Origin of the sequence: Bifidobacterium reuteri DSM 23975 (assembly GCF_000741695.1) — a bacterium.
Lineage (GTDB): Bacteria > Actinomycetota > Actinomycetes > Actinomycetales > Bifidobacteriaceae > Bifidobacterium > Bifidobacterium reuteri.
The window spans coordinates 1-57,671 of the sequence record NZ_JGZK01000008.1 but is presented as its reverse complement, the minus strand read 5'-3'; the positions used below and the strand labels follow the sequence as shown (position 1 = coordinate 57,671).

General features: G+C 60.4%; 42 protein-coding genes, 2 tRNA genes and 1 pseudogene. 30 read left to right on the top strand and 15 right to left on the bottom strand.

Features of this window, described 5'->3' with window-relative positions; all coding sequences use genetic code 11:
- Positions 1-253 precede the first annotated feature (253 nt).
- Entirely contained in the window at positions 254-1,024 is a 771-nt protein-coding gene (locus BREU_RS08120; RefSeq protein WP_044089578.1) for a non-canonical purine NTP pyrophosphatase, read from the top strand.
- Positions 1,025-1,188: 164 nt separating this feature from the next.
- On the opposite strand, the gene BREU_RS08115 is transcribed toward BREU_RS08120, so the two are convergent.
- From BREU_RS08115 to BREU_RS08105, 3 genes are all read right to left on the bottom strand, one after another.
- Positions 1,189-2,190: an AEC family transporter gene (locus tag BREU_RS08115; protein ID WP_044089577.1), complete on the bottom strand. Its 1,002-nt coding sequence runs from the start codon at positions 2,188-2,190 to the stop codon at positions 1,189-1,191.
- Between the two features lie 363 nt (positions 2,191-2,553).
- Positions 2,554-2,634: transfer RNA gene (locus tag BREU_RS08110), tRNA-Leu, on the bottom strand.
- A gap of 96 nt (positions 2,635-2,730) precedes the next feature.
- A tRNA-Thr gene (locus BREU_RS08105) sits at positions 2,731-2,803 on the bottom strand.
- Between the two features lie 388 nt (positions 2,804-3,191).
- On the opposite strand from BREU_RS08105, the gene pgi reads away from it, so the two are divergent.
- The 11 genes from pgi (at position 3,192) to BREU_RS08050 (ending at position 14,114) form a co-directional block, all read left to right on the top strand.
- Positions 3,192-4,892: a glucose-6-phosphate isomerase gene (pgi, locus tag BREU_RS08100; protein ID WP_044089576.1), complete on the top strand. Its 1,701-nt coding sequence runs from the start codon at positions 3,192-3,194 to the stop codon at positions 4,890-4,892.
- An 825-nt stretch (positions 4,893-5,717) separates the two neighbouring features.
- On the top strand, positions 5,718-6,476 hold the full coding sequence (locus BREU_RS08095) for a LytR/AlgR family response regulator transcription factor (protein WP_052382085.1): 759 nt from the start codon (positions 5,718-5,720) through the stop codon (positions 6,474-6,476).
- 246 nt (positions 6,477-6,722) lie between these two features.
- A complete protein-coding gene (locus tag BREU_RS08090) occupies positions 6,723-8,258 on the top strand; it encodes an Hsp70 family protein (protein ID WP_044089575.1) in 1,536 nt (511 codons plus the stop codon).
- Between the two features lie 102 nt (positions 8,259-8,360).
- Positions 8,361-8,825 (top strand): nucleotide exchange factor GrpE, encoded by a 465-nt coding sequence (locus BREU_RS11310; protein ID WP_161788311.1) that lies wholly within the window; start codon positions 8,361-8,363, stop codon positions 8,823-8,825.
- 132 nt (positions 8,826-8,957) lie between these two features.
- Positions 8,958-10,145: a J domain-containing protein gene (locus BREU_RS11305; protein WP_052382083.1), complete on the top strand. Its 1,188-nt coding sequence runs from the start codon at positions 8,958-8,960 to the stop codon at positions 10,143-10,145.
- Positions 10,146-10,165: 20 nt separating this feature from the next.
- Complete coding sequence (locus tag BREU_RS08075; protein WP_044089574.1) at positions 10,166-12,607, top strand: FtsK/SpoIIIE domain-containing protein; 2,442 nt, start codon at positions 10,166-10,168, stop codon at positions 12,605-12,607.
- Positions 12,608-12,629: 22 nt separating this feature from the next.
- Positions 12,630-12,881, top strand: a complete 252-nt coding sequence (locus tag BREU_RS08070; protein ID WP_044089573.1) for a hypothetical protein — start codon at positions 12,630-12,632, stop codon at positions 12,879-12,881.
- 59 nt (positions 12,882-12,940) lie between these two features.
- Positions 12,941-13,204, top strand: coding sequence for a hypothetical protein (locus tag BREU_RS08065; RefSeq protein ID WP_044089572.1), 264 nt, complete (start codon positions 12,941-12,943; stop codon positions 13,202-13,204).
- A 13-nt stretch (positions 13,205-13,217) separates the two neighbouring features.
- A complete protein-coding gene (locus tag BREU_RS08060) occupies positions 13,218-13,424 on the top strand; it encodes a hypothetical protein (protein WP_044089571.1) in 207 nt (68 codons plus the stop codon).
- A gap of 64 nt (positions 13,425-13,488) precedes the next feature.
- A complete protein-coding gene (locus tag BREU_RS08055; protein WP_044089570.1) occupies positions 13,489-13,755 on the top strand; it encodes a hypothetical protein in 267 nt (88 codons plus the stop codon).
- A gap of 41 nt (positions 13,756-13,796) precedes the next feature.
- Positions 13,797-14,114 (top strand): hypothetical protein, encoded by a 318-nt coding sequence (locus BREU_RS08050; RefSeq protein WP_140462558.1) that lies wholly within the window; start codon positions 13,797-13,799, stop codon positions 14,112-14,114.
- 86 nt (positions 14,115-14,200) lie between these two features.
- On the opposite strand, the gene BREU_RS08045 is transcribed toward BREU_RS08050, so the two are convergent.
- The 6 genes from BREU_RS08045 to BREU_RS08020 form a co-directional block, all read right to left on the bottom strand.
- The gene (locus tag BREU_RS08045; protein ID WP_081886623.1) at positions 14,201-15,715 is read right to left on the bottom strand and encodes a class I SAM-dependent rRNA methyltransferase; all 1,515 of its coding nucleotides are present in this window, start codon (positions 15,713-15,715) and stop codon (positions 14,201-14,203) included.
- Between the two features lie 53 nt (positions 15,716-15,768).
- A complete protein-coding gene (locus tag BREU_RS08040; RefSeq protein ID WP_044089568.1) occupies positions 15,769-16,338 on the bottom strand; it encodes a hypothetical protein in 570 nt (189 codons plus the stop codon).
- Between the two features lie 283 nt (positions 16,339-16,621).
- Complete coding sequence (locus BREU_RS08035) at positions 16,622-17,233, bottom strand: HAD family hydrolase (protein WP_044089631.1); 612 nt, start codon at positions 17,231-17,233, stop codon at positions 16,622-16,624.
- 349 nt (positions 17,234-17,582) lie between these two features.
- Entirely contained in the window at positions 17,583-18,443 is an 861-nt protein-coding gene (locus BREU_RS08030) for an aldo/keto reductase (protein WP_044089567.1), read from the bottom strand.
- A gap of 131 nt (positions 18,444-18,574) precedes the next feature.
- On the bottom strand, positions 18,575-20,152 hold the full coding sequence (locus BREU_RS08025; RefSeq protein WP_044089566.1) for an alpha-N-arabinofuranosidase: 1,578 nt from the start codon (positions 20,150-20,152) through the stop codon (positions 18,575-18,577).
- Between the two features lie 152 nt (positions 20,153-20,304).
- Complete coding sequence (locus tag BREU_RS08020) at positions 20,305-21,564, bottom strand: MFS transporter (RefSeq protein WP_044089565.1); 1,260 nt, start codon at positions 21,562-21,564, stop codon at positions 20,305-20,307.
- A gap of 305 nt (positions 21,565-21,869) precedes the next feature.
- Between BREU_RS08020 and BREU_RS08015 the strand changes: the two genes are divergently transcribed.
- From BREU_RS08015 to araA, 9 genes are all read left to right on the top strand, one after another.
- Positions 21,870-22,931, top strand: coding sequence for a LacI family DNA-binding transcriptional regulator (locus BREU_RS08015; protein ID WP_044089564.1), 1,062 nt, complete (start codon positions 21,870-21,872; stop codon positions 22,929-22,931).
- A 278-nt stretch (positions 22,932-23,209) separates the two neighbouring features.
- Entirely contained in the window at positions 23,210-23,575 is a 366-nt protein-coding gene (gene rplS / locus BREU_RS08010) for a 50S ribosomal protein L19 (RefSeq protein ID WP_044089563.1), read from the top strand.
- A 193-nt stretch (positions 23,576-23,768) separates the two neighbouring features.
- Positions 23,769-24,029: a hypothetical protein gene (locus BREU_RS08005; protein WP_044095901.1), complete on the top strand. Its 261-nt coding sequence runs from the start codon at positions 23,769-23,771 to the stop codon at positions 24,027-24,029.
- Positions 23,978-24,772: a signal peptidase I gene (gene lepB, locus BREU_RS08000; protein ID WP_081886620.1), complete on the top strand. Its 795-nt coding sequence runs from the start codon at positions 23,978-23,980 to the stop codon at positions 24,770-24,772. The genes BREU_RS08005 and lepB overlap by 52 nt, the downstream gene beginning before the upstream one ends.
- A gap of 191 nt (positions 24,773-24,963) precedes the next feature.
- Positions 24,964-25,719 (top strand): ribonuclease HII, encoded by a 756-nt coding sequence (locus BREU_RS07995; protein ID WP_044095899.1) that lies wholly within the window; start codon positions 24,964-24,966, stop codon positions 25,717-25,719.
- A 168-nt stretch (positions 25,720-25,887) separates the two neighbouring features.
- Positions 25,888-26,967 (top strand): LacI family DNA-binding transcriptional regulator, encoded by a 1,080-nt coding sequence (locus BREU_RS07990; protein ID WP_375137580.1) that lies wholly within the window; start codon positions 25,888-25,890, stop codon positions 26,965-26,967.
- Between the two features lie 152 nt (positions 26,968-27,119).
- Positions 27,120-28,766, top strand: coding sequence for a xylulokinase (locus BREU_RS07985; RefSeq protein ID WP_044089560.1), 1,647 nt, complete (start codon positions 27,120-27,122; stop codon positions 28,764-28,766).
- 150 nt (positions 28,767-28,916) lie between these two features.
- Positions 28,917-29,609 (top strand): L-ribulose-5-phosphate 4-epimerase, encoded by a 693-nt coding sequence (locus tag BREU_RS07980; protein ID WP_044089558.1) that lies wholly within the window; start codon positions 28,917-28,919, stop codon positions 29,607-29,609.
- A 49-nt stretch (positions 29,610-29,658) separates the two neighbouring features.
- Complete coding sequence (gene araA / locus BREU_RS07975; protein WP_044089557.1) at positions 29,659-31,176, top strand: L-arabinose isomerase; 1,518 nt, start codon at positions 29,659-29,661, stop codon at positions 31,174-31,176.
- Positions 31,177-31,300: 124 nt separating this feature from the next.
- Here the strand turns inward: araA and BREU_RS12105 are convergent, their stop codons facing one another.
- Together BREU_RS12105 and BREU_RS07965 are read right to left on the bottom strand one after the other, a co-directional pair.
- Positions 31,301-33,754: a DUF4143 domain-containing protein gene (locus tag BREU_RS12105; RefSeq protein ID WP_161788310.1), complete on the bottom strand. Its 2,454-nt coding sequence runs from the start codon at positions 33,752-33,754 to the stop codon at positions 31,301-31,303.
- Between the two features lie 981 nt (positions 33,755-34,735).
- Complete coding sequence (locus BREU_RS07965) at positions 34,736-36,559, bottom strand: AMP-dependent synthetase/ligase (RefSeq protein ID WP_044089556.1); 1,824 nt, start codon at positions 36,557-36,559, stop codon at positions 34,736-34,738.
- Between the two features lie 912 nt (positions 36,560-37,471).
- Between BREU_RS07965 and BREU_RS07960 the strand changes: the two genes are divergently transcribed.
- The 8 genes and pseudogenes from BREU_RS07960 to BREU_RS07930 all read left to right on the top strand — a co-directional run bounded on the left by BREU_RS07960 (position 37,472) and on the right by BREU_RS07930 (position 49,758).
- Positions 37,472-38,953: a glycoside-pentoside-hexuronide (GPH):cation symporter gene (locus tag BREU_RS07960; RefSeq protein ID WP_238567031.1), complete on the top strand. Its 1,482-nt coding sequence runs from the start codon at positions 37,472-37,474 to the stop codon at positions 38,951-38,953.
- A 258-nt stretch (positions 38,954-39,211) separates the two neighbouring features.
- Positions 39,212-40,792 carry an ABC transporter substrate-binding protein gene (locus BREU_RS07955; protein WP_044089553.1) on the top strand — a complete coding sequence of 527 codons (1,581 nt, stop codon included), beginning with the start codon at positions 39,212-39,214 and terminating at the stop codon, positions 40,790-40,792.
- 59 nt (positions 40,793-40,851) lie between these two features.
- Positions 40,852-41,877 (top strand): ABC transporter permease, encoded by a 1,026-nt coding sequence (locus BREU_RS07950; RefSeq protein WP_202962228.1) that lies wholly within the window; start codon positions 40,852-40,854, stop codon positions 41,875-41,877.
- Between the two features lie 143 nt (positions 41,878-42,020).
- Entirely contained in the window at positions 42,021-42,923 is a 903-nt protein-coding gene (locus BREU_RS07945; RefSeq protein ID WP_161788309.1) for an ABC transporter permease, read from the top strand.
- Positions 42,920-44,038 carry an ABC transporter ATP-binding protein gene (locus tag BREU_RS07940; RefSeq protein WP_052382081.1) on the top strand — a complete coding sequence of 373 codons (1,119 nt, stop codon included), beginning with the start codon at positions 42,920-42,922 and terminating at the stop codon, positions 44,036-44,038. Before BREU_RS07945 ends, BREU_RS07940 begins: the two co-directional genes overlap by 4 nt.
- A 167-nt stretch (positions 44,039-44,205) precedes the next feature.
- Positions 44,206-44,304 (top strand): annotated as a pseudogene (locus BREU_RS12660) (ATP-binding cassette domain-containing protein); the annotation flags it as partial.
- A gap of 63 nt (positions 44,305-44,367) precedes the next feature.
- A complete protein-coding gene (locus BREU_RS07935; RefSeq protein WP_414133023.1) occupies positions 44,368-45,129 on the top strand; it encodes an ATP-binding cassette domain-containing protein in 762 nt (253 codons plus the stop codon).
- A 198-nt stretch (positions 45,130-45,327) separates the two neighbouring features.
- Positions 45,328-49,758: an ABC transporter ATP-binding protein/permease gene (locus tag BREU_RS07930; RefSeq protein WP_044089550.1), complete on the top strand. Its 4,431-nt coding sequence runs from the start codon at positions 45,328-45,330 to the stop codon at positions 49,756-49,758.
- Positions 49,759-49,992: 234 nt separating this feature from the next.
- On the opposite strand, the gene BREU_RS07925 is transcribed toward BREU_RS07930, so the two are convergent.
- The 4 genes from BREU_RS07925 to BREU_RS07910 form a co-directional block, all read right to left on the bottom strand.
- Positions 49,993-51,102 (bottom strand): AAA family ATPase, encoded by a 1,110-nt coding sequence (locus BREU_RS07925; protein ID WP_044089548.1) that lies wholly within the window; start codon positions 51,100-51,102, stop codon positions 49,993-49,995.
- A gap of 622 nt (positions 51,103-51,724) precedes the next feature.
- Complete coding sequence (locus tag BREU_RS07920) at positions 51,725-53,071, bottom strand: Nramp family divalent metal transporter (RefSeq protein ID WP_081886627.1); 1,347 nt, start codon at positions 53,069-53,071, stop codon at positions 51,725-51,727.
- 330 nt (positions 53,072-53,401) lie between these two features.
- The gene (locus BREU_RS07915) at positions 53,402-54,145 is read right to left on the bottom strand and encodes an HNH endonuclease family protein (protein WP_044089547.1); all 744 of its coding nucleotides are present in this window, start codon (positions 54,143-54,145) and stop codon (positions 53,402-53,404) included.
- Positions 54,145-55,014, bottom strand: coding sequence for an aldo/keto reductase (locus BREU_RS07910; protein WP_044089546.1), 870 nt, complete (start codon positions 55,012-55,014; stop codon positions 54,145-54,147). Before BREU_RS07910 ends, BREU_RS07915 begins: the two co-directional genes overlap by 1 nt.
- Positions 55,015-55,243: 229 nt before the next feature.
- Between BREU_RS07910 and BREU_RS07905 the strand changes: the two genes are divergently transcribed.
- A complete protein-coding gene (locus tag BREU_RS07905) occupies positions 55,244-57,418 on the top strand; it encodes a sugar porter family MFS transporter (RefSeq protein ID WP_044089545.1) in 2,175 nt (724 codons plus the stop codon).
- Positions 57,419-57,671: the final 253 nt, after the last annotated feature.

Sequence of the window (57,671 nt, the reverse complement as noted above, 5' to 3'; positions counted from 1 at the left end):
TAGCTGTATGTTCGCGCGTGGGTCGTCGGCCCGCGAACATACAGCCGGTTCAGGGTCCTCGTCGGTCGGTTTCAACCTGATTCTTCTGGCGCGCCCGGTCAGGAGACTCACAGAAGGACGACTGCATGCCCATGACGCACACGATTACGCACATATGCCATCCGCCCGCCCCGCTCATGCCGCACATATCGCACATATTGCACATATCGTTTTTGCATACTGGACACATACCGGACATACTGGAGGAACTGCAATGAAAATCGTCGTCGCCACGCATAACGAAGGCAAACTGGTGGAGATCCGCCGCATCCTCGAGGAGGATCTCGGGCCTGCCGCCGCGGACATCGAACTGGTGTCGGCCGGCAGCCTGCATCTGCCCGACCCGGTGGAAACCGGTGTGACCTTCCAGGAGAACGCGCTGCTCAAGGCGCGCGATGTCGCCGGCCGCACGGGTCTGCCCGCCATCGCCGACGACTCCGGCCTCATCGTGGATGTGATGGGCAACGCGCCCGGCATCCTGTCCGCGCGCTGGGCTGGCGCACATGGGCATGACAAGGCGAACAACGCGCTGCTGCTCGCGCAGATCGAGGATATACCGGACGACAAGCGCACCGCACGGTTCCGTTGTGCCGCGGCTCTGGTGGTGCCGGATACCGCAGCCGGCATCGATGTGACCGGTGCTGATGTAACCGGTACCAATGGTGGTGATACTGAAGCAGCCGCTGGCTCGACTGCCGGCGGTGCTCCGGTGGTCGGACGATACGCCATCGCATCCGAGGTGGTCAAGCTCGGCGAAATGCCGGGTCGCATCATCCGCAAGGCCCGCGGCGAGCACGGTTTCGGCTATGATCCGCTGTTCGTGCCCGATGACCAGCCGGCAGGCCGTACCAGCGACGAGCCGGGATATGAAGGCGAGCCGCTGACCAGTGCCGAAATGACTCCGGCAGAAAAGAACGCTATTTCCCACCGTGGCAAGGCATTGAAGGCTCTGGTGCCCGAGATCGAAGCATTGCTGGCTGAGTGATGCGCTGAGATGCGGTGGTGTGCACAAAGCAGCAAATGGTTTGCACACCACTCAATCAGAATTGGTATTACCTTGTTGGGCTCCCCATGCTAGGGATGCCGGTGAAGCCGGCTGCGGGACGGTTCACAAACATGTCAATCCTGACGAAACAGAGCCAAGCCCGCTCACACGCCCATCAGTGTGTGGGCGATGGCCATCAGCACCAGCGCGATGATGGCGGTCAACGAGAGCGAGAACCCGGCGAGCTTGGCGTTGCCCAGCACCTTGTCGGTGAACAGCGTGGAGAAGATGGCGATCGGCGCCAGGCAGGCGATGACCGCCACAGCGCGCACGGACGCATCGAACGGCAGCAGGAACCAGGCCGCCAGAGCGAAGACGATGCTGAACGGCACACGCCACGCCACCACGGCCAGCACCTCTTTGACGTCATGCCTGGATTGCGGCAAGTCCATCAGCATGCCCACCATCAGCATGGAGACCAAGGCGTTCGCATTGCTCAGGGGCTGGCAGAACGTGGCGATCCAGTCTGGAACATGCACGTTGAGCAGGGTCAGCACAATCATCAGCATATAGGTGTCGAACGGCACGGAGCCGAAGAAGCTCTTGAAGATGGTGCGTCCCAGTGCGCGGCGTGCGAGTCGTTTGGCGTCGCGGTCCTTGGGTTTCTCGTAGGGCAAGGTCGGCGCGGAGCCGGCATGCTGCTCGGCAAGTGTCTTGCCAGGTTGAATATGCAGAAGCTGCTGGGTGAGCACGTTCGTGCCGGCTGCGACCATGATGCAGTTGCCGATATCGAACATCGCGGCGGGCACCACTGCGCCCGCGCCCCAGAATGATTGCACCACAGGGAAGCAGAAGCATCCGAGATTGAATCCGGCTCCGTTGAGCATCAGGAATGCGCGGTCGGTCACATTGCGTTTGCGCGTGGTGACGAAGATGAACGCCACCGGCACGGCTGAGCAGATGAAGGCGAACGCCGATAGCCAGAGCAGGGAGATGTCGTGCGGGTTCGTGGCGAATGAGTAGATGATCGCGCCGGGCAGCACCAGATTGAATTCGGCGGTTTGCAGAACGCGGTAATCCTTCTGGCCGAACAGGCCGAAGCGCCGGAACAGGTAGCCGGCAAGAATGATCAGCAGCAGGCCGACTGGCGTAAGTATGGCAGACACGACTCTCTCCTCGTTTTGCTTACTGTTTCACTATCCTCGCGGAGGGGGACGTCTCCCTGTGACGGCGGCCGCTGATGCCCATACCGTGGACGGAGCTGCCTTGCCGCCGTTGTCGATACTGTTGTTATTTGTTGCTGTTTATACCGTCGCTCAGCGTACGTGCTGCTCAGCGTACGTTTAGTGAGACTCTGCCAACCTTTTTCTCGCCAAACGTACGATGAGCGGCAGTCAGTGTACGTTTGGCGAGAAGTAAGGGCGTAAGACCTCAGCAAACGTACGCTGAGCGGGACTGAACATACGATTGCTGAGAAATGAGGAAGAAAACAACGGCAAGGAGAGGGGAATCGGGGAATCCCTACTCTGTGCGCGAGATGGGACTTGAACCCACACGTCTAAGACACAGGAACCTAAATCCTGCGCGTCTACCAATTCCGCCACTCGCGCATTGTTGCATACCGCTTGGCTGCAGGCGGGCGGAAACCGTCAGCCCACAGTTCCATATGCAAAACCCTAGGCGGACGAACCAACCTAGGGCAGTCGAGCCACTTGTCAGAATCGAACTGACGACCTGCTCATTACGAGTGAGCCGCTCTACCGACTGAGCTAAAGTGGCTTGTCTCGCGGAAGGCGTTCGCCACCCGCGCACAAAACAATAAGTGTAAGGCATGCCGTGGAAAAAGCCAAACGAGCGTGGTGTCTGTGTCGTGGTTCGCGTCGTCGTTCGCGTCATGGTTCGTGCGGGTCCTATGCCGTCGCTGTACCGGATCTGTACCAGATTCGTACCGGATTCGTACCGGATTCGTACCGCGGACTGCACGGGTAGATGGCCCGCAGATGTGCTTGGTACTGCCGCGCAACGTAGTTTCCATGGATGACACTATCCAGACACTGAATGTTTTTGTTCTGTTCATGTCTGAATTTGTGAGTATTCTGTTTGGTGATACGGAGTGATTCTGAGCTGTGTGCAAGGATGCTCCAGTCACCGAGGAAAGGAATATTCCATGGCAATCAATCCTCCTGTTGACGCCACCAAGACCCCTGCGTGGGTTGCGTTGCAGAAGCACTATGACGAGCTTCAGGCCGAGGGCATCGACCTCAAGAAGTGGTTCGCCGAAGATTCCGACCGCGTCAAGGAGCTCAGCTTCGACGCCGGCGATCTGCACTTCGACCTGTCCAAGAACCTGATCAAGCCGGAGACCCTGCGCCTGTTCGCCTTCCTCGCCGACGAAGTCAAGCTCGGCGACCGCATCAAGGCCATGTACACCGGCGTGCACATCAACAACACCGAGGATCGCGCTGTGCTGCACACCGCGCTGCGCCGCCCGGTCGAGGACGAGGGCAAGTACATCGTTGACGGTCAGGACACCGTCAAGGACGTGCGCGAGACCCTCGACAAGATCTACGCCTTCGCCGATGACGTGCGCTCCGGCAAGTGGACCGGCGTGACCGGCCGCAAGATCGAGACCGTGGTCAACATCGGCATCGGCGGTTCCGACCTGGGCCCCGTCATGGCGTACGAAGCCCTGAAGCCGTACGCGGACGCCGGCATCTCCGCCCGCTACATCTCCAACATCGACCCGAACGACCTGGCCGAGAAGACCAAGGGCCTCGACCCGGAGACCACCCTGTTCATCATCGTTTCCAAGACCTTCACCACCCTGGAGACCCTGACCAACGCCCGCGAAGCCCGCACCTGGCTGCTTGAGGAGCTCGTTGCCAACGGCGCCATCGCCGAGGGCGACGCCGCTCAGCGCGCCGAGGCCATCAAGAAGCACTTCGTCGCCGTCTCCACCAACCTGGAGAAGGTCGAGGAGTTCGGCATCGACCCGAACAACGCGTTCGGCTTCTGGAACTGGGTCGGCGGCCGTTACTCCGTCGACTCCGCCGTCGGCACCTCCCTGGCCGTGGTCTTCGGACCGGCCCGCTTCGAGGAGTTCCTGCACGGCTTCCACGAGATCGACGAATACTTCGCCAACACCCCGTTCGAGAAGAACGTCGTCGTGCTGCTCGGCATGCTGAACGTCTGGTACCGCAACTTCTTCAAGGCCGCTTCCCACGCCGTGCTGCCGTACGACCAGTACCTGCACCGCTTCCCGGCCTACCTGCAGCAGCTGACCATGGAGTCCAACGGCAAGTCCGTGCGTTGGGACGGCACCCCGGTCACCACCGAGACCGGCGAGATCTTCTGGGGCGAGCCCGGCACCAACGGCCAGCACGCCTTCTACCAGCTGATCCACCAGGGCACCCAGCTCATCCCGGCCGACTTCATCGCGTTCGTCAACACCCCGAACCCGACCAAGGACGGCGACCAGGACGTGCACGAGCTGTTCCTCGGCAACTACTTCGCGCAGACCAAGGCCCTCGCCTTCGGCAAGACCGCCGACGAGGTCCGCGCCGAGGGCACTCCGGAGGAGATCGTCCCCGCCCGCGTGTTCACCGGCAACCGTCCGACCACCTCCATCTTCGGCGTGGCCCTGACCCCGTTCGCCCTCGGCGAGCTCATCGCCCTGTACGAGCACATCACCTTCGTCGAAGGTACTGTGTGGGGCCTCGACTCCTACGACCAGTGGGGCGTGGAGCTCGGCAAGCAGCTGGCCAAGCAGATCACCCCGGCCATCTCCCAGGATGACGACGCCCTGGCCGCCCAGGACGCCTCCACCCAGAGCCTGATCCAGTTCTACCGCAAGAACCGCGAGTTCTGACCCTTTCCCTAGGCCCCCTCTGGTGAGGGGGCTGTCCCGCAAACAGCGGGACTGAGGGAGAGCAGCGTGACCACAGTAGGCTGTCTGGTGAGCAGTCTGGCGACCGCAGCTGTGTTGTCTGGTGAATGGTCTGGCGACCATTCACGTCGCGAGTTCTGACCCTTTCCCTAGGCCCCCTCTGGTGAGGGGGCTGTCCCGCAACAGCGGGACTGGGGGAGAGCAGCGTGACCGCAGCAGTAGGTGCCCGGCATCTTCGGATGTCGGGCACCTACTTTGTTATCCGATGAAATTCAGCGTGGAACAGCTCGGTTCTGGGCATATGCGGTACATCAGTGGCTCGTCGAATCCCGTTCTGGCATATACGTATCACGAGGACGCCGAAAACAGCCTCTTCGTGATACGGTTATGCCCAGAATGCGTGTAATGGCACGGTTATGCCCAGAATAAATGCTGCGTAAATGCCCAGAATCTGTGATGGGGTGGGGCGTGCGGTCCGTTTATGCCCAGGACGGCTTGGATGGTTTGGAATGGACCGGTTGTGTCCTCCACGGTATTGTCCCGCCGATGGGTTGTCCTCCACAGCATTGTCCGCCGATGGATTATCCCCCACGGTATAGTCCATTACCCATGGCATCGTCCGCCATATTGCAGCGGCAGATGAACATTCCCATCATTGTTTATGACATTTGATTCGGCGATTATTACAAATACTCAAAACCTGTCTGGTATTGACGCGGGGCATATTTAAGATGCATTCCAGAAGCACCTGAGTGTTTGCCGAGAGGAGAAAGGCGTGGGGGGGGGTATACGGTTTCCGTCGCCGTTGTGGACGACGACCAACAAGCAGCCAACGCGCTTGCCGAACGATTGCGCGCAAGCGTCGTGAGCGTCTCCTCGTCTGCGCTTTTTCGTCCAGGCAAGGGGCGTGACGCAGGCAACGACATTGCTCCTCGGCAGGACCCGGTGTGCTTTGAAGTCTCGGTATTCACGGATACGCAGTCATCGGAATCCGCGCTCGCCGATTGCGCATATGACATCGTGCTTATGGATATCCACCTCGGTGATGAGGAGACGGGCATAGATGTGGTGCAACGGCTGTTTTCTTCAGGCTTCGATACTCAGATCATCTATGTCACGGGATACCCGCAATTTCATACGCAGGTGTATGCCACTGAACATCTGAGCTTCCTGACCAAGCCGGTCTCCGATGATGATCTTCATGCTGCGCTCGCCAAAGCCGTGCAGATTATCGACAGCCGCCGCAGCCGTCCGATCCGTGTGTATTCCGGTACCAACATGTATGCGATCGAACCTCGCGAAATCCGATACATCGAAAGCACCCGCCGAGTGCTGCACATCCATGCCATCGGTGTGGTGGACACCTATGCCACGTTGAGCCAATTTTGCCGGTTGCTGCCGCATCAGTTCCTGCAATGCCACAAAAGCTTTGTATTCAATATGGATTTCTTCAAGGTGTTCACCGGAGATCGCATCATTCTGCTCACCGGAGAGTCGATTCCGGTCAGCCAGCGCAGACGTGCATATACGCGTGAGCGCCTGAGTGCCTATTTTCGCGGCATCTGACGAATCTACGCGACCCTGATCGGGGCATGCGCTACATGCCGGCATACGAGCCAGAAATACAGTCAACGAATTTCCGGAGCAGACCACTGGCACGCCACTGGCAGGCCACTGGCACACCGCGTTCGGCACCCTGAGAACTGCGATTTTGACCCCAGCAATATCGTTAATGGCGTCGCTCTGGTGTCCCGGGAATTCGACATTAGCCTTGAAATCGTTCGGATATCGGGCGCGAGAGAGAAGGGCGCTATGGCGGTAATCGGAATTGACCTGGGAACCACGTATTCGGCTGCGGCGGTGTCCGTCGATGGGCACAGCGCGCAGGTGCTGCCCAATCAGGAAGGACTGAATACCACTCCTTCCGTGGTGTTCTTCCCTGATACCAATGGCGCAGAAGAGCCTCTGGTCGGTGAGATGGCCAAGAATTCCGCCGCCGGCTCGCCGTACAACGTGGTGCAGTTCATCAAACGGCAGATGGGCAACCCCGATTTCGTATACACTTCGCCGAACGGCACGGATTTCCGTCCGGAAGAGATCTCGGCCCTTATCCTCAAATACATCAAGCAATACGCCGAGCTTGATCTGGGCGAGCCAGTGACTGATGTGGTGATCACTGTGCCGGCGTACTTCGATGACGCCCGTCGCACGGCGACCAAACAGGCCGGCAAGCTTGCCGGGCTGAACGTGCTGCAGGTGTTCAATGAACCTACTGCGGCGGCGATCGCCTATGGCTTGACTTCCCAGAACAACGGCCGCGTGCTGGTCTATGACTTGGGCGGTGGCACATTCGACATCACGCTGATGGAGATCCGCGACGGGTCGTTCAACGTGATTGCCACCGATGGCGACCCGAATCTGGGCGGGTTCGACTTCGATAATGAGATCAGCGATCTCATCGTCGCCGATCTCGCCAAGCAAGGATATGAGGTCGATGAATACGACGACCAGTTGCATGCGGAGATTCGCGAAAAGGCGGAGATTCTCAAGCGTGGCCTGAGCAATGTGGCACAGAGCACCGCCATCTTTACCATCGACGGCAAGACCTACCGCGTGCGTATTACACGCGACGAGTTCGAACAGGCCACTGAGACGCTGCTCAATCGCACTCGTGAGCGGCTTGAGTTGCTGCTTGAGAACCAGCACGTGCAGTGGAGCGATATCGATTACTTGCTGATGATCGGTGGCTCGACGCGCATGCCGATGGTACGCAAGATGCTGGAGCAGATCTCCGGCCGCCAGCTCAAGCATGAGATCGATCCGGACACGGCTGTGGCAATTGGTGCCTCCATTTATGCGGCAAGCCTCAGTGCGTCAGGCAATGGTTCCGTTGCATCGTGTGCCGCCGGTGCCACTGGCTCGGACATCATCATTTCCGATGTCACGTCACAGTCGCTGGGCGTGATTGTTGTCGGCTCGGGCGGCAGGGATATCAACAGCATCATCATCCGGAACAACACACGGATTCCTGCCAAGGCTTCGGATGTGTTCTACACGACCGTCGACAATCAGCGAGAGCTCAATGTGCAGGTCACCGAAGGCAACGATGACGACCCGAAGTATGTGAAGATACTGGCCAATCAGATCTTGCCCGTGCCGCCGCATCCTGCAGGTTCTCCCATCCGCGTCACGTTCGCCTATGACATCGACCAGACCGTGTTCGTCGAGGTCGAGGATCTGACGGAGAACAAGTCGCTTGGCACCTTTGATATCGACCGCACAGCGAATATGTCCGCGGACCAGCTGATGCAGGCCCGCACCAAGATTGACGGCATGAACGTGGACTGAGGAAAGCGAGAGGACATGACTGCACCGACATCTCAACCGAATCAGGATGCTGCAACATCCGCGCAACGACATGACGGAGTCTCGCCCGATGATGTCGCGCGCATGCTTGACGGCATCGATCAGTTGACCGATCTGTTCCGCCGTCGGCTACTTGATGACAAGGTCAAAGCCCAGGCGATCAACGCTTTGTCCGCAGCGGCGGATGCGCAGCGCCTCGCACCGCTGTGTCGCGAGTTCGCCTTGCTGCTGGACCGGCTCGCAGCCTACCGCAGCGAAGACAAGGATGCGCAGGATTTCGTCGCTTCGATCGATGACGAGATCCTCGCGATTCTGGCGCATTACGGATTAGAGCCGATCGCATCGCAGCGAACCTTTGATCCGGCTGTGCAGCGCATCGTCGGCGTCAGCAGTACTGCTGAGGATGCGCGCCATGAAGCCGCCGCCACGCCCGACAACACGGTGGTGGCTGTTCAGAAAACCGGATACCGCCTCAATGGCACGGTCATCCGCCCGGAAGAAGTAATCGTCTACCGCAGCGCACGCACTACCGCAGAAGCTGACGCATAGAACGGGGACGCCGTCGGATCCGTAGCGTGATGCGGTGGCGTGCCCAATCAGTAGACCCCCAATGAATAGACCATCCCATCAGTAGACCACTCGATCAGTGGAACACAGGGATCATAAGAAGAAGGAGCCATCATGGCAGAGAAGGTCAATTACTACGAACTTCTCGGTGTCGCGCGTAACGCCGGCGCTGATGAGATTCGCGCCGCGATCAAGAAGCAGCGCACCATCTGGTCGAACCGAGCCTCGCGCGGCGGTACTGTCGGTGCCGAGGCGCAGAACAAGGTCAAGCTGATCGGCGAAGCCGAGAAGACGCTGCTCGACGATGCAGCCCGCGCCGCCTACGACCAGAGCCTGAATGACAAGCCTGAGAAGACGTGGGTCAATGATGGCGAACGCGACTGGTTGCAGATTGCTCAACATTATATTCAAGATGGCGATGTCAAGATGGCGGAGGCCGCCATTGAACAGGCTGAACGCCAGCAACCGGATAATCCCGAAGTGTGGGATACCGCAATAATGATTTATGAAAGCCTCGAAGAGGGGGCGGATTGGAATCGAGTGGAGAAAGCCGCCACGCAGGCCATTCTGCTCGATCCGGATAATGCCTTTGGATACGCTGCCCGTGGCGATGTGTATTGGAAAAAGGACGACGAAGACAAGGCTAGAAGTCAGTACCAAAAGGCATCCGAACTGGGACAGGCTCAGGGCAATCAAGCGATAGTGGATTATGTGCAAGAGATTTTGACGAGGATGGATATCTTCGATGTCCTAAGTAGCCGAGGAAGCCAACTCGATAAACGCTACCAAGCCGTGCTGAGTGAGTCGGGATTCATCAGCTATACGAAAGAGAATAAGGATGAACTTGCGTCGATTCAGGATGGGTATCGATCGTTGATACGCACGGTGGATAGTCTCAGTGCAAAGGTAAAGAACCCCACTTCCGATTTCACAAAGGATATAAGTTCAGAGAAATCTGAGATGGAATCCGAAATCAAGAGAATTGATGACATCCTTGACAAGGAAAAAGATGCGTTGAGAAAGCCAATTATCCTTAATGTTGTGGAGTTGGTTGTATTCTTCTTCATGTGCGTCCTTGCCGGGCCAGCTGGTGCGGTATTGGGTACGATAGGGCTCGTTATACCGCTGAACTGGCTATTGACCGGAGACAAGATTCCGTTCAACAATATCAATGATTTACCAGAGTGGAGTTTAGGCTACATCATTGGCAAGGGGCGTACGGCTCTCTGGATACTCGCCAATTTGGTGCTCGGTCTGCTGGCCATTTGGATTACCTCCCAAATGGGATACAAGGGACTCTGATTTCTACACAGTGATTCATCATGGCGACGCTGAACGTGGCCGGGCGCATTGCGCTCGGCCGAGAGGGATTACCGGTCGATGCGGTCGGTCGCGGCAACATCTGGCTTGAGGAGGATTATGGCCCCCGCACGGTGCAGATCGCGCAGGAGATCATGCTCAAGTCGTTGCTCGGCACCGATCCCGGCGAACTGGAACTCGTCGTGTTCGACTACAATCTGCGCGGCGTCGCCGCTCCTTTCGCCGGCCTGCAAGCCGACCATCTGCTCCGCGTGCTCATCACGGAGAAAGAACTGGGCGACTACTGCGTCAAGCTCGAGCAGCATATCCACGGTGTGCACACGGTGATTCAGGGACGTCAGCGCTCGCTGCTTGATTTCCGCCGGGCCACGGGTAAACGGGTGGAGAGCTACATACTGGTCGTCATCACCGCCGACATGTACATGCTCAATGACCATACCAAGGAATTGATGTCCATCCTGATGGCCGCAGGGCCAGCTGCGGGCGTCACCTTCCTCATCGTCTCGCCCACCCCGGATGACGCGAGCGTCATGTTCCTGTCGAACAAATGCCATGTCATCACCACGAACACGTCACTGACCCCTAACGTCTCAGCGAACACCATCATCGACTCCTGTGCTGATCTCGCCGAACGATTCTCGAAATCCACCATGGATCCGGTGCTGTTCGAAGACGTGTGTGATACGTCGCCACAGGCCATGTGGACGGGCAACAGCTCCGACGGCGTGACTTTCGACGTCGGCATGTACGGTCTCGAAACCACCCGCGTGACCATCGGCTCCAACCGTGAGCAGCTGCACAATGCGCTGATCACCGGCGCTGTCGGTCAGGGCAAGTCGAACCTCATAGCCGTCATCCTCCATAGCCTATGCCAACGGTATTCGCCGCGTGAGTTGGAGCTGTACCTCCTTGATTTCAAGGAAGGCGTCACGCTGCGGCAATATGCGAACATCGACCATCAGGACTATCTGCCGCATGTGCGTGCACTTGGCTTGGAAAGCGATGTGGAATTCGGTATGGCGGTGCTCCAGCACCTCTATGCCGTCTACCAAAGGCGCATGCGTCTGTTCAAACGCCATAGCTGCCAGAACATCAAGCAGTACCGTGAATCCACGGGTGCAGTCGTTTCCCGTATTGTTGTGGTGATCGACGAATTCCAGATGATGCTCGACGACAAATCTATGGCGCGCGACGTCGTGGCCATGCTGTCCAAGTCCACGCGCCTGTTCCGTGCTGCGGGCATTCACTTCATCCTCGCCTCGCAGACCATCGCCAGCGGCATCGAACTGAGCAAGGACTCCGACATCTTCGCGCAGACGCCGATTCGTATTGCGCATCGCAACTCCATTCGGGAATCCGAGGCGACGCTGGGTCTGGGCAATACGGCAGCCGCCGACCTGCATATGGGGCAGGCCATCGTCAACCTCGACTATGGCGCCATCGCCTCGAACCGTAAGGTCGCCGTTGCCTGGGCGGATGACGCCGTGCTTTCACGGCTGAGGCGAAACTGGTGGATTCACGCCCGCGATTTCACCAGGCCGCCATACGTGTATGACGGCACAAAGGTCATTCGTCTGGATGCCGCCTCGGCGGAAATGCTCGCCACGCGCGGCGGCCGGCCGGAACTGTTCGTGGGCGAGCGCATCTCGGTGGGTGGCTCTTCGCTCAAGCTTGACTTCGGCGAGGATTCCGGACGCAATATGGCGGTATTCGGTGCTGGTGAAGAGCAGTTCGACGATGCCGACATCGATGTCGATGAGGTGACCGGCATTGGTCCCGGTGCGACTGATGATGCGTCGGATGCGGATGCGGATGCGCAGGATGAGGAGCATGTGAACAATGCGATCGGATTGCTGCAGAATGCCGCGATAGCGCTCGCCCTTCGGAACACCAAAGGCAACGCGCAGTTCATCGTGTGCGATCTGACCGATGCCGATGCCGCGAAGCGCAATGACATGAACGGTTTCTATCAGTTCATGGAATCCATCGGATTCCCCGTGCAGCGCGTCGAAGGCAAGGCTCTTGGCGCGGTGGTGAACGATTTGGCTGATTCCCTGACCTCGCGGACCGCCGATGACGATCTGGTCTATCTGATCGGCTTCGGCCTCGACAAGGTGGCCGATATGCCGAAAAGTTTCGGCAAGCTCGTCAAGGACGGTCCGGCGAAAGGCGTGCATGTGCTCGGCTGGTGGATGAAGACCAGCGTATTCGAGTCGCACGTGGGTTTCGGCAACAACGGATACTTCGACATCAAGATCATGCTGCGGCTGGATGAGCGTGAAGTGCAGCGGCAACTCGGGCCATTCACGGCATGGAAGCCGCGCGCGAATCGTGCTCTCGTGGCCGACAGCACGTATCTGTCCGAGCCGGTGACGGTGATTCCGTATACGCCGGTGAATCTGGAAACACGACGTCGCATCACATCGGCGTTGTTCGGATATTGAACCGCAGCGGAAAGGATTGTATATGGATGAAATCATCCAGCTTATCGATAGCTATGTTTCCCAATTGGAGCAATATAACAAGATTCTCGTCGAAGATCAGGTGAACTTGCAGAATAATCTTCGCGCGTTGAGTGAGGCGTTTAGCGGCGCGCGAAGCGGCGATGTTCAAGGATTCATCGACAGCGCGGCTACCGCGCGTGACTTATATTCCCAAGCCGGCGAGACCGTGTATCAGGCCAAGGAGCAGTTGGCGCAAATGCGCGACGGCTTGTGATGCGACAGTGATGCGACAGATAGGTCTCTCCATACACGCTGTAAGGAAAGGAACAAGTTATGGGAATGTATCAAGATAAGAAAGATGTACTCAAGCAGATTGCGGATCAGACGCTCAGCGGTGCTGGCGATACGCAAAAAGTGCAGGAAGAGCTTGAGCGGCTCGCTGCCGAAGTCAACAGTCAGCTGAGCGGCAGCGCCACGGGAGAACGCGCCGCGGCCATCCTAGACAATGCGGCGAGCGGATTACAGACTGTGGTCAGCGCTCTGCTTGAGGCGAAATCGAAGATGGATTCGTATTACTCGCGCCTCGAACAACTCTGATTGAGGGAATGATATGGATGATGATTTGCGTGCATATCTGCAGGGCGTGAAGGATCAGGTTCATGCGCAGTATGAAGTTATCGACGATAGGTATAAATCCGTCGAGAGCAACATCAATACACTCTACGACGTATATGGCGGTGACAAAGACTACGTTGCGTTACTCGAGAATGTCCGAGCTCAGTATCGTGGAGTGTTTGGATGCCTTGAATCTTGCTGAAACAGAGTTTATTGCATTTTTCGGTTGTTTGTAATCGTGGGATTGAAATAGTCGGGAAGGTCTTATGAGCTTGATTCAGGATCGCCAGAAGATGCTCGAGCAGATGAGGGCCGATGCCGAAGCCGATATGCAGACCGTCATTCTGCTGGAGCGGGCCTTTACGTCGTTCGCCCATCGTGTGAATGCGGAGATTAAGGACGTGCCGGCGCCTTCGTTTGTATCGGCCTTGTCTGCGTTGAGCAATACGGCTGATGATCTGCATATGCTCGCCGTCAATCTTCGTGACGGTGCCCAGAAGGCCAAGGAGTATAGTCGTCGGCTCGGCATGTGATTGGGATATGCGCGAAGTCGGCGGAACGAAAGGTAGGCGATATGGAAGATGGCGAGCAGCTGTCTGATAGGTGGATGAGACTGCTTGCGCTCGGTGATCCGGAGGCCATCCTTGAGGAATTCAGGGGTCGTGCCGCCCAGCTCGATGCCATGCGCCAGCGTCTCATAGCCGAGGCGAAGGCGCTTGACGTCGGTTCCGATGCCGCAACGCAGATTGTTGATTCATTGCAACGTACCTCACGTCGTTGCGAACAGGTCATGGAGGATATCGCCACGTCCGGAGAGCTGCTGGCTGCGGGCAAAAGGGAGTGGAACGACTACGAGGAGCGGCGAATGCGCGCGATGCGGGATCAGCAGTAGCTTCAGCAGTAGCTCAGAGAGCTTTGAGTTGTGGTGCAGCAATTGCCGCATCGGCTCGGTTACTGCTGTTTCGTACGTGCGGCAGGTCACACCACCTGGAACAGGAAGCACTTGAGATAGTCGGTCTCCGGCACGCCCCAGACAATCGGATGATCCGGTGCCTGCTGGCGTTCCTCGATCTGCCGCAGGCGCACGCCGGCATCCTGCGCCGCTTCGGCGATCATGCGCTTGAACCGTTCGTGATCCATGAAATGCGAGCAGGAGCAGGTCGCCAGATAGCCGCCGCGCGGCAAGATGCGCATCGCCCGATAATTGATTTCGCGGTAGCCTCGTTCGGCTGAGCCGATGGTTCTGCGGCTCTTGGTGAATGCGGGCGGATCGAGGATGATGAAGTCGAAATGCTCGGGGTTGCGCGTGCGCTCTAGCTCGGGCAGCAGATCGAAGATATTGGCGACGGTGAAGTCCATGCGACCTGCGACATCCGGCCCGTTGAGCCGTGCGTTCTCCCGGGCCATGTCGATGGCGGTTTCGGATACATCCACCGCGCGCACGAATTCCGCGCCGCCGAGCGCCGCGTTGAGGGCGAAGGAGCCGGTATGCGTGCAGCAGTCGAGTACGCGCCGCCCTTGTGCCAATCGAGCCACGGCCCTGCGGTTGTACTTCTGGTCGAGGAAGAATCCCGTCTTCTGGCCGTTCGCGAAATCGACGTGATACCTGACGCCGTTCTCGGTGATGTCGGTGACGGTCAGGTCTGAATCGGCAGCGTCGGTATGAGCGGCAGCGTCTACAGTGTCGCCGGCACTGTCATCGTCTGATTGCGGCGACCACCAGCCGGTCGTCTGTTCCAGTCCTTCCAGAGAGCGCGTGGCGACATCATTGCGCTCGTAGATGCCGCGCAGCGACACCCCGTCTTCGGCAAATACTTTGATCAGTGCCGAGAAGACCACGGGCTTGAGGCGTTCCATGCCGGCGGACAACGTCTGAGTGACGAGCACATCGTTGAACCGGTCCACAATCAGACCGGGGAACTCGTCGGCTTCGGAGAAGATCACGCGGCAGGCATGCGCATCGTCGCCCATCACGGTTTTGCGATACTCCCATGCCCAGCGAACCTTGCGCTCCCAGAACGCGGGGGAGAAGTCATCGTTGGCGTTGCGCGTCACCAGTCGCACGCGGATGCGACTGTGCCGGGACAGCAGGCCGGTGCCGAGATACGAGCCCTTGAGGCTCACCACGTCCACAATCGAGCCGTCAGGCAGGGCCTCGAACGGAATGATCTCGTCCTCGGTCTGGGGTGCATTGAGGAGTTCCTTGCGCCGACGGCGCTCGCGGAAGTCGTTGGCGGGGCGCTGCCGCCGTGCGGATTGTGCGGATTGCTCGGATTGAGCGGGATCCGCGGATTGTGCGGAATCCGCTGCCTCTCCGGAGCCGGTCGAATCCCACGCTCCGGGCTTGAGCGAACCGTTATTGTCCCATGAATCGCCTGAAGGCAGCTCGAATCGCCTCACTTCGCCCTCGTACACCCAGGGATGTCCCTCTTCGATCGAGCGCGCGGCCTTTGCGGTAACCACGGCACGTGGGTGTGTTCTGTTCGTCTTCATAGCGTCATGTCCTGTTCGTCTATCGCATCCGGCTCACCCTTTATTGGCCTTTGTCAGTGTGTGAGCACGGGTATGAGTGTATCAGGGGAGAGGGGACCGGTCGGCAGGAATCCCGATACAGGAATCCGCATCAGACTGCGGTCTCGCGTGCCCATCGGGTAGTCGGCGTACGCGCAGATGCGATGCTGTCCGTAGCCGACGCGATACCGTGTCGGTTTGGATTCGGGCGCGTTCTGGTTTGCCGCGTCTTCCTGCCCGGTGCCTCCGGAGCGCTCGCCGCTGATGGCCGTGGCTTCGACACTCGGATCGCCGTAGCCGAACCACATCTCCAGAAATGTGCGCTCCCGCACCGAAGGAACATCGAATTCCAGCTCGGGTGATGCCTCAGGGTGCTTTTCCAGCTGTTCTGACGCCAAATCCATCTGACTGCGAACCGCGTTCCAGTCCATCGCGTCCCATTCGAGCCGGTTGTATTCCTTATGCCTGCTCGGCCAGAAATCGTCATCGAATGCGCCGTCATACGGTTCGCTTACCTGTGGGAATTCGAGACGGCCCAACGGGACCGCTTTCCACACGGCCTGCTGGCCGATTTCATTGTTGGCCGTCAGAGAAAACGCGACCATGATTACCCTCCGCCACCCTGATATCCTCTTGGCCGCGGGCGCTCAGTTACGTGCCGCGGTCGGCCGCCCCTTCAGCGGTCACCGGTTATATGTTCATTATGTGAATGATAAAGTCCGTAATGTGGACATTTATGAACCGAGGGTTCATGCTAGAACATGGTGGTCGGCCGCCGCAATCGGCGTCCGACTCGCGGACCGGGCGCGTCCGGCTCACGGAATTGATATGGCAGGCTCGCGGAATGTGCTTTCGGAGACTGGGCCGCTTGCGTAGTGTTTCGATACGCTACGCTTCCATGACCCGGGTGCGCACCCCGGCGGCATCAACGAATCGGATGGCCGGCAATCCTGCGACCTGCGCGCCGTCGATGTTGTATGGGGAATCGTCCACGAACAATGTGGACGCGCGGTCCACGCCGAACCGTTCGATTGCGAGGTCGAAGAACGCCTCATCCGGTTTGGCGGTGCCATTGCCGTCGCGGCCGGAGACGACGACGCCGTCCAATGCCCTGATGAGCTCCGGGAATCGGCTGGCCATGACGGGCCATGTGTCCCGCCCCCAGTTGGTCAGCCCCCAGATGTGGACGCCTTGATGCTGCAGGTCGGCCAGTAGCTCCGGCATGCCGGGCATCGGGCCGACCAGCGTGCGATCGATATGTGCCGCATAGACTCGCATCATCCGGCCCAATTGCGTGCCGTATTCCTCCTCGTATGCGGGCAGCAGTTCGGAATAGTCCGTACCGCGATCGTGCAGATCGTCGAAATACATGAATCCACAGCGATCGTCATCGGCAAAGAACGCTGCAACGTCCTTCTCAGGGAACAACCCCTCCAACGCGCGGCGCGGCTGCCAATCGACCAGCACACCGCAGAAATCAAAGATCACGTCGTTGACCATGTCCACCCGCCCTCCTGTTCTGGGCATATACGGTATATCAGTGGCTTGTCGAATCCTGTTCTGGGCATAGACGTATCACGAGGACGACGGAAACGGCCCCCTAGTGATACGTCTATGCCCAGAATGTGCGTAATGACACGGTTGTGCCCAGAATAAATGATGCGTGTATGCCCAGAATCCGTGATGGGGTGGGGTGTGCGGTCTGGTTATGCCCAGAACAGTCGGTTATGTCCAGGACATGTCGGGTGATTGGGTGGACGCGGCTCGGCGCAGCATCCGCTCACGCCGAACTGATAGGCGAAGGCGGATTATCCGTTCTTTAAGTGCGCGGTATCGCGGTGTCGGAGCCTTACTCCATGTCGAGCGGCTCTTTGCTGGTCGGCGCGGGGAATGCGTCGTCCAGCGCCGCGAGTTCATCCTCGCCGAGCGTGATGTCGAGTGCCTTGAGATTGTCAAGCACATGCCCGGCGCTGCCGCTGCAAGGAATCGCAATTGTATCGGGGCGTCGCAGCACGAACGCGAGCAGCACCTGCATCGGTTCCACACCATGTGCCGCGGCAATCGAACGTACCACGGGCGAGCCGAGCAGCCTGTCGTGCAATCGACCCGCCTGCGCCAGCGGGCAGTACGCCATCAGCGGCACCTGATGTGCGTCCATCCACGGCAGAAGATCGTATTCCACGCCGCGCGAGCCGAGATGATACAGGTCCTGGTTCACCGCACAGGCATCGCCGCCCGGAACGTCGAACAGTTCACGCATGTCGGCGGTGTCGAAGTTCGACACGCCCCAGTTGCGGATCAACCCGTCCGACTTGGCCTGTTCCATGCATTCCACGGTCTCGGCCAGTGGCACCGAACCACGCCAGTGCAGCAGGTACATGTCCAGATAATCGGTGCCAAGACGCCGCAGCGAGGCCTCCAGACTGTGGCGCAGGTGGCGACGTCCGGCATTGTGCGGGTAGACCTTGGAGACCAGAAACAGCCGCGACCGGTCACGCCCCGCAATCGCCCGCCCTACCAGCGACTCCGCGCGTCCGTCGGCGTACATCTCGGCCGTGTCAATCAGCGTCAGCCCGGCGTCAAGACCGGCCTGCAATGCCCCAACCTCCTGCCGCTCGGACCGCCGCCCCTCGGCCAGATGCCACGTGCCCATACCCAGCCTCGGCATCGCAGTGCCGTCGTGCAGCGTCACCGTCTCCTGGAAAGCCATATATCCTGCTCCTTAGGCCCTGGATTCATAAAAACAGGCTCATGCCGGGTTGCAAGCCGACATGAGCCTGAGGAACCGGTATTACTCCGCAATCCTATACGGGCAGGGGCCGAGACGGAACTTCCTTGAGATCAGGCCGTGAACCGCACTGCCGACCATGAAATCTCGGGTAGCACATAGGAGGCTACAGCACCATCCACGGACACGTTCAACACCTGCGGTACCACGGCGTCCGGCTTCTCGGCACTGTTGCGACGATACGGATCGTCGTCATGCAGCATCTCAGCGTGCGTCACCGCAAAACGCGTGGCATCCACGCCGGGCAGGCCGGAAACGTCAACGGAAAGCTCGTGCGCCGCGTCAGGATCACGGTTCACGGCCAGAATCAAGCCTTCGCGCGTTTCCTCATCCCAAGTCACCACGGCCTCCAGCGCCTGCACGTCGCCATACGTCTCGGTGTGGAACGTCGGGCCGTCAATCGCAGGTGCATACGCCACCCCGTGGGCGTGATTCGCGGCTTCGGCGAACGGGTAGAAGATGGTTTGCCGCCATGCCGGGCCGTTGTCCTCCGCCATGATCGGCGCAATGACGTTGACCAGCTGTGCGCGCGAAGCGGACCGTACGCGGTCGCAGTGCTTGAGCAGGGTGATCATCAGAGAGCCTTCGACCACCGCGTCGGACGCGGTGTACACGTCTTCGAGCAGATGCGGCGCCTTAGGCCACGGTTCGGTGTGCAGCCCCTCGGTTTCGGCCGCCTTCCACTCAGCCTCCTGCTTCTGCCAGATGTCCTGATACCACACGCCCCATTCGTCGAAGGAGATCGCGATGTCCTTGCTGCCATGGTTGGCCTCGCGCGCATAATCGGCGCAGGATGCCACAGTGGCGATGAACTGCTTCATATCCTCGGAGGAAGCGAGGAATTCGCGCATGCCTTCCGGCTTGTGCGACTCGTGGTCGTGGTCATGGTAATAGGCGTGCGCGGAGACGAAGCTCAGATACTCATACGCGCGGGTGAGCACGGTCTTCTCCCATGTACCGAACGTCGGCATCTGGGCGCTTGACGATCCGCAGGCCACCAGTTCGAGGCCGGACTCGGCGAGCTTCATGGCGTGCGCCACCTTCTCCACCCGGCTGGCGTATTCCTCGGGTGTCATGTGGCCCACCTGCCAAGGGCCGTCCATCTCGTTGCCGATGCACCACATGGCGATGTTCATCGGTTCGGGAATGCCGTTGGCTACACGGCGGTCCGCGATCGTGGTACCGGGTGCGCCGTTGACGTACTCCAGCTCATCGAGCGCTTCCTGCAGTCCGCGGGTGCCCATGTTGACCGCGAGCATGATTTCGGTGCCGGCCTTCTTGCTCCAGTGATAGAAGTCGTCGATACCGACTTCGTTGGTTTCGGTCTGGTGCCAGGCCAGCTCGCGGCGCACCGGGCGCTGCTCGCGCGGGCCGGTGCCGTCCTCCCAGCGGTAGTTGGAGACGATGTTACCGCCCGGGTAGCGCACGCAGGTGACGCCGAGCTCCTTGACGAGGTCGAGTACGTCGGTGCGGAAGCCGAATTCGTCGGCGGTTGGATGGGTCGGCTCATAGATGCCGCCGTACACGCCTCGGCCCAATTGCTCGACGAACGAGCCGAAGAGGCGACGGGGCACATCCGCCACGGGTGTGAAGGAGGAGATGGTGGTGTTGGGTTGGGGTATCGCGCTCATGATGCTGTCCTTAATGAAGCAGGTGCGTAATGACGAGGTTATGGGAATTGTGGATTGTGGTTATCGTTGACCGGAAGATCATCAGAGCCAGGTTGTGCTCATAGCAAGTATGGCGTCAAGCCTGGCTCATGGATGATGGGTGACAGTAGGTGTTACTTCACGCGCTTGATCATCATGATCAGCAGGCCGCCGATCACGCAGATGATGGTCTCGGCCGGGAAGATGGCGCGGTAGCCGAGGATGTTGATCACGCCGGCGGCGATCATCGGTCCGAAGACCTGTCCCAAGGTGTTGGCCATGTTGATGATGCCCAGATCCTTGGCTGCGGTCTTCGGGTCGGGTAGCACGGCCACGTTCAGTGCGCCGTCCACGGCGTTGTAGGCGCCCATGCCGATGCCGGCCACCAGCGCGTAGGCGAGCATGGTCCACGGCTTGGCTTCGATGAACGGGAAGAACGCGCCCACGCCGAGCATGATGGTGGTCACGGCCACCGGTGCCTTGAGACGGTGGAACTTGTCCGCCAGCGGGCCGGCGATGGCGCAGAACACGATGCCGGTGATCATGAGGATGACGGACATGATGGAGACGGAACCCGCGGTGGCCTTGTCGTCGAGCTTCATGTAATCGGTGAAGATGTACAGCTGGTAGCCCACGATCACGTACTGGCCGGTGACCATGAGGATCTTGCCGGCGAGCGCCAGATAGTAGTCGCGGCAGTTCTTGGTCGGGAACATGAAGTTCTGTTTCAGGGTGTCGAGGCTGAACTCTGCGCGCGGTTCGTCGAGGTTGCTGGGTTCCTTGGCGATGACGGCGGACAGGATGCCGCCGATTACGGCGAAGGCGGCGAGTACTTGAATTCCGGTGCCCACGTTGCCGAGGAACTGCGAGGCGATGATGCCGGAGCCGTAGTTGCCGAAGGCCATGCCGATGCCATAGAAGGAGGAGATGGTGCCACGCCAACGCGGGGCGACGCGGTCGGACAGTTGGGCGATCATCGGGGCGACGACGGCGTTGAGCACGGCCTGATAGACGGCCCATACGCCGAGCAGCACCGGGATGTTCGGTGCGGCGGACAGCAGCCACAGCAGAACGCCGGAGAGAATAGAGCAGATGACGATCCACGGGGTGCGCTTGCCGTGCTTGGTGCGGGTGATGTCGGATAGCGCGCCGGCGAGGATGTTGGCGATTGTGGCCACGACCATGGCCACTGCGGAGAAGGTGGCCACCAGGGTGACTTTGTCGTTTGGGGCGAGCTGCTGGATCTTGGCGGGCAGCAGGGTGACGGATGTGCCGACGTATGGGCCGAGCCAACAGGCCGGGCCGATGACCAGCGCCCATCCGATGCGCGTGGGCAGCTTCGGCTGCGATTCGTTGGTGACGCCCACCGTGGCGGTCGCTTCATTGGAAGACATGGGGGAAGTCCTTTCTTCGGTTGTTCCCTAGGCAACAACGCTGCATTGCATAGGCAAGAGTTATTCTCTCAAGAAACTTTCTTTCTATGAGAGAAACATCGATGTTCATTTGTGAACAATAACGCGAGGTGTTTGAAGTGTGAAATACGGCGTGTTTGTTGATATATCAAGGTTTATTGCGTATTGTGTATCTTTCATAAGAAAGAAGAAAGTTTCTAGAAAACTTTTCCTGTATGATGGGATGTGATGATATTTCGCATGGTGCCATCGCGTATTGCCTGTGCGGTGCCGTGGAGGAGGTTTGTATGGATTCACAGCGCACGTCATCTTCGCAGCGCGGTGCGGTGAGGGCGCCGGCCTCGCAGCCCGGTGGTGCCAAGCTGGCCCAGATTGCCCGCGAGGCAGGGGTTTCGCTCTCCACTGCCTCCAAAGTGCTCAACAATCGTCCGGGTGTTTCCGACGCCACGCGCAAGCGCATCGAACAGCTCTTGGAGAAGAACGGATACCGTCGCCGGCGCCGTACCGAACAGACCACCACCGATATCGTCGAGCTGCTGCTCGATGACCTCGACACACCATGGTCCGAGGAGATTCTCTCCGGTGTGCTGGCTGGTTTGCGGAAGCCATATGTCCCAGTGGTCTCCGCCCGGACCGGTGATAATTGGAGCATTGGCGTGTGGCTTGAGGAAGTGCTCGCCCGCCGCTCGGCCGGGGTGATCATCCCGCTGTTCGAATTCCCGAAGGAGGCCGAGGAGCGATTGGCAAGGTCGGGTATTCCGGCGGTCCTGGTCGATCCTACTGGTGATGTGCCCCAGAATGTGCCCACGGTGGGATCGAACGACTATGCCGGCGTGCGCGAAGCCACTGAATACCTGATTGCCCAAGGCCATACGCGCATCGCCTTCATCGGCGGTCCCACGTATCTGCAGACTGCGGCGGCCAGATTGGACGGATTCCGCGGGGCCATGCGGCAGGCGGGGCTTACGGTGGATCCCGCATTGGTCAGCTCCGGTGAATTCCGGTACGACGACGGCAAGAAGCATGCGTGCGAGTTACTGTCCATGCCGAATCCGCCCACTGCCATATTCGCGGCGGGCGACATGCAGGCCGCCGGCGTATATGCGGCGGCATGGGAGCGTGGCCTTCGCATACCGGACGATCTTTCGGTCGTCGGTTTCGATGATCTACCCACCAGCCGGCTGCTATTGCCGCCTCTGACCACCGTGCATCACGCCGTGCGTGAGATGGCGCAATTCGGTGCCGCCACCCTGATGCAGATCCTGGAAGGTTCCGCCGGCGGGATGCCCACGCACCTCGAACTCACCACCAGTCTGGTGATACGTGAGAGTGTCCGCAAGTTGCCGTAAAATCGTCGATTGCTGTGTCGAGAAGCAGGCCGCCGCATAAGCCGGCTTCTCCGTGGGTCCAGTCGAACGGTTTCGCCGTGTTCCGCCTTATGGTGCGGGATGTGCGCGATACCTGACTTTCGGCGGATCGGCAGGCCTCCCTGAGGCAAACCTGAGGGAAGCACGTCAGCGATCGCATCCGTTCGCGCTAATGGGGCGCGTCGTGCGCGGCAGGACCGCACGCGCGGCATGCGACGCCAAACCTGGGGCTGATATGCGGCAGCACTGAAGGAATAACAATGGTTAACGCTATTGAGGCTTTTGACGCCAAGCACATGAAGCCGGCCGAGGAGATCCCGGCCTTCCGTCCCGGCGACACCGTCGACGTGAACGTGAAGATCCAGGAAGGCAACAACTCCCGTATCCAGACCTTCACCGGTGTGGTGATCGCCCGTCAGGGTGCCGGCGTGCGCGAGACCTTCGTGGTCCGCAAGATCAGCTTCGGTACCGGTGTGGAGCGCCGCTTCCCGCTGCACTCCCCGTCCATCGACTCCATCAAGCTCGTGCGCAAGGGCCGTGTGCGCCGCGCCAAGCTGTACTACCTGCGCGCCCTGCGCGGTAAGGCCGCTCGTATCGTCGAGCGCCGCGACAACTCCGCCAAGTGAGTTCGTCCATCAGACGTTTGTTCGCATGCTGACATGGATGATGACGGTGTTCATCGCCCACATCGCAGCGAATGAGGCGTGAGATTCAGCCCGGAGGCCATCGGCTTTCGGGCTGAATTCGTAGAGGGCAAGTAAGATATCGCGCTGAGTGCCGATGAATGCGGTGCCGGACACGACCCACGGAGGATGCGTAATGCAGAACGATGAACATGGCCAGGGCGACGAGGCGCTGCCATATCCCGTGATTGGCGAAGCTGCCGGCGACCATTCGCAAGGTGTCGAAGGCCCCGTTCGCGCATTTGATTCGGGTGATTCCGTCGGCATGCCGGCTGCTGCTGACGTTACCGGCGCCGGAGCCAGTGCTGACGCTGCCTCAGCGGCCCTTACGATGACGAAGCATCGCTGGCTCGCGATTCGCGGACGGTTCAGGTGGCCGATCATGGCGTTGATGTGACGCCGGTGCCGCCTGCGGTGCCGATTGCCGCCGCTGCGGGTGCGGGCGCTGCCGCACTGGTTGCTGCCTCGGCGGCTCGCGGCGCGTCGCATGGCTCGGCTGGTTCCCGTAAGAAGGACGACAATAGTTTCACGCTGCGCGACTTCTTCCTGTGGTGCGGCATCCCGGTACTGGTCGTAGTACTGATCCGCGTCTTCCTTGTCGGTTTCTATGAGATTCCCTCCCGCTCTATGATGGACACCATCGTGCCCGGCGACCGAGTGATCGCCAGCAAGCTCACGCCGAAGTACTTCGATCTGCAGCGTGGTGACATCGTGGTGTTCAAGGATCCCAACAACTGGCTGTCCGAGGAGCAGAGCAGCGGGCTCGGCGGCGGATTCCTCATCAAACGACTGATCGGACTGCCCGGTGACGTGGTGGAATGCAAGGGCGCCGGCCAGCCGATCACCATCAACGGTGTGGCCGTCAACGAATCGTCGTACATCCGCCCGGGCGTCGACCCCAGTTCCTTCCCCTTCTCGGTGACCGTGACCGAGGGGCACGTGTTCGTCATGGGTGACAATCGCGCCAATTCAGCGGACTCCCGCTACCATCAGGACGATGGCGACCATGGTCTGGTGCCGATCTCCGATGTGGTCGGCACCGGTCTGGTAACCTACTGGCCGCTGAACCGCATCGGCATGCTTGACGCGCATCACGAGGTGTTCGCCGACGTGCCCTCCGCATCGTCCTCGGCTTCCTGAACCGGTTCCGCGTCTATGCCGATTCGCATCCCGTAAGACGCTCAGCCGGTGCTGTGCATGACATGGATAAGACACGGATGAGACAAGGCCATGACATGTCTATAACGCCGACACAGCCATAACGCCGACGCAACCATAACGACAGCACGGTGTCGACCCGAATATCAGGCAATCGAAAGGAACATCCCGCAGTGATCACCCCGACCCTTGAGCTCGAACAGAGCCTCGCCGCCCAAGGCTATGACCTGGTCGTCGGTTTCGATGAAGTCGGCCGAGGCGCGCTCGCCGGCCCGGTCATGGTGGGGTGTGCGGCCATCTGGTCGCGCGATCTGACCGCTGCCGATGATGGCGAAAGGCTTGATGTGCCCGGCGGGTGGGCCGATTCCAAGATGCTCACCGAACATCGTCGCGAAGCCATCTATGAGGAATTGTGCGATTGGTGCGCTGCCTGGCTGTCGGACAGGCCAGCAACGCCGAATAGACGAGTGGGTATCAGCCATGCCCTCGGCGTCGCGTCGTTGCGCGCGCTGACCCAAGTCGAGCACCGGCTCGGACTGCAATTGCCTGATACTTATTGGCTCCCCTCTGGAGGGGAGCTGGCGCCGCAGGCGACTGAGGGGAGGCCCATCACGGTCGGCGCAATCCTCGATGGCCCAAACGACTACATCACCAAAACACTAGGTACCTTCGACGCGCCGGAAGTGCCGATTCCGGCCACAGTCACCACCAAAGTCAAAGGCGACCAGCATTGCGCCACGGTGGCCACGGCCGCGGTGATCGCCAAAGTGACGCGAGACCGGCTGATGGTTGAGCTCGCACACAGCGATCCGCGATACGCGCCGTACGGGTGGGATCATAACAAGGGCTATGGTTCCGCCGCCCATCGCGCGGCCATCGCCAAGCACGGGCCGACGCCATTGCATCGCGTCAGCTGGCACCTCACCTGAGCATGCCGGTTGCGGCGCGACACGATGCTGTGAGCGTTCACGTCCAAATCAGCGCAACGCGCTAAAGTCTCTACCAACAGCATCGTAGGTTCGTGCACAGGATGCCGGCGACTGCGGAAAGGTTCAGGTGGTATGGTGGCCAACCGCGCAATCAATAAACGTCCTTCCATGTTCGAAGTGGCCAAACTGGCTGGAGTGAGCCATCAGACGGTGTCCCGTGTGATCAACAATTCGCCGGACGTCTCGGATGCCACGCGCGCCAAGGTGCAGGCAGCCGTGGATCAGCTCGGCTACCGCCCTTCCAACTCCGCCCGGGCGCTCGCCTCCCACCGATCGCGCACCATTGGCCTGATCGCCGGCGGTATGAAGTTCTTCGGGCCGATTTCCGCCATCACCTCCATCGAATCCATCGCGCGCGAGCATGGCCTGTTCATGAGCGTGATGATGGTGCATGAGGCATTGTGCACGCAGGCGGAATTCGACAATCTCTGCGATACGTTCATCGAACAGAACGTGGATGCCTTCATTTTCCTGACGCCCACTGATGTGATGTTCGCGGCGGCCTGCCGGGCCAAGGTCAACCAGCCGCGCGTCATCGTGACCTCCACGCACGGGCAGATGACCGTGCGCGAGGGGCTGAGCCTGATCTCCACGGACAACAAGCGCCGGACGGCACTGGTCGGCATCGACCAATGGGATGCTATGGCCAGAATCGTGGGAATGATGAGCGAATACGGGCACAAGTCGGCGCTGTACTTCGCCGGACCAAACGAGTGGCGCGATGCGCATACGCGTCTTGACGCATGGCGCAAGCTCTCCGCGATGCATTCCATCGATTCGCAGATCGTCCGCTGCCATACGTGGAATTCGGACGAATCCTATGCACAGATGAACCATCTGCTTGACGAATACGGCATGAAAGGCGCGCCGCTGCCCACTGCCGTGGTCTCCGCAAACGACAATCAGGCGGTGGGCATCATCCGCTCGCTGCATGAGCACAAGCTGCGCATCCCGCAGGACATCAGCGTGGTCGGTTTCGACGACATGCCGGGCATGGATAACCTCTATCCGCCGCTGACCACGGTGCAGCCTGACTTCGAGGCATTGGGCGGTGTGGCCATGCGCGAGACCCTGCGTCTGCTGGGGGAGGGACACGAGCCGGTGTTCCTGACCAATCAGCATGGAGTGGGGCTTATTCCGGCCAAGGTCAAGGCCCGCAGTTCGCTCGGCCCCGCCCCGCGCCGGTAGCGCACGTTATCGAACCGTTATCTACGACACAACGCTATAAGTTGTGTTGAACCCCAGTTATCGGTACATTGTTTTCTGGAAATTGTGAGCGCTAACAAAAACCCCAAGGAAGGGGAAGGAACCCCTTGGTGCTCCACGGCGTAAGGAAAGATATGGCAGCAATCGACAACGCGGCCGAACAGGTCGCTAACATCGCCGAGAAGATCCGCGCGGGCAAGACCACGCTGGGTATCGAATTCGGTTCCACCCGAATCAAGGCAGTCCTGATTGACGACACCTTCCACACCATCGCCTCCGGCGATTACAGCTGGGCATCCCATCTGGAAGACGGCCTGTGGAGCTACTCCACCAAGGAGATTTGGGGTGGTCTGCAGTCCGCCTACGCCTCCATGGCCAACGATGTCGAGACCGCGTACGGCGAGAAGCTTACCCGTATCGGCCACATCGGCTTCTCCGCCATGATGCATGGTTACCTCGCCTTCGACGAGAACGGCGAGCTGCTCGTGCCGTTCCGCACCTGGCAGAACACCAACACCTCCGAAGCCCACCAGAAGCTCTCCGAGCTGTTCCAGTACAACATCCCCGAGCGCTGGTCCATCGCACACCTGTATCAGGCGGTGCTCAACAAGGAAGAGCACGTCGGCAAGGTCGCCTACTTCACCACCCTGGCCGGTTATGTGCACTGGAAGCTCACCGGCAAGAAGGTGCTCGGCGTGGGCGATGCCTCCGGCATGTTCCCGATCGATCCGACCACCCACACCTACGAGACCGAATTCATCGAGAAGTTCGACGCCCTGCCCGAGGTCGCCGCCCAGCCGTGGAAGCTCGAGAACCTGCTGCCCACCCCGCTTGTGGCCGGCACCCCGGCCGGCGAGCTGACCGAGGAAGGCGCCAAGCTCCTCGACCCGACCGGCACGTTGGAGCCCGGCGTCGTGCTCGCCCCGCCGGAAGGCGACGCCGGCACCGGCATGGTGGCCACCAACTCCGTGCGCGTGCGCACCGGCAACGTCTCCGCCGGCACCTCCATCTTCGCGATGGTCGTGCTCGAGCGCAAGCTCAAGGCGCTGCATCCCGAAGTCGACCTTGTCACCACCCCGGCCGGCGATTTGGCCGGCATGAGCCACGCCAACAACTTCACCTCCGACCTCAACGCATGGGTCGGCCTGTTCGGCGAATTCGCCAAGGCCATCGGCAGTCCCGTGGACGCCGGCACGCTCTACGGCGCCCTGTTCCGCTCCGCCATCGCGGACGATGTGGATGCCAACTGCGGCGGCCTGCTCAACTACCCGTTCCGCTCCGGTGAATTCCTCGCCGGCCTGCCCGAAGGCCGCCCGCTGTTCGCCCGCAGCCCCGAGGCCCACATGACCCTCGGCAACTTCATGCGCGCCCAGCTGTTCTCCGCGTTCTCCCCGGTCAAGATCGGCATGGACGTCATGACCAAGCAGGAACACGTGCAGATCGACTCCCTCGTGGGTCACGGCGGCATCTTCACTACTCCGAAGGTCGCCCAGAAGATCCTAGCCGCCGCCTTCAACACCCCGATCAAGGTCATGTCCACCGCTGCCGAAGGTGGCGCATGGGGTATGGCCGTGCTCGCCAACTACCTGTGGAACACCAACGAGGAGCACACCAACCTCGCCGACTTCCTCGACGGCTGCGTCTTCAAGGACGCCAAGTCCGTCACCGAGACCCCTGAGGCTTCCGACGTGGTCGGCTTCGAGAACTTCTTCGAGCGTTTCACCAAGGGCCTGCCCATCGAGCACACCGCCATCGAGACCATCGATCTCGAAGACAAGTAATCCTGCAGCTCAGGCTCCCCTTGTCAGGGGAGCTGGCCGCTGTAAGCGGTCTGAGGGGTAGCGGAAGAAAATCCAGCCGGCCATCAGGCCGTCCATATCCACAATATTTCAACAAACGTCCATCCATCACAGTGGAAAGGAAAACCAACAATGGCAACTTTGGCTGATTACGGTCCTGAGGTCCGTGCCGAGGTCAAGCAGGTTCGTGAAGTCGTCTCGAACCTGCACCAGCAGCTCATCAAGTGGAACCTGGTCGTGTGGACCGCAGGCAACGTCTCCCAGCGTCTGCACACCGCCGACCTGTTCGTCATCAAGCCTTCCGGCGTGCGCTACGAGAACCTGACCCCGAACTCGATGGTCGTCGTCGATCTCGACGGCAACGTGGTCGACGGCACCGAGGCCCCGTCCTCCGACACCGCATCCCACGCGTACATCTACCGCAACATGCCTGACGTGTACGGTGTGGTGCACACCCACTCCACCTACGCCACCGCCTGGGCGGCCACCGGCCAGAACATTCCGTGCGGCCTGACCATGATGGGTGACGAGTTCGGCGGCCCGGTGCCGGTTGGCCCGTTCCGTCTGATCGGTTCCGAGGCCATTGGCGAGGGTGTCGTGGAGACCCTGAAGAAGTACCCGAAGTCCCCGGCCGTCCTCATGCAGAACCATGGCCCGTTCACGATCGGCAAGGATGCTGAAGGCGCCGTCAAGGCCGCCGCCATGACTGAGGAGGTCGCTCACACCATGTGGGCCGCCCGTCAGCTCGGCGACATCATCGAGATCGACCAGGCCGATATCGATAAGCTGAACGACCGCTACCAGAACGTCTACGGCCAGCACTGATTTAGCTTAAACAAAACCCCATAAACAACGAAGTAAAGGAAGTAACCCTATGGTTATGGAAAACCCCTTTGAGGGCAAGGAAATCTGGTTCGGCGTCGGTTCCCAGGACCTGTACGGCGAGGAAGCCCTGCGTCAGGTCGCCGAACACTCCGCCGAAATGGTCGACTACCTGAACAAGACCGGCAAGATCCCGGCCAAGATCGTCCTGAAGCCGACCCTGAAGTCCTCCGACGGCGTTAAGCAGTTCATGGTCGAAGCCTCCGCCAACCCGAACGTCATCGGTGTCATCACCTGGTGCCACACCTTCTCCCCGGCCAAGATGTGGATTCGTGGCCTCGAAGTGCTGACCAAGCCGCTGCTGCAGCTGGCCACCCAGCACCACAAGGAGATCCCGTGGGAGACCATCGACATGGACTTCATGAACCTGAACCAGGCCGCCCACGGCGACCGTGAGTTCGGTTACATCGTCTCCCGCCTCGGCATTCCGCGCAAGATCGTCGTCGGCCACTACACCGACCCGGAAGTCGCCGAGAAGGTCGGCACCTGGGCCCGCGCCTGCGCCGGCTGGGATGCCTCCAACAACATGAAGGTCATGCGCTGGGGCGACAACATGCGTAACGTCGCCGTTACCGAAGGCGACAAGACCGAAGCCGAGCGCGTGTTCGGCGCCTCCATCAACACTTGGGCCGTCAACGAGCTCGTCGCTGCCTACGACGCCGTCAAGGACGATCAGGTCAAGGAGATCATCGAGGACTACAAGGCCAAGTACGACGTCGACCCGGCTCTGCTGGACGCCAAGTACGACTCCCTGTTCATCGCCGCCAAGGAAGAGGCCGCGATGGTCAACATGATGCGTGCCAACGGCTGCACCGCCGGCGTCGACAACTTCGAGGACCTCGGCGCTCTGCCGCAGCTGCCGGGCGTCGGCCCGCAGCGCTTCCCGTCCGAGTACGGCTGGGGCTTCTCCGCTGAAGGCGACTGGAAGACCGCCGTCCTCGTGCGCATTGGCGCCGTCATGGGATACGGCCTTGAGGGTGGCGCTTCCCTCATGGAGGACTACTCCTACAACTTCACCGAGGGCAACGAGCTCGACATGGGCTCCCACATGCTCGAGGTCTCCCCGTCCATCGGCACCATCGCCAAGCCGAAGCTGGAGATCCACCCGCTGGGCATCGGCGGCAAGGCCGACCCGGTCCGCCTCGTCTTCTCCGGCGCTCCGAAGAAGGACGTGGTCGTCGTCTCCATGGCTGACGAGCGCGAGCGCTTCCGTCTGCTCATGGACGTCGTCGACGTCGTCGAGCCGCAGGGCTCCCTCAAGGAGCTTCCGTGCGCCCGCGCCGTCTGGAAGCCGAAGCCGGACCTGAAGACCGCCGTCCAGTGCTGGATCACCGCCGGCGGCTCCCACCACACCTGCATGACCACCTCCGTCGGTCGTGAGGCTTGGGAGGACTTCGCCCGCATCGCCGGTGTCGAGCTCGCCGTCATCGACGAGAACACCACCGCCCGCCAGTTCGAGAAGGAACTGCAGCTGTCCGAGATGTACCACCGTCTCGACAACCGTCACTGATTAGCTGTTGACTGCTGCAGCTAAGGAAGGGGCTGTTCCGGGAAACCGGAGCAGCCCCTTTGCTCTTAACTTAGGTAGCTTAGATGATTCGCGTTAATCCGATGTGCACTGCACTGAATGCCGATTATCGCGGTATACGATCAAGCTGATCCTGTAACGCAGCGGTCATGGTGCCCATATTCTCGATTAGATTGAATGATTGATTGATGGCATCGGCCAATGGGCGCAGGGGACGCGCAAAATTACCAATCATGCGAATAATGGGTAGCATTTGTGTCACTTCCGGAGGCATAGACAGCGAAGTGCGTAACCCATCGAATGTCGCTCCGATGCTGTCGATTTGGTTGTTGCGTGGAGCTCCTTGTGGAAGGCCCTGAATGAAACCCACGTATTGAGACATGGTGGCATAGGCGTTGTTCCATAGTTTCGACAGGTTTTCCGATGCTTTGTTGAGCAAATCAATGTCAGGTTGTAGTCGTTCTGATAGTTGTATCGCCCATGCAGAATAGACAGACGCATTACCGTTTGCGGGAGCGGGATGATTACTCAATGTCTTTGAGATGTTTTGAAATGATACGGCAAATTTTTGCGCGCACACATCAACTTGTGGTACGAGTTGTTTTATCTCATTCCAAGCACCTAATAAATCCGGTGTGTCGTTTTCCTCCGGCTTGCTCACAACTGACTCTGATATGTCATCAGATTGCGATTGAGTATTAATATCCTCGATTACATTACGAAGTTCTTTCACGATTTCAAGGATTCTTTTTTGACGATCTTCAGTAGACATTAAACGCAAATCGCCCACTAGTAGATACTGTCGATTATGCGCGATGTCCCAAACAGGATCACGATTGCTAATTCCGGTCATGCCTTCTATGCTTTGCAGTATCAATGGAAGAATGCGATTCGGTCCATGTTCCGTGACACGAGTATTGAAATCCAGCAGTTCTTTGCGGCAGGCCTCGCTACGTACATATCTGGGAGTAATTATCGGGAGAATGATATTCGCATTACCGATACCTCGATCAAGTGCTTGACGCCAATCTTCGTCCCAGTTTATAGAGGTCTTATCGACGAATAGCCCGAGCGTATTGCCGGTCTCATAATTGTATTCGCCGATAATATCATTTACAAATTGAAGGATTGCACCACTGAGGTGGTCATTGTCTGCATGACAGTAACTTAAAAACAGATTGGCATCAGTAGGAGCATTGACATGGGCTGACACATCAGTGTCGGACGGCTGCTGAATAAGCAAAGGTGACGGAATCGACACTGAGGAATGTTCAGCATCCAAGCCGGCTGCTTGGAATCCGTCGCTGTCCCACAATGCTGAAATTGGCACAGCCCATATGTTGTCGGTGAATTGCTGCACTTTATCTCCGGTATATAAGACGTAGCCTCGGTGGAAGCGCTTATCACTGTCACGCAATGCAGCAATACCCGCAAAATCTTTGCGGTCCACGGTATTGTTGGATTTCATTTCCAATGCAATAAGCTGATCATCGTGCAACAACACGAGGTCAACCTCTTTGGGTTTATTGCCGGTTTCCCGCCAGTAGAAAGCGTCCGGGTGTATATTGGACCATTGAATTTCCGGAATGATTTGATTGACGGCGAATGATTCAAAAAGTTCGCCGAACAGAACACGATCATTGTGAAAATCTCTGCCGGATTGCCGTATTGTCTCGACACTGAACGATGTATCTACTGGATGTATTTTCGCGCGAGTAAACAGTTGCTTACCAGGTGCTGAGCGCAGGTTCGGTAAGGCAGAGATTAGGAATCGGCGCATAAAAATACTGATGTATCGCTCAATGGTGGCAGGATTCGAATGAACGGTATCGGATATTCTTTTTACATTCAAGATTCCGCCGGGAACGGCAAGTAGCTCTTTGAGTATGGCATCAGCTATTGCTCTGTCCAGCCGTTCTCCGGGTAGTATGGTGTCGCCCAACACATTATCGATATCCGTTCGTATGGAAAGGCGCAAGTCGTTTTCTGCAATAGGCATAGAGGGCATTGCATACGAGGGGAACCCTCCTGTAGTCATATACCTGACTAGTGTAGCCCTATTGGTCTCTGAATGATAGTTCGTATTTGGAGTACCGTTCCACAATAAATCAATGATGCTAGTATCAGTATTTTTATTGATTTCTCTGCGTGTCAGAGGATATAAAGTGTAACGCAGGGAACGACGGGTAAGGGGGTCCTGTCCATCTAGCCCATCTCTGGTGATTGATGCAGAACCTGTAAGAATGAAAAATGGGGTGGAACCTGTTTGCTTGTCGATTACTCTCTTGACGGATAGAGGCAAGTCAGGAATACGTTGAGCTTCGTCGATAATGCAAGGCATAGGCAATGAGTCAACCCATTCATCTAAGCGTGATGAGGCGTAATCAAATGTCCGTTTGTCGGCGAGCGTCTCATAATGGTAGCCGTCTGGCAATTCCGTTTGGACAAGCATGGTTTTGCCGACTGCTCGCGCTCCCTCCAGTACTGCGACTTTGCTTGGGCATTGGCGGAGTACCTGTGCTAGCGGTCGGGCTACGTATCGAGCGTTTGATAGAATCATGATGGTAATTTTATCATATGATGCATAAAAAAATAATACCTTATGCTGTAAAAAAATAATATCTGATGGATTTAGGTTGCTTAAGTTGGTGTTTTTCTTGATAGATGTATCTCGCCGTTCGTAATCGTACGCATTCAAGCTACTAGGACGGGGATAATCTGTCTTTGAAGCCGATTCCACCTTTGTTGAACTACAGGGACATGAATATCTGTGTCCTGATTTCTTCAAGAACGTGCATGGTGAGCTTCGGGAGCAAGAAAGCTTGTCCCTGAAAGCCGGTTTCTGCGCTTGTCGGGTTTCCGGGACAACGCAACCTGTCTCTGAAGCCGATTTCCGCCCCTTTTGAGTTACAGGGACAGGTTTTCGGCGGCCAGCGGCACGTAATCCCTCATATACCGATTGAGAATCGTTGGATTTCCAACGATTCTTCAGATTGCGTTCGTCGCTCGCTCGAGGGGATATTGTCCCTGTAGTCCCAAAAGCGCTGTTTCATCCTACAGAGACAAGAAAACCCGTCCCTGTAGCTCAGATGGCGTGCGTACAGGCCTACAGGGACAAGAAAGTCCGTCCCGGAAGGTGATTTCTGCGCTTATTGGGCTTCAGGGACAACGCAACCTGTCTCTGAAAGCCGGTTTTTGTCCTTACAGAGTTTCAGGGACCGGAAAGCTTGTCTCTGAAGGCGATTTCCATCTTTGTCGAGTTACAGGGACAGGACAATCTGTCTCTGAAGGATAAATGACGTGCATATTGGGGTACGGAGACAAGTAAGCCTGTCCCCGTACCCCAATGCGCCTTCCCTGAGATATCGGGGCATGAAACCTGTCCCGGTGAGGTTTGCTTTGTCCCTCGAGCGGTGTTCCTCAGCCTTTCAGCCTGCCGGGCTCTCAGTCCTCATCCCTCGGGCTCTGCAGGCTCTTCAGTCCTTCAGCTTGTAGCCCCTCAGCCCTGCAGGCCCTGCAACACCCCAGCCCTGCAGCCCTTTCACCGCTTGCCGTTGTAGATTTCGCTGTCGATCACATCGGCGAAGACGCGGTTCACCGCCGGGCGCACCACCTTCAGCGATGGCGTCAGGCACTTGTTATCCTGCGTGAACTGCGTATCCAGCACCGCGAACTTGCGCACGGACTCGGCGCGCGACACCGTGGAATTCGCCTTGTCCACATACTGCTGGATTTCCTCGCGCACCGCCGCGTTCGCGGCCAGGCGATCCACCGGAGTTTCGACGGACAGCCCATGCGCAGGCAGCCACACGGCGAGCGACTCCGGGTCAAGCGTCACCAATGCGCCGATGAACGGCCTGCGATCGCCCACTACCACGCAGTGCTCCACGATCGGGCACTTGGCGATCTCCTCCTCCAGCGGAATGGGGGAGACGTTCTTGCCGCCGGCCGTGATGATGATGTCCTTGATGCGCCCGGTGATGGTGATGCGTCCCGCATCGTCGATCTCCGCCAGATCGCCGGTGCGCAGCCATCCGTCGGCGGTGAACGCCTCGGCTGTCTTCTCCGGCAGATTGTGGTATCCGCGGAACACGTTCGGGCCCTTGACCTGCAGCTCGCCCTCGTCGGAGATGCGAATCGACGAACCGGGTGCGGGCTGGCCGACCGTGCCGATCACGTTGTCGGTCACGCGCGTGGCGGCGAACGGCGCCGCCGTCTCGGTCATGCCGTAGCCCTGGATCATCGGCAGGCCGATGCCGTTGTAGAAGTGCGCCAGATCCAACGACAGCGGAGCGCCGCCGCAGGCCACGTACTTGATCTTCGGTCCCAGTGCGCTGCGAACCGTGCGGTACACGAGAGCCTCGTACTTGGCGCGGTCGGCGATCTCGGCCAGCGTATGCTTCTCGCCGGCCTGCTCCTTGCGGCTCCATGTGCGCGCGGCCTCCGCGGCCTTGGCGAACAGCCGTCCTTTCCAGCCGGTGCCGGCCTTGCGGGAAGCGGCGTTGTAGACCTTTTCGAACACGCGCGGCACGCCGAGCAGATACGTCGGCTCGAAGGATCGCAAGTCGGGCAGCAGGGACTTGGTGTCCGGCAGATAGCCGACCACGCCATCGTCGGAGGCAATCGACGCGTACTGGATGAACCGGGCGAAGCAGTGGGCGAGCGGCAGGAACAGCAGCAGGCGCGGATGGTCGTCGAGAATCATCTCATGCAGGGCCTGGGAGGCGGCAATCGTGATCGAGACGAAGTTCTTATGCGTCAGCTCCGCGCCCTTCGGGTTGCCGGTCGAGCCGGACGTGTACACGATCGTCGCCAGATCGTCGGTGTGCACGGAAGCCACGCGCTCTTGAAGCTCCTCGTCGGAAACGGTCACGCCCAAGCCTTCCAGCGCGCCCAGCGCATTGCCGTCGAACATCAGGATCTGCCGCAGCGTGGGGCAGTGGTCCTTGACGGAATCGAGACGGTCGAAGCGTTCGCGATTGTCCGCCACGGCGAGTTTGACCGAGGAATCGTTCATGATGCGCTGCGCCTGCGAGGCGGAATCCGTGTCGTAGATCGGCACGCTCACCGCGCCGATCGCAGCCAGCGCGAAGTCAAGAATGCCCCATTCGAGGCGGGTGGAGGAGAAGATGGTCACTGCGTCGCCCTTGCCGATGCCCAGTGCGATCAGGCCTTTGGCTGCGGAGGTCACGCTTTTGTGGAATTCGCCGGTGGTCACGTTCTGCCAGTGTCCGGGGCCGAGTTTTCTGGCGGCGATCACGGTGTCCTCGCCAGTGCGGGCGATGCGGTCGGTGAGCAGGGAATAGATGGTCTGATCGTCGCGAACCACGATCGATTCGCCGGGGGTGGTGTATTCGGTGAGCATGTGCGCTGTTGTTCCTTAATTGATGATTGCCGAGTGAAGTGGCCGTTCATCATGACTGTGGAAGTGGGCTGTAGGGCTATGTGAAGTTATGGTTGTGTGCTGTTATGTGCGATAGCTGGCGTGCTATGCCGCAGCACTGTTCGTTCGGTCGGTGTCGCATACGATGGTTCCCCGGCCATGCTATTCACAGAGGTTACGCTGGCGTAGGTGATGCCGCGTTGTGCGGAGTGGAGAAGTCCGGCGTGCGATTTTGTGCATCGCCTACAAGTTCGGCTTCACTCATCTCGCCAAACGTACGCTTGTGTGCCGCGTCGTAAGTCCGTTGATTTATATGGCTCCCCTTGTCAGGGGAGCTGGCCCGGCGGGACTGAGGGGTAGTCAATTCATCAAAGAGCTACTGATGCAGGATATACGATGGGGTTTCGCGCCCTGTTATCTCGGTAAACGTACACTGAGCGGCGGTAAGCGTACGTTTGGTGAGGTAAGGGGTACTGAAGCCGCAGTAAACGTACGCGGGCGGTCCGATGGGGCGCAGTGCGATGGGGTACACAGTGTGATGGGGCGCAGTGCGATGGGGTACACAGTGTGATGGAGCGCAGTGCGATGGGGTACACAGTGCGATTGAGGACAGTGTGATGGGGCGCAGTGCGATAAGGTATCTCGCCCCGTTTCGTCATGTTTCGATGTCTCAATAACGATTTCGCAACGGCGCGATAACGGAATGACAACAATCGGGGCCAGCTGATAACAGTTCCGCAACGATTCGCGCGCAGGGAGGATTTTGAGCGTTTTTGTGCGCAATCGTCTCCTAATATGCCATTCGGCAATCGGTGATAGCGCAACCATTACCGATAAAACACACATGAAGTCATCAATTCAGAACAAAAACAGACGTGTAAGAGAGGAAGCACTATGTCTGTTGCCCTGACTGGACACGTGGCCATGACCACGGACAACGCGAAAGCACAAGGAGAAGCCGCCGACGAGAACTTCAACGGCGTGCTGCCGCTGAAGGAGAAGCTCTCCTACCTGAGCACCGATATGGCAGGCAACCTGCTGTACTCCTCGCTCGGCACCTACATCATGTTCTTCTACACCGACGTGTTCGGCATCACCGCCGCCGCTGCCGGCTGGATTCTGCTGATCGCCCGTATCGGCGACTGCATCTCCGCCCCGGTCTGGGGCTCCATCGTCGACCACACCAAGACCAAGTGGGGCCAGTCCCGCCCGTTCTTCCTGTGGATGGCCGTGCCGTTCGCGCTGACCGTGTTCCTGGCGTTCACCGCCCCTGACCTGCCGCCGGCAGGCAAGGTCGTCTACGCCACCATCACCTACATCCTCGCCGCCGGCCTCGTCTACACCGGCATCCAGACGCCTATCACCGCAATCCTCTCCAACCTTACCCCTGACCCGGCCGAGCGCGTGAAGGCCAACACCTTCCGTCTGTCCGGCGGCCTGTTCGGCACCTTCATCACCGCCGTGTGCACCCTGCCGCTGGTCAACTGGGCCGGCAAGGCGATCACCGGCGAGACCAACCAGAAGGTCGGCTTCATGTTCACCTTCGCGGTCTACGGCGTCATCGCCGTGGCCCTGCTGTGGTTCGCCTTCCGCAACATCCGCGAGCACAACTACGATCCGAAGACCCAGAATCCGCTGCCGTTCAAGGAAAGCCTGCACGCCATCAAGGGCAACTGGCCGTGGATCACGCTGATCATCGCGTTCGTCATCTTCTGGATCGCCCAGGAAGACCGCATGTCCGTGGCCGTGTACTACGCCAAGTACAACCTGAACAACGAGAACCTCGCCACCGTACTCAACGGTATGCAGATCCTGGGCCTGATCACCACGTTCCTCATCCCGCCGCTGTCCAAGAAGCTCGGCAAGGCAGGCAAGACCGACACCATGATTCTCGGCATGGTGATGGCCATCGTCGGCCAGCTGCTTCTGCTCACCGCCTCCAACAGCTTCGCGCTGTTCGTGGTCTTCTGGGCCATCTCCATCCTCGGCGCCGCCATGGCTCTGGCCATGCCGTTCGCGATGCTCGCCGACACCGTCGATTACGGCGAATGGAAGAACGGCATCCGCGCCGCCGGCCTGCTCTCCGCTGTCGGTGCCTCCTTCTGCATCCAGTTCGGTTCCGGTCTGGGCAACCTGATCCCCTCCAAGATCATGGCCGCCGCCGGCTACGTGGCCAACCAGCAGCAGACCCCTGAGGCCCTGAACGCCATCCAGTTCTGCTTCATCTGGCTGCCGATCATCGTATACGCGATCTGCATCTTCATCATGCTCTTCTACCGTCGCTTCGAAAAGAACGAGCCGGCCATCCGCGCCGCGCTGGCCGACCGCCGCGCCAAGGCGGACGCCGCAGCCGACGCCGCCGCAGCAGTCGCCTGACATGCATGACTTTGCCGTGTCCTTCATCGATGTTGGCCATCGACGTCGGCCATCGCTGAGCTACCGCCGAGCTGATAGCCGGCGCTAACCAACGCCGATAGCGAAGCGGCAAGACCACGATTGCACCAGAGCGCAGTCCCTCCTAGGATGGACTGCGCTCTTGCATATTCAGGCATACGCGTGTTCAGCCCGTTCGCACGGCGGGCAGCAGTCGCACCTGAAACAGCAGATACAGAGAACCAAGTAGAGGAATCAGAGATGAAGAAGACCAGCACCATTCGTGCCATCCGCACGGCGCTGACGGCCGCGACCGCCGCCGTGCTCGCGATCTCGCTCGCCGCCTGCTCGCAGACCGGCGGCTCCACCACGTCCGCCACCGGCGCCAGCGCATCCGGCGACCAGACCACGTTCACCTATGCGCGCTCCGCTGCCGTGAGCTCGCTCAACCTGTGGACCGAGATCACCTCCAACAACGCGTTCGCCATCGACAAGATCTTCGAGCCGCTCGTCAGCTTCGACAAGAACGGCAAGATCATCGACTGGCTCGCCAAGTCCCACCAGATCTCCGACGACGGCCTGACCTACACGTTCACCCTGCGCGACGGCCTCAAGTTCTCCAACGGCAAGAACGTCACCGCCGAAGACGCCGTCTTCTCCCTCCAGCAGCATCAGGCCGAGAAGGACGCTGCCCTGCCGCTGACCGCCGACATCGCCTCCGTCACCGCGCCGGACGAGCACACGGTCGAAATCAAGCTCAACAGCCCGTACACCCCGCTGCTCGCCGAACTGGCCAACTTCTCCAACGGCATCGTACCCAAGGACTTCGGCGGCAAATCCGAAGCCGACTTCTTCGCCAACCCGGTGGGCACCGGCCCGTTCGTCGTCTCCAAGTGGGACAAGTCCGGCGACCTGACCTTCACCAAGAACGAGAACTACTGGCAGAAGGGCAAGCCGGGCATCAGCAAGCTCGTCTACAAGCTCGTGGAGGACGGCACGCAGGCCGTCAACCAGCTCAAGACCGGCCAGGTGGACGGCATCGAGGACCCGGCGCTCGAGAACCTCGACGAGCTCGAAAACGGCAACGACACCAAGGTCGAGACCGCCGGCAGCTGGGTCACCCATACCTTCTTCTTCAACACCGCCGACGAGCACTTCGCCGACGTGCATGTGCGCCGCGCGCTCGCCTACGCACTCAACCGCGCCGACGTGACCAAGGCCGTCTCGTTCGGCCACGCGGACACCGCCAAGACCGTGCTGCCCAAGGCCATCGAATACAGCACCCAGGACTCCATCAAGCCGGTGGACAACGACCTCGCCAAAGCCAAGGAGGAGATCGCCCAGTCCAAGTACCCGGATGGCTTCGAGGCCAAGATCCTGCTCGCTTCCGGTAACAACGCCTACTCTCAGGCCGCGCAGCTCCTGCAGTCCGCGGCCGCCAAGGTCGGCGTCAAGCTGGACATCGACTCGGTGGACATCGCCACCTTCCGCTCCCGCTTCAAGGCGTTCGACTACCAGATCATGATCAACTCCGCCCAGGCCGACTACCCGGACGCCGACTCGATCATCGACTTCCAGGCGGACCCGGACGGCTTCAGCAAGTCCTACTGGACCAGCTACTCCAACCCCGAGGTCACCGCCGAACTCAAGAAGGCGCAGGTGACCCCGGACGGCGACGAACGCGCCGACCTGTACGAGAAGATCCAGCAGACCCTGGCCGACGAGGTGCCGTACATTCCGCTATACTCCCCGCAGATCGTCAAGGCACTGCGCAAGAACGTGAACGGCCTCGAAGTCCTGCCGAACAACTCCGTCCGTTTCCAGGACGTCACCCTCGGCTGATTCCCGGTTCTTACCCGGGTTATAGCCGTACCGGTTCCCGTAGCCGTACAATAACCACCATGATTACTTCACGACATGCCGCCCTCGTCCGATGGCTGGGCGGCATTGTCGTACATATGCTGCTCGTGCTCGCTCTGGTCACCGTCGGCGTGTTTTTGATCGTGCGACTGGTGCCCGGCGACCCGGCGCAGATGGTGCTGGGGCTCAAGGCCCGGCCCGAGCAGATCGCCGACATGCATCGCCGCCTTGGCCTCGACCAGCCTCTCTGGCGGCAGTTCACCTCGTTCATCGCCACCCTGCTCACCACCGGCGACACCGGCCTATCCATTGCCTACAACGCATCCTCGCGCGCGCTGGTCTTGAGCCGCATGCCGGTCTCCCTGTGGCTGATAGGCTGTTCGGCGGTGCTCGTCGTGGCGATCTCCTTGCCGCTGGCCATGACCGCGGCGCTGCACAAAGACGGCTGGGTGGACCAGCTCGTGCGCATCGTGCCGACAATCACGCTCGGCATGCCTGAATTCTGGGTCGGACTCGTGTTCGTCCTGCTGTTCGCCGTGACGCTCAAGATCTTCCCGGTGGGCGGTGTCCAGCCGGGCATCGACGGCATGCTGTATTCGATGGCGTTGCCCTCGCTGACCATCGCCCTCGCCCAGACCCCGTTTATCGTGCGGTCATTGCGCACACGGATCCTTGAAGTACTCGGGTCTGATTTCGTCGTGACCTTACGTGCCGCCCACCTGCCCGAGCGTGTGATCCGTCGGCATGTGCTGCGCAACGCGCTCCTGCCGGCCCTGCAACTGTACGGCATGAAGATCTCGTTTTTGGTCGGCGGCACGTTGGTGGTGGAGCAGGTGTTCGGCCTGCCGGGTGTCGGTTCGCTGTTGTTCAACGCCATCACCGCGCGTGACTTTCCGTTGATTCAGGCCATCGCCATCTACTGCGCGCTGGGCGTGGTGCTGGTTTCGGTCGTCGTCGAGATCGCCGGCGGACTCATCGACTACCGTGTACGGGGCGCAGCAGTCGGCGGGCGGAATCGTGCGGCGGCCGGCGAGTGGAATAGCGCGGCAGCCAGGGGAGCGCTGTGACCATGCGGATGCCGACTTCAGAACCGAGCCATGTGCAGTCTATACAGACGCCATCCGAACGATCAGCGATGCTTTTCGGACAGAATGCAACGTCGTCTTCCCCGTCGCCAGAACGGGCCCGACAGCATCGGCAATCTCGACCGGTGGCAGTTGAGCATAACAGTGATTCTCAGGTTCCGCAACGCGGCTCGAAGCAGCCGCAGAACGTGCTTTCGCATTACTCGTTGCGGCTGCGCGTGTTGGAGCATCGCCTACCACATACGTTGATCGCGGGGCTGGCACTGCTCGCCGCAATAGTGCTTGCGGCCATCATCATCCCGGCAGTCTCCCCATACGACCCCATCGCCGAAGACATCCCTTCCATGCTGCAGCCGCCCTCCTTCGCGCATCCTTTCGGCACCGACCAACTCGGGCGCGATCTGCTTGTGCGCGTGGCTGCGGCCGGGCGCGTCGATCTGGCTTTGATGGTGGGCGTCGAACTGCTGCCGTTCCTCATCGGCACATGCGCCGGGCTCGTCGCCGGATACTACGGCGGTTGGCCGGACCGCATCATCACGCTGCTCTCCGACGCGCTCATAGCGTTCCCGTTCTATCTGCTGGTGGCCGTGGTGGCGTTCGTCACCGGCACCGGCATCACCGGCATATTCCTCACGTTCCTGATCATGGGGTGGATCATCTTCGCGCGCACGGTCAAAGGCGCCACCGCCTCGCTCGCGGGAGCCGAATGGGTGGACAGCGCGCGCGTGATGGGCTTCTCCGACGCTTCGATCCTGTTCCGCCAGCTCCTGCCGAACGTGCTCTCGCAGGCGGTGATCGTGCTGGTCAGCGACATGGTCGCCCTGCTCGTGGCGATTGTGACGCTCGGCTATCTGGGGCTCGGCGTCAGGCCGCCTACTCCTGACTGGGGCACGATGATCGCCGATGGGCAATCCTTCCTCGCCACACGATGGTGGGTGTCCACGCTGCCGGGTGCCGCGGTGGTGCTGGTCGGCATCGCGCTGGCCCTGATCGGCGACGGGCTCAACGACATGAGGAGGCGGGCATGAGTTCTGATGCGGCTACAACCGCAGCTGATTCGTCGGTCGAAGCCAATATCGAAGCCGCCGCGCGACCTGATGCGGCTTTGGGCGGCGGTTGCACGACTGCCGGTGATTCCACCGATGCCGTAGCGCCGACTCAGTCACTGGTCAAAGTAAGGGATCTTCTCATCCACGCCTCTTTGACTGGCCGTCCGCTGGTGGATGGCGTCTCGTTTGATGTGGCTCCCGGAGAGGCGGTGGGCATTGTCGGCGAATCAGGCTCCGGCAAAAGCCTGACCCTGCGCGCGGTCATGGGACTGCTGCCTGAAGGCGTGACGCTCGCTAATCCGGAGTCGGCAATCACCATTGCGCCACTCCCGGCAGCGGCTGCCGGGGTTTCTCGCGGTGCTGGTGTCACCACTCTTCCGGCTCCTCCTGAGCAAGGGGAGACGGCTGCACAGCAGATTGGAGGAGTTGCCCGTGAGAGCGTTCGCCCAGGCGCATCGGCACCTTCCCGCGCTCCCCGCCTCGCGATGATTTTCCAGGACCCGGTGTCTTCCCTCGACCCTCTCAGCGGCGTGGTCCGGCAAGTGGCCGAGGTGCTGCGGTACAACCGGCATCTCCGCCGCCGTGAAGCCCGAGCGCAGGCCGCTGATCTGCTGGTCTCGCTCGGTTTGCCGGAGTCGTTGCGGGCGGCTGACCGCTATCCGGGCCAGCTGTCCGGCGGACAATGCCAGCGCGTCGGCATCGCCATCGCGCTCGCCACCAATCCGAACATCCTCCTGTGCGATGAGCCGACCACCGCGCTGGACGTCACCGTGCAGCTGCAGATCCTCGACCTGCTCGCCGATCTGCGAGACCGGCTCGGTCTGACCATGCTGTTCGTCACCCACAATCTCGGTGTCGCCGCCCGACTGTGTTCAAGGCTTATCGTCATGCAGCACGGGCACATCGTGGAAGCCGGGCCGACCGAGCAGGTCCTGCGGCATCCGCAGGATGAATACACGCGCCGGCTGGTCAGCGCGGTCCTGCCGATTCCGGATGCTGGTGAAGTTGCCACTGATATGAGGGCGCAATTGACGGACGGGGCCAGGAATACTGGTAATACCGGGAATACTGGAAACACGGAGACGGAAGCATGAGTGCACATATGGCCGGGCACAATACGGTCGAGCACACGGTCGAGCATACCGCTGAACATACGGTCGAGCTGCCAGCACAATCAACCGATGTGATTCTGACGTTGCGCGACATCACCGTGCAGTACAGCGGCTTTATGGCGGTGGATCATGTGTCGCTCAACCTGCCACGAGGCGGGGCCATCGGCATCGTGGGGGAGTCGGGCGCAGGCAAATCCACGCTCGCACGGGTCGCCGCCGGGCTCATCGCGCCCACGTCCGGGCAGGTACTGCTCGACGGGCGTGTGCTGGCACCGGTTCGCCGCACCCGCGAGCAACGCCGACGTGTCCAAATGGTATTCCAGAATCCGGATTCCTCATTGAACCCAAGCCATTCGATTCGCCGTATCCTCGCCGAAGGCATGCTGCTGCACAAGACGCTCGGGCCGCATCCAGACGCTGAGGCCGTTGATGCGCGTTGCCGCGAATTGCTGCGCATGGTTGGTTTGGGCGGCGACTCCGACGCCATTGATGACACCGGCAACATGACGGTGCAAGGCGGTGTCGGTGCTAGCGCTGCTTCGGCCGGTGCTCGCAGTGCTTCGGCCGGTGTCCATAGTGCTTCGGCCGGCACAGGCGTGAGCGCGAATACAGTTTTGGGAACCACCGGTAGTGACGCAGGCGCATCTGCATCTGCGGCTGTGCTCGCAGCGGCCGACGTCAGCGAGCTGAACGACATGCTGTCCCGCCGCCCGCAGGCGTTTTCCGGCGGCCAGCGCCAGCGCATCGCCATCGCCCGTGCGCTCGCTGTGAATCCGGACGTGCTGATAGCGGACGAACCCACCAGCGCGTTGGACGTCTCGGTGCAGCACGAGGTTTTGGAGCTTCTGGCTGATTTGCGCCGCACCCGAGGTCTCAGCCTCATGCTCATCACCCACGATCTGGGCGTGGCCAACGCATTGTGTGACAGCATCATGGTCATGCGTGCCGGCCAAGTGCTTGTGCATAAGCCGACCGCAGCATTCTTCACCGATCCTGGCCCTCGATATGCCCGCGACCTCCTAGCCGCATCCCGCAGTGTCGCCATTGCTGCGCCTATACGGGGACAGGTTTGAGCCTTAATCAGGCAAATCAGCCCCTCGTAAGCGAGAAAGGCAAGGACGTTCAAGTTCACAAGTTGCGTACGACCCCTGTGAGATATGTCGCTGCATAGCACTCTAGCGTTTGCTGGACTTTTCCATTATGTTGGGAACGATTACGCACAATTGGGCTGCTGAGGAATGACCCGATAGCGAAGGGAAAGCAGGAGAAGCATGTTCGATAAACGGCTCTTTCAATTAGCGCCCGGCCTCAAAGGTCTCGTGGCCGGCAAAGTGGCATTGATGTGGGTGGGTCTGCTGTCCAACATCGGTTTCATGCTCTCTCTGGTCATGCTGCTGCAGGGACTGCTCTCCCTCGCCGACCCGCACCTCTTCGCGTGCGATGCCGCATCACCGGCCGATTGCCCGTCCAACCTGTTCGATGTTCCGGGTCTCGAAGCCGCACCGATGGCTGGCGACCTGCTGGCTTACGTGCTGTTGATGATCGTGTGCGCGGCCATTCGTTACGCCACCACCACCGGCTCGGCCCGCCTCGGTACCGAGGCCGCCGAACGGGTCAAGCTCGCGCTGCGCTCCAAGCTGTACCGCAAGATGCTGCGCCTCGGCCCCTCCTACGCCTCCCGCGTCAAGACCTCTGACGTGGTGCAATCCGCCGGCGAAGGCGTCGAACAGATCCAAAGCTTCTTCGAGCTGTTCCTGCCGCAGCTCTTCTACGCGATTCTCGCGCCGATCACGCTGTTCGCGGTCATCGCGCCGATAGACATGCCCTCCGCCCTGACCATGCTGCTGTGCGCGCCGCTCATCATCATCGTCACCGGCATGGTCTCCATGACCGCCGCCCGCGCCTTCAAGAAGTACTGGGGCCGCTACACCGACATGGGCGCCGCCTTCCTCGACAACCTCCAGGGACTCGAGACCCTCAAGAACTTCGACGCCGACGACCGTGCCGCCGCCGACATGGACCGGAAGGCCGAGGGTTTCCGCGTGATGACCATGCGCGTGCTGCAGATCCAGTTGCGTTCACTCACGGCCATGGATGTGGTGGCCTACGGCGGTGCCGCGGCCGGTATCGGCGTAGCCCTGTGGCGCTATGCGCACACTGACGGCACTTACATGCCCGGCACGGTCTGGCAGCCCATCGACATGGCCGCGCACCTGCCCGGCCCGCTCGCCTATGTGGCCTACGGCCTGCAGTATCTGATGCCGTTCGGCTCCGGCTTCCCGCTCACGCTGGCCGGACTGCTGTTCATCATCCTCCTGTCCGCCGAGTTCTTCATCCCGATGCGCCAGCTCGGCTCGTTCTTCCATGTGGCCATGAACGGCATGACTTCCACCAAGCGCATCTTCGCGCTGCTTGACGCGCCCGAGCCCGCGCACGGCAGTGCTAATCTGCCTGCGTCCGCCGGAGGCGAGGCGGGCCCGTCGCTCGAAGTCGAGTTCTCGGATGTTTCGTTCTCCTACACGGATGCCGGGGCAAGCACTTCTGATGTCGCATCCACTGCCACGCAGGCCCTCGCCGACGTGTCCTTCACCGCACGGCCCGGCGAGCTGACCGCCATCGTCGGCGTCTCCGGCTCCGGCAAATCGACGGCCGCGGCCCTCATCGCCGGCACTTTGGAAGGCTATCAGGGATCGCTCACCATCGGCGGGGTCGAATCACGTGAGCTGTCCGGCGAGACTTTGGCCCTCAATGTGACTCTGATCGGTGCCAGCAGCCATCTGTTCGCCGGCACGCTGCGCGAGAACCTGACCATGGCGTTGCCGCTGGACTATGCTGCGGCCGATTCCGTAAACGTTGACGGTTCCGTTGACTCTGGCACTGCTGCGGGTTCCGCTGATGCCGCTGACGCCGTGGAGCGACGACTCTGGGCCGCGCTCGAACAGGCTCGCATCGCCGACTTCGTGCGTAGCCGGCCGGCTGGTCTGGATATGACGATTGAACCGGACGCCGCCAACCTGTCTGGCGGACAGCGTCAGCGCATCGCCATCGCCCGTGCGCTGCTGCATGACTCCCCGATATTCGTCTTCGACGAGGCCACCAGCAGTGTGGATGTGGAATCCGAGGAGCTTATTCTCGCCACGATTCGCGAACTGGCGCATGTCGGCGGCAAGACGGTCATCATGATCACGCACCGCATGGCCAATGCCGGACATGCCGATCAGGTGGTGGTGTTCGACCATGCGCACGTAGTGGAGACCGGCATGCATGCGTCGCTCTTGGTGGCCCACGGCAGATATGCCGAGATGTATGCCACGCAGGCCGCCATCGAGAACATCGCTACGAATGCTGGACAGGATACGCAGCAGACGGTTGGTGTTGCTGCAGCCGATGCGGCTCACGAGGATGCCGCTGGCCGCACCAACGCCGCCGCTTATGCCCACGCCGGTGCCGCAGTAGCCCCCGCCGATGCCACAGTACACGCCGATACCGCAGCAGACAGCGACCCGGACGCAGTGCCCAGCACTACGGCTACCGGCTCCAACGCAACCGTAGTCCCCGCCCGGCTCACCACCTTCCAGACCGTCATGCGACTGCTCAAGGTGGCGGCCCCGCTCACCAAGCTCATGGTCGCGGCCACTGTCTCCGGCTCCATCGGCCATCTCGCAGCCACCTTCCTGCCGGTGTTCGGCATCGTCGCGGGCTTCGCGCTCGCCGGCAACCCGGTATGGGGTATCGGCGTCGTGCCAGCCGTCGTCGGCATGATCATTTGCGCCCTGCTGCGCGGCATCACCCGGTATGTGGAGCAGTACCTCAACCACAACGTGGCCTTCCATCTGCTCGCGCTCTTCCGCTCCAGGGCATTCGCGGCCCTGCGACGTCTCGCGCCCGCCAAGCTCGCCGGCAAGGGTAAGGGCGACCTGATCGCGATGCTCACCACCGATGTGGAGCTGCTCGAAATCTTCTTCGCGCACACCATCAGCCCGGTGGCCATCGCCATCACCACCACCATCGTGTATGCGATCATCGCCGCCACGCTCAACCCGTGGATGGCGCTCGCGCTGGTCGTCTCGCATCTCGTGGTCGGCGTGCTCATCCCGAAGTTCTTCGCCACCGGCGTGCGCAACCTCGGTCCGGCGATCCGAGGCGCCGCGGGCCAGCTCGACAACGTTATGCTCGACGATATGCGCGGCCTGGACGAGATTATCCGCTTCGGCCGTGGCGAGGACCGAGCCCGCGCCATCGAGGACCGCACCCGTGCCCTGTGGCGCGACCACGCCAGACTCAGCCGTGTCAACGGGCGGTTCGCCGGCATCGGCGGCCTCATTGTCATCGCCCTCAACATGCTGGTGTTGGCCGTGGTGCTTTCGCTCGCCGCCGGTGATGCGCATCGCATTCCGGCGCTGGTCGCCGCGTTCGTGCTGTTCACCAGCTCGTTCGGCCCCACCCTCGCCCTGAGCGCGCTGCCGGCGAACCTCACCCAGACGTTCGCCGCCGCCCGCAGGCTTTTCGGCATCATGGACGAAGCCCCGGCCGTCATCGAAACCGGAACCAGCAAGCCCGACTATCAGGGTATGACGCTTGACCACGTCACCTTCGCCTATCCGACGGCTGCGCCGGATGCCGCCGGGTCTGCCGTGTCTGCCGCGTCGGAAGCGTCGGAGACCACTGCGTCTGCCGCGGCGGTTGCGAAGAGCGAGGGCGGGAATGACGGCAATAGTCCCTCCCGCGCCATCCTCGACGACTTCACGCTCGACATCCCGCGCCACGGCATCCTCGGCGTCCAAGGTCCGTCCGGCCGTGGCAAGTCCACTATGCTCAAACTGCTCATGCGCTATTGGGATCCACAGTCCGGCCGCGTACTGCTCTCCGGTACGCCGCTGCCCGAGGTGGATGCCCATCATCGCCGCCGCGTGCAGGCCATGATGAGCCAGGATACGCACCTGTTCGACGGCACCATCCGTGACAATCTGCTGATCGCGCTGCCCGAATCAGTGATCGAGGTCGCCGGGTATGCGGCGGACGGCACTGTGAAAACGACTGTGAAGTCGGCTGTGGACACGGCTGTGGATTCGACTGCGGATTCGGTGGTACAGCCGACCCCGGAAGTGCAGTCCGCTTCTACCACTTCAGCTGTCCCCTCCACTTCAGCGGTTCAGTCCGCACCGGCAGTTTCGGCCACGACCGTCACCCCGTTGGACGCCCGCCTGCGCGAAGCGTTGGCAAAGGCCTCGGTTCTGGATCTCGTCGACTCGCTGCCCAATGGGCTCGATACCCAGGTCGGCGAGCTGGGCGACCGTCTCTCCGAAGGCGAACGCCAGCGCATCGGTCTGGCGCGCGTCTTCCTGCGCAATGCCGACATCGTGCTGTTCGACGAGCCCACCAGCCGTCTTGACGCGCTGAACGAGGCCATCATCCTGCGGTCGATTCGCGGTCTGGCTCAGGATGCAGACGTCGCTCAATCCCAGCCGGAAGCGGCTTCTGCGTCCGTGCCCGGTCCGCAGGGAGCGGTGTCCGGCCACGCATCTCGCGAAATTCAGGGTGCCGAATCGCAATCTGCTGACTCCCAAGGCGCGGAATCCCAAGGCGTGGTATCTCGCGCTGTCGCATCCCAGAGCGCGGAATCCCACGCTGCCGCCGTGATTCTGGTCTCCCACCGGGAATCCGCCATGCGCGTCGCCGACCGCACGCTGCATCTTGATTGAGGCTTTATTGGTGCGGATACAACATTTCATGAGCGAGTTTTAGGCGAAGCTTCACATTTTATGAGCGAGTTTTCCGCAATTCACAACATCCATAATGATCGCCCGAAGTGCGGCAATCCACATTATCGAAGGTTTTCCAGCCGGAGCATCGAAGCATTCTGCATCGCAGTAATGATGAACGGTATTACATGCCGCATTGACTAGTGGAAGAGAACCATAAGAATCCGCCGGAGATCATTCCGGCCGATGCAGGGAACGTAGGTATTCTCGCAGGAACGGGATGGCGAAATCGACGAAGCCTCGCGCCGGAGACGCGATGATGTGGTCTTCGATCAGACGCTGACGGTAGATGTTGGCATAGTCCATGCTCTCGCCCATACGCGCAGCGACTTCCGAGGTCGATGACGGTCCGTCATCCTGTGCCATGGCCGTCACATAGTCGACCGCCCGCTCGGACAGCTGCTTGACCACGGGAGCACACACTCCTTCGCCAAGTTTTGCCTTCGACTGTTCCACACCGGCCTTCACGTCGTCCAATGAGATCGTGCGACCCGATTCATCGGCACGCCGGCGGGCGGTTCGCCACATGTTGTATCCGACCAGCTGGATCATGTACGGGTAGCCGCCCGTGCTTTGCGCTGCGAAATCCAAGGCTTCGTCCGTAATCGACAGTCCTGCGCCCCGAATCGTGGATGCGAATGCGTCCCGCACTTCATCCAGCGGCACATCACCGAGTTCCTTGATCGAGGCGCGACGCAGGAACGTCAGCACCTTGGCGTTGAGCAAATCGGACACGAGAGAAGGCAAGCCCGCGAAGACGAACGCGACTTCCGCATTGTCGCGCAGCATGTGCTGAGCAGCCGTGGCAATGGCGGTCATGTCCTCCATGCTCGCATCCTGTGTCTCATCGATGGTAATCAGAAGACCTTTGCCTTTGCCCAGCGCACGAAGCCGCGCTGACATGGCGTCGCGCAGCGTGGAGGGGCGTAATGCCGGCGCTATGTTCACCTCGCCCAAGCTGGCGCCCATCAGCGACGGTTTGATGTTCACTCCGGCGATGCGGCTCGATTCCGGGGCGATACGAGCGATGAGGCGTTCCGCCAAACCAGCAGATGCCGTTTCATCAATCACCGTCCAGTGACGTCGAGCGGCGATCAGCCCCAGTTCCGTCAGCATCACGGTTTTCCCGCTACCTCGCGGCCCTGTGATCAGCATCAGGCGATCGGGCGCACCGGGACCATCATCCAACCCTTCAGAGAAATCCAATCCGATGGATTCGCGACCGATGAGCACCGGCGGCATCACGCCTGCCGTTGGTTTGAATGGATTCGCGGGGAACGTCATGACGAGTCTCCTTCGCAACGCCGGTTGTCCTAGTATACCTTCAATATACCTGTCTATAGAACAAATAGAAAATCCATAGAACAAACTCGCCCTACGAATCATAATGGCTTGCTACCATTGTAATTCCAACGATAGTAAGCCCTATATAGGATACAAAATAGAACAAATAGAACAAATAGAACAAGAAGCAACACCGCGATTGAACAATTCCACTGAGCAACACGGCCTGCGACCATTGGTCGAAGCATTGCAACAGGCCCAGAAAAATGGCACGTTCGCATTGGCATGAGTGACGGTTGCGTCTGTCAGCGACCGGAGGTAATCTCCCCGGATGCGGCACGGTGCCTATTCTCGGGCATATCTTGCAGTTGTGTGTACGCCAGGCGCGCGCACATCGGCTAGGCTGACGGGCAAGAACTCCACGATCGTTGCAATTCCGCCATTATGCAACACCACTGACACGACGCGAGCTGCCCGTTTTCACCCGATCTCCAGCCGCCGGTACACACAACTGCAAGATATGGTGCAAAACAGCCCACTTTTCGCCCCACACCCCAGCCTCAAGCCCAGTCCCAGCCTCAGCCTCAGCCTCAGCCTCAGCCTCAAGCCTCAGCCTCAAGCCTCAGGCCTTGCCGAGGATCGTCAGCACGATCAGCAGCACGTTCAGCGCGATGATCAGCACGGCTACGGCGATGAAGATCGCATGCTTGACCGGGCCGTCCACCCATTTGCCCATGAGCTCCTTGTCATGCGTGTAGCGCATCAGCGGGATGATGGCGAACGGGATGCCGATGGAGAGGATCACCTGGCCGACCACGAGCGCCTCGGTCGGGTTCGGTGCGAACCAGAGCACTATGAGCCCCGGCACCAGCGTCACCACACGGCAGGCCCACATCGGCGCCTTGATACGCAGCAGGCCATGCATGATCTCCGAACCGGCGTAGGTTCCCACCGACGTCGAGCTCAGTGAGGATGCCAGCAGGCCGATGGAGAAGATAGTGCCGATCGCCGGGCCCAATACCGAGACAATCGCATGCTGCGCCCCCTCGATGGAATCGGTGCCCTTCATGCCGTACAGGGAGTTCGCGGCCAGAATCAGCAGGCTCAGATTCACCGTGCCGGCGAGCAGCAGCGCCCAGACCACATCGACCTTGGAGCCGTCAAGCAGACGCTTGGTGGAGGGCTTGGCCTGACCGGGCGCGTAATGGTCGTTGACCAGCGTGGAATGCAGGTAGATGGCGTGGGGCATCACCGTGGCGCCCAGCATGGAGGAGGCCATGAGTACGGAGTCCGTGGTGGTGAAATGCGGGATCAGGCCGCCGGCTACTTCGACCGGGTTCGGCGGCGCGATGAACAGGCCGGCGATGAAGCCGAACGTAATGACCAGCAGCAGCGCAATGACCATCTTCTCGAACAGGCGATGGGTCTTGCCGCCCTCGAACATCAGCAGCACGGTGGAGACGGCACCGATCACGCAGCCGCCCACGAACAGCGGCAGGTCGAATAGCAGGTTCAGGGCGATGGCGCCGCCGATGAGTTCGGCCAGATCGGTGGCGATGGCGATGACCTCGGCCTGCATGAAGAACATGAACCGGCCGGCGTCATGCATACGCTCGCCAAGCAGCTCAGGCAACGATTTGCCCGTCACGATGCCGAGTTTGGCGGATTGGTACTGGATGAGCACGCTCATCATGTTGGCCATCACCAGCACCCAGACGAGCAGATAGCCGTACCGCGCGCCGGAGGTGATGTTGGCGGCCACGTTGCCGGGGTCCACGTATGCCACGGCCGCCACGAACGCCGGGCCCAGGATTCCCGCAAGCGCATGACCGTGATGGGTGGTCTTGGCGCCGCTGCCTCCTTCCGCCCGCGCTGCAGCACGCTCCTTGTCGATCTCGGCGTCGTCTCGGTCGATGGCGGCCGCAGTCTGCGCGTCGACGATGTTCAGGTCAGGATGTTCGGAGACCAGCCGTTCGCGGTTGGGATTGATGGTGCGACGCTTGTCGATGGTGTGCATACGACCGTAGCCGCGGCCATGCGTACGGCCGTTCGTGATGGTGGGATCGTTGGTGCGCGGCCTGTTCTGGTCAGACGCAGGCTTGTCTTCGCTGTCCTTGTCGTTGAGCTGATTCGTGGTCTTGCCTTCCCCTCATGCACCGTTCGGGTACCGTTTATGCACTGTCTGGTACCGGCCCCTGTTATAGCGTCGCCATGTTACTTCGTCAACATCGGTTTTCCGCGCAGCATTTCCACCAGTATTCCCGCCCGCCCCTCGTAACGCAGATATGTCAAAGACAAATCACTGATCGGCGGGGACCGCCTGCCCCGGGCAGTTGTGCAATACGGCAAGCATCGCGGTCTTCTCCTGACTGGTGACGCTCAGATGGTACTTGTCCTTGACGCCGATCTGCCGGGCCACGTAATCGCACCGGTATGCGGCATTGGTGGGCAGCCAGTATGCCGCAGACGCTGACCCCTTCTCCTGATTCGCGGGACCGTCCACGGCCAGCAGGTTGTACGGGTCGTTGCCGAACTGGAGACGCTGCGCGGAGTCCCAGTCGCGCGCGCCGGATTGCCATGCGTTTTCGAGCGCCACCACATGGTCGATCTGCACTTTGGCGCTGGTGTTGCGGCCGCGCACGAAGTGGATGGTCTGGCCGGTGTACGGGTCGGCGAGCGTGCCGGATGAGACCTGGCAAGAGCCGGCGTGCTTGTACACCACGTCGGTCAGGTCGCGGGCGAGCACGTCCTCGCGCACGTCGCAGCCGTTGCCGTCCGTGTCGGTTTCGCGGAAGCCGAACGCGTCGCGGTCGTAGCCGTCAGGATTCTGATTATCGTCCACCGTGAGCGCGTTCAGGGTGTCGGCGGCCGAGCCGGTGGCCGTATATCTGCCGGTGACAGTGGCCGCGGTGGGACTGACCTGCGGCAGCAGCAGTCCTGCGGTGACGCCGATGATGGCGGCTATCACCAGCAGGATCAGGATGCGCTCCAATGGATTGGAGGCGTTGATGCCTCGCCGGAAATGCGTTGATCGGCGACTCATCAGGCGTAGGTGAAGGTGGCAGGGTCGTGGCCTGCGCGGGTCGGGCCGTCGAGCGCGTCGATGGCCTCATGCTCTTCGGCGGTCAGGGCGAAGCCGAACAGGTCGAGGTTCTCCTGCTGACGCTCCGCGTGCACGGACTTCGGGATGATGATGGTGCCGTTTTCGATGTGCCAGCGCAGAATCACCTGCGCAGGGCTCACCTGATGCGCCTCGGCGATGCGCGCAATCGTGCCGTCGCCGGCGTTGAGGTCAGCGCCACGGGCCATCGGCGAATAGGCTTCCACGGCTATGCCGTGCTCCTTGCAATAGGTCACCACTTCGCGCTGCTGCCAGGTGGGGTGCAGTTCGATCTGGTTCACGGCAGGCCAGGAGCCGGTCTCCTGATAGAGACGGTCAAGGTCGGCGGGCATGAAGTTGCAGACGCCGAGCGTGCGGGCGCGGCCCTCCGTGCGCAGTTTGATGAACGCCTTCCACGTGTCGGTGCTGCGCCAGTCGAAGGGGGTGGGCCAATGGATCATATACATGTCCACGTAGTCGAGCTGAAGCTTGGCGAGCGAATCGTCGAAAGCGCGCAGCGCGGAATCGTAGCCCTGCTGCGAGTCGCGCAGCTTGGTGGTGACCCACAGGGTCTCGCGCTTGGCGCCAGTGTTGTAGCCGGTGGCGGCGAGCGCGCGGCCCACGCCCGCCTCGTTGTTGTAGCCGGCCGCGCCGTCGATGTGACGGTAGCCGGCCTCAAGTGCGGATTCCACGACCGGGGTCACGCCATCGTCGTCGATGCGCAGCACGCCGAGGCCGATCTGGGGGATGGAGTGGCCATCCTTGAGCGGGATGTCCGGTACGTTCGCTGGGTTGATGTGACCGTTGGTCATGAGCGATGCTCCTTCATATAGTGGTTCGATACAGTGGTTCAACATACGGTTCATCATGATGGCCGTCGCTGCTCCGGCGTCACGATTCGATGGCATGTTCGGCTACTCGCCACTGTACACGTTGCCGTATGGAACAGCTATGAAACGGCTATGGGACAGCCGCGGTACAATCCTTCCCGGTGCGACTAATATGAACACAGTCCCCATGCTGTATTGAGAGGAAGGGCATATGGCGGGCCTGTTTCAGGATGCCACAAAACACAACAACCCGTTGGGAACAGCCATTCGTACGCAGGGCTCTGGCAAATACACCTTTGGCCTGGCACTGAGCGCGGGGCTCGCCGGGCTGCTCTATGGCTACGACACCGTGTCCATCTCCGGTGCCATCGAATTCCTGGACATTCGGTATGGGCTCAGCACCTTCATGGAAGGCTTCGTCATCTCCTCCATCATGGTCGGAGCCATGGTCGGGGCCGCGGCGGCCGGTTTTCTTTCCGACACGTTCGGCCGCAGGCGCATCCTGATCATCGGCGGCGGATTCTTCTTCGTGGCCGCCATCTGGAGCGCATTGACCGTCGGTCCGATTGACCTGATTGTTTCGCGCATGGTCGGAGGATTCGGCATCGGCCTGACCGCCGCCCTGGCCGTCACCTACATCACCGAGTCAGCGCCGACCAACATCCGCGGCCTGCTCTCGTTCTCCTATCAGATGCTCGCGGTGTGCGGCATCTTCCTGACCAACGTCATCAACTACATCATCGCCTCGTACGGCTCGCATCACTGGGATGTGACCACCGGCTGGCGCTGGATGCTGGGGCTCGGCGCCATTCCGGCGGCCGCTTTTCTGCTGGCGATGCTGCACGCTCCGGAAAGCCCACGATTCCTGATCCAGGTCGGCAAGACCGATGAGGGATTCGCCGTGCTCGAGCACATTCTCGGCACCGAACGCGCCCGGTTGAAAGTGGACGATATCAACGCGTCGGTGAAACTGGAACATGAGATGTCCAGGGAGTTCCACGATCTCTTCCGCCCGGGGTTGCGCAAGGCGCTGGGCATCGGCATCTTCCTTGCGGTGTTCAATCAGCTGATCGGCATGAATGCCATTTCCTACTATGGTCCGGTGATGTTCTCCAATCTGGGCTTCAAGGGGGACACGGAATTCCTGACCGCCGCATGCGTGGGCGGCGTGGAACTCGTGGCCACGGTGATCGGCCTGTATCTCATCGACACGTTCGGGCGCAAACGACTGATGGAGGTCGGCGCGGGCATGATGTGCGCATTCGCGTTCTGCATCGCCATCTCATACGCCATCCAGAGCGCTTTGCTGACATTCGTGTTCGTGATTGCGTTCACCGCATCGTTCGCGTTCTCCATGGGACCGATTCCCTGGATTGTGATACCTGAACTCTTCCCCACGTATCTGCGCGGCCGGGCGACGGGCCTGTGCGTGATGAGCCTGCTGTTCGCCAACTGGATCATCGCCCAGTTCACGCCGTTGATGATCGACGGCTGGGGTGGAGGCATCTCCTTCACCATCTTCGGCGCCGTGAATCTGATCTGCCTGCTGGGTATTGTCAAGCTCGTACCGGAGACCATGGGACGCACGCTCGAGGAGATCGAGCATCTGTGGCAGCCGAAAACCCCGCTCGCCGCCGCCAAATACGCTCTGAGTTCAGCTGATGCGAACATCCGCCACGCGGAAGCCACACTGCGACGTGTCGAAAACGAACGACTGCAGGCGTTGGGCATTATGACCGCCGCCGAACGCGCCCGCATCGGAGCCCGGCAGAAGATGATTGAGCTGCAGACTCAGCAGAATGTCGCGGCGATGCGCCGGGATGAGGCCCGGCATGATGCCGCCGAGGACCTGCGAGCCGAACAACTGAAGCATACTGCGGGTCACCCTGCTGTTTCCGATGCGCGACTCGCTGCTGGCGCATACCCGTCCGTCAGCGCGTTTTCGGGTGCCGGCGGCAATCATGGCGACAGCCATAGCGGCAGGCATATGGTCGACGAACCCGCCAATATCGATGACGCAACGATGATAGTGCCCGAGTCCCTCGCGGCCGTACAGGCGGAGGCGGCGGCTCATGCGGTGGCGAACGCACCTGTGCCGTCGACTACTCATGTGGCTGCACCAGCGCCGCCCACGACCGATGCCACGGTCGCTCAGCCTGTTGCGCCGATGTCGGAGCCGCTTCCCGCCCGGCCTGTGGTCCCCGAACCGACACAGCAGCAGGTGTCGATTTCGGCGTTGGAGCAATCCCGCAATGGCAATGGCATCGGCGTGATTCTCCCCGACACCACGGCCCCGTCCTATGATGCGGCCGAGGCCGAGGACGCCCGCGAAACCAAGGCCATCAATCAAGCGCTTGATTCCCTAGACGCCCTGATCAAGGCCTAGTGGTCCGTCTCGTGATTGGTTGAGCGGTGCTGCCTCCCTCTGACGGGACGTTGCCGTGAAGCGAACAGCGGAGCTGTTCGTAGGCAACGTGCGAGCCGGCAGGCGAGCCAGCAGAATGCCGCGCGCAGCGCGTCCGTAATTGCAGGACGGGCTGTCAGCGAAGCAAACAGCGGTGGTATTTCGGCCCCCTCTGACGAGGGGGCTGTCAGCGGAGCTGACTGGGGGAGAGACCAAACCAAGTTGACTACCCCTC

Excerpts from the sequence above, each read along its gene's own strand:
- BREU_RS08060 (WP_044089571.1), top strand. The coding sequence starts at position 13,218 with ATGGATGATGATTTGCGTGCATATCTGCAGGGCGTGAAGGATCAGGTT.
- BREU_RS08015 (WP_044089564.1), top strand. The coding sequence starts at position 21,870 with ATGGATTCACAGCGCACGTCATCTTCGCAGCGCGGTGCGGTGAGGGCG.
- BREU_RS07980 (WP_044089558.1), top strand. The coding sequence starts at position 28,917 with ATGGCAACTTTGGCTGATTACGGTCCTGAGGTCCGTGCCGAGGTCAAG.
- BREU_RS08040 (WP_044089568.1), bottom strand. The coding sequence starts at position 16,338 with ATGGTCGCGTTTTCTCTGACGGCCAACAATGAAATCGGCCAGCAGGCC.
- rplS (WP_044089563.1), top strand. The coding sequence starts at position 23,210 with ATGGTTAACGCTATTGAGGCTTTTGACGCCAAGCACATGAAGCCGGCC.
- BREU_RS08120 (WP_044089578.1), top strand. The coding sequence starts at position 254 with ATGAAAATCGTCGTCGCCACGCATAACGAAGGCAAACTGGTGGAGATC.
- BREU_RS08065 (WP_044089572.1), top strand. The coding sequence starts at position 12,941 with ATGGGAATGTATCAAGATAAGAAAGATGTACTCAAGCAGATTGCGGAT.
- BREU_RS07935 (WP_414133023.1), top strand. The coding sequence starts at position 44,368 with ATGGTATTCCAGAATCCGGATTCCTCATTGAACCCAAGCCATTCGATT.
- BREU_RS07915 (WP_044089547.1), bottom strand. The coding sequence starts at position 54,145 with ATGAGTCGCCGATCAACGCATTTCCGGCGAGGCATCAACGCCTCCAAT.
- BREU_RS07925 (WP_044089548.1), bottom strand. The coding sequence starts at position 51,102 with ATGACGTTCCCCGCGAATCCATTCAAACCAACGGCAGGCGTGATGCCG.
- BREU_RS07955 (WP_044089553.1), top strand. The coding sequence starts at position 39,212 with ATGAAGAAGACCAGCACCATTCGTGCCATCCGCACGGCGCTGACGGCC.
- pgi (WP_044089576.1), top strand. The coding sequence starts at position 3,192 with ATGGCAATCAATCCTCCTGTTGACGCCACCAAGACCCCTGCGTGGGTT.
- BREU_RS12105 (WP_161788310.1), bottom strand. The coding sequence starts at position 33,754 with ATGATTCTATCAAACGCTCGATACGTAGCCCGACCGCTAGCACAGGTA.
- BREU_RS11305 (WP_052382083.1), top strand. The coding sequence starts at position 8,958 with ATGGCAGAGAAGGTCAATTACTACGAACTTCTCGGTGTCGCGCGTAAC.
- BREU_RS07940 (WP_052382081.1), top strand. The coding sequence starts at position 42,920 with ATGAGTTCTGATGCGGCTACAACCGCAGCTGATTCGTCGGTCGAAGCC.
- BREU_RS07965 (WP_044089556.1), bottom strand. The coding sequence starts at position 36,559 with ATGCTCACCGAATACACCACCCCCGGCGAATCGATCGTGGTTCGCGAC.
- BREU_RS08075 (WP_044089574.1), top strand. The coding sequence starts at position 10,166 with ATGGCGACGCTGAACGTGGCCGGGCGCATTGCGCTCGGCCGAGAGGGA.
- BREU_RS07950 (WP_202962228.1), top strand. The coding sequence starts at position 40,852 with ATGATTACTTCACGACATGCCGCCCTCGTCCGATGGCTGGGCGGCATT.
- BREU_RS08045 (WP_081886623.1), bottom strand. The coding sequence starts at position 15,715 with ATGAAGACGAACAGAACACACCCACGTGCCGTGGTTACCGCAAAGGCC.
- BREU_RS08025 (WP_044089566.1), bottom strand. The coding sequence starts at position 20,152 with ATGAGCGCGATACCCCAACCCAACACCACCATCTCCTCCTTCACACCC.
- BREU_RS11310 (WP_161788311.1), top strand. The coding sequence starts at position 8,361 with ATGCTTGACGGCATCGATCAGTTGACCGATCTGTTCCGCCGTCGGCTA.
- BREU_RS07905 (WP_044089545.1), top strand. The coding sequence starts at position 55,244 with ATGGCGGGCCTGTTTCAGGATGCCACAAAACACAACAACCCGTTGGGA.
- BREU_RS08030 (WP_044089567.1), bottom strand. The coding sequence starts at position 18,443 with ATGGCTTTCCAGGAGACGGTGACGCTGCACGACGGCACTGCGATGCCG.
- BREU_RS08070 (WP_044089573.1), top strand. The coding sequence starts at position 12,630 with ATGGATGAAATCATCCAGCTTATCGATAGCTATGTTTCCCAATTGGAG.
- BREU_RS07930 (WP_044089550.1), top strand. The coding sequence starts at position 45,328 with ATGTTCGATAAACGGCTCTTTCAATTAGCGCCCGGCCTCAAAGGTCTC.
- BREU_RS07990 (WP_375137580.1), top strand. The coding sequence starts at position 25,888 with ATGTTCGAAGTGGCCAAACTGGCTGGAGTGAGCCATCAGACGGTGTCC.
- BREU_RS08055 (WP_044089570.1), top strand. The coding sequence starts at position 13,489 with ATGAGCTTGATTCAGGATCGCCAGAAGATGCTCGAGCAGATGAGGGCC.
- BREU_RS08035 (WP_044089631.1), bottom strand. The coding sequence starts at position 17,233 with ATGGTCAACGACGTGATCTTTGATTTCTGCGGTGTGCTGGTCGATTGG.
- BREU_RS07910 (WP_044089546.1), bottom strand. The coding sequence starts at position 55,014 with ATGACCAACGGTCACATCAACCCAGCGAACGTACCGGACATCCCGCTC.
- BREU_RS07985 (WP_044089560.1), top strand. The coding sequence starts at position 27,120 with ATGGCAGCAATCGACAACGCGGCCGAACAGGTCGCTAACATCGCCGAG.
- BREU_RS08005 (WP_044095901.1), top strand. The coding sequence starts at position 23,769 with ATGCAGAACGATGAACATGGCCAGGGCGACGAGGCGCTGCCATATCCC.
- BREU_RS07960 (WP_238567031.1), top strand. The coding sequence starts at position 37,472 with ATGTCTGTTGCCCTGACTGGACACGTGGCCATGACCACGGACAACGCG.
- BREU_RS08050 (WP_140462558.1), top strand. The coding sequence starts at position 13,797 with ATGGAAGATGGCGAGCAGCTGTCTGATAGGTGGATGAGACTGCTTGCG.
- BREU_RS08020 (WP_044089565.1), bottom strand. The coding sequence starts at position 21,564 with ATGTCTTCCAATGAAGCGACCGCCACGGTGGGCGTCACCAACGAATCG.
- BREU_RS08090 (WP_044089575.1), top strand. The coding sequence starts at position 6,723 with ATGGCGGTAATCGGAATTGACCTGGGAACCACGTATTCGGCTGCGGCG.
- araA (WP_044089557.1), top strand. The coding sequence starts at position 29,659 with ATGGTTATGGAAAACCCCTTTGAGGGCAAGGAAATCTGGTTCGGCGTC.